Annotated in this window: 48 protein-coding genes (2 of these 48 only partly in view); 28 read left to right on the top strand and 20 right to left on the bottom strand. The window is 34.0% G+C overall.

Annotated features, from left to right (window positions below):
* The 6 genes from ACNRYB_RS22760 to ftsY form a co-directional block, all read left to right on the top strand.
* Positions 1-210 carry the 3' portion of an Hpt domain-containing protein gene (locus ACNRYB_RS22760; protein ID WP_008468078.1) on the top strand. It extends 135 nt beyond the left edge of the window, so the window shows 210 of its 345 coding nt (coding positions 136-345); the start codon falls outside the window, past its left edge; its stop codon occupies positions 208-210.
* Positions 211-392: 182 nt separating this feature from the next.
* On the top strand, positions 393-1,646 hold the full coding sequence (locus ACNRYB_RS22755) for a competence/damage-inducible protein A (protein WP_473728854.1): 1,254 nt from the start codon (positions 393-395) through the stop codon (positions 1,644-1,646).
* 71 nt (positions 1,647-1,717) lie between these two features.
* On the top strand, positions 1,718-1,954 hold the full coding sequence (gene rpmB, locus ACNRYB_RS22750; RefSeq protein WP_008468080.1) for a 50S ribosomal protein L28: 237 nt from the start codon (positions 1,718-1,720) through the stop codon (positions 1,952-1,954).
* 27 nt (positions 1,955-1,981) lie between these two features.
* Positions 1,982-2,164 (top strand): 50S ribosomal protein L33, encoded by a 183-nt coding sequence (gene rpmG / locus ACNRYB_RS22745; RefSeq protein ID WP_008253902.1) that lies wholly within the window; start codon positions 1,982-1,984, stop codon positions 2,162-2,164.
* A gap of 73 nt (positions 2,165-2,237) precedes the next feature.
* Positions 2,238-2,390 carry a DUF4295 domain-containing protein gene (locus tag ACNRYB_RS22740; protein ID WP_008468081.1) on the top strand — a complete coding sequence of 51 codons (153 nt, stop codon included), beginning with the start codon at positions 2,238-2,240 and terminating at the stop codon, positions 2,388-2,390.
* Positions 2,391-2,578: 188 nt separating this feature from the next.
* Positions 2,579-3,532, top strand: a complete 954-nt coding sequence (gene ftsY, locus ACNRYB_RS22735) for a signal recognition particle-docking protein FtsY (protein ID WP_473728853.1) — start codon at positions 2,579-2,581, stop codon at positions 3,530-3,532.
* A gap of 241 nt (positions 3,533-3,773) precedes the next feature.
* On the opposite strand, the gene ACNRYB_RS22730 is transcribed toward ftsY, so the two are convergent.
* A complete protein-coding gene (locus ACNRYB_RS22730) occupies positions 3,774-4,844 on the bottom strand; it encodes a serine hydrolase domain-containing protein (RefSeq protein WP_473728852.1) in 1,071 nt (356 codons plus the stop codon).
* A gap of 266 nt (positions 4,845-5,110) precedes the next feature.
* Here ACNRYB_RS22730 and ACNRYB_RS22725 point away from each other — a divergent pair, with 266 nt between their 5' ends.
* The 3 genes from ACNRYB_RS22725 to ACNRYB_RS22715 all read left to right on the top strand — a co-directional run bounded on the left by ACNRYB_RS22725 (position 5,111) and on the right by ACNRYB_RS22715 (position 6,678).
* Complete coding sequence (locus ACNRYB_RS22725) at positions 5,111-5,551, top strand: lipocalin-like domain-containing protein (protein ID WP_473728851.1); 441 nt, start codon at positions 5,111-5,113, stop codon at positions 5,549-5,551.
* Positions 5,532-5,828: a DciA family protein gene (locus tag ACNRYB_RS22720; protein ID WP_129745114.1), complete on the top strand. Its 297-nt coding sequence runs from the start codon at positions 5,532-5,534 to the stop codon at positions 5,826-5,828. The genes ACNRYB_RS22725 and ACNRYB_RS22720 overlap by 20 nt, the downstream gene beginning before the upstream one ends.
* Before the next feature lie 130 nt (positions 5,829-5,958).
* On the top strand, positions 5,959-6,678 hold the full coding sequence (locus tag ACNRYB_RS22715; RefSeq protein WP_129745116.1) for a hypothetical protein: 720 nt from the start codon (positions 5,959-5,961) through the stop codon (positions 6,676-6,678).
* Between the two features lie 67 nt (positions 6,679-6,745).
* On the opposite strand, the gene ACNRYB_RS22710 is transcribed toward ACNRYB_RS22715, so the two are convergent.
* From ACNRYB_RS22710 to bshC, 3 genes are all read right to left on the bottom strand, one after another.
* Positions 6,746-7,165 (bottom strand): nucleoside-diphosphate kinase, encoded by a 420-nt coding sequence (locus ACNRYB_RS22710; protein ID WP_071634812.1) that lies wholly within the window; start codon positions 7,163-7,165, stop codon positions 6,746-6,748.
* 173 nt (positions 7,166-7,338) lie between these two features.
* A complete protein-coding gene (locus ACNRYB_RS22705) occupies positions 7,339-8,610 on the bottom strand; it encodes an acyltransferase family protein (RefSeq protein ID WP_473728850.1) in 1,272 nt (423 codons plus the stop codon).
* Between the two features lie 124 nt (positions 8,611-8,734).
* Positions 8,735-10,324: a bacillithiol biosynthesis cysteine-adding enzyme BshC gene (gene bshC, locus ACNRYB_RS22700; protein ID WP_129745120.1), complete on the bottom strand. Its 1,590-nt coding sequence runs from the start codon at positions 10,322-10,324 to the stop codon at positions 8,735-8,737.
* A 267-nt stretch (positions 10,325-10,591) separates the two neighbouring features.
* Between bshC and ACNRYB_RS22695 the strand changes: the two genes are divergently transcribed.
* The gene (locus tag ACNRYB_RS22695) at positions 10,592-11,869 is read left to right on the top strand and encodes an MFS transporter (RefSeq protein ID WP_473728849.1); all 1,278 of its coding nucleotides are present in this window, start codon (positions 10,592-10,594) and stop codon (positions 11,867-11,869) included.
* A gap of 63 nt (positions 11,870-11,932) precedes the next feature.
* Here the strand turns inward: ACNRYB_RS22695 and ACNRYB_RS22690 are convergent, their stop codons facing one another.
* Complete coding sequence (locus tag ACNRYB_RS22690) at positions 11,933-15,253, bottom strand: Ig-like domain-containing protein (RefSeq protein WP_473728848.1); 3,321 nt, start codon at positions 15,251-15,253, stop codon at positions 11,933-11,935.
* A gap of 114 nt (positions 15,254-15,367) precedes the next feature.
* Between ACNRYB_RS22690 and ACNRYB_RS22685 the strand changes: the two genes are divergently transcribed.
* The gene (locus tag ACNRYB_RS22685) at positions 15,368-17,593 is read left to right on the top strand and encodes a B12-binding domain-containing radical SAM protein (protein WP_473728847.1); all 2,226 of its coding nucleotides are present in this window, start codon (positions 15,368-15,370) and stop codon (positions 17,591-17,593) included.
* Here the strand turns inward: ACNRYB_RS22685 and ACNRYB_RS22680 are convergent.
* A complete protein-coding gene (locus tag ACNRYB_RS22680; protein WP_473728846.1) occupies positions 17,590-18,354 on the bottom strand; it encodes an MBL fold metallo-hydrolase in 765 nt (254 codons plus the stop codon). The genes ACNRYB_RS22685 and ACNRYB_RS22680 overlap by 4 nt on opposite strands.
* Before the next feature lie 95 nt (positions 18,355-18,449).
* Here ACNRYB_RS22680 and ACNRYB_RS22675 point away from each other — a divergent pair, with 95 nt between their 5' ends.
* Positions 18,450-18,755 (top strand): GIY-YIG nuclease family protein, encoded by a 306-nt coding sequence (locus ACNRYB_RS22675; RefSeq protein WP_473728845.1) that lies wholly within the window; start codon positions 18,450-18,452, stop codon positions 18,753-18,755.
* Between the two features lie 163 nt (positions 18,756-18,918).
* On the opposite strand, the gene ACNRYB_RS22670 is transcribed toward ACNRYB_RS22675, so the two are convergent.
* Together ACNRYB_RS22670 and ACNRYB_RS22665 are read right to left on the bottom strand one after the other, a co-directional pair.
* Positions 18,919-19,605, bottom strand: a complete 687-nt coding sequence (locus tag ACNRYB_RS22670; RefSeq protein ID WP_473728844.1) for a response regulator transcription factor — start codon at positions 19,603-19,605, stop codon at positions 18,919-18,921.
* A complete protein-coding gene (locus tag ACNRYB_RS22665; RefSeq protein WP_473728843.1) occupies positions 19,602-20,867 on the bottom strand; it encodes a sensor histidine kinase in 1,266 nt (421 codons plus the stop codon). Before ACNRYB_RS22665 ends, ACNRYB_RS22670 begins: the two co-directional genes overlap by 4 nt.
* 164 nt (positions 20,868-21,031) lie before the next feature.
* On the opposite strand from ACNRYB_RS22665, the gene ACNRYB_RS22660 reads away from it, so the two are divergent.
* Both ACNRYB_RS22660 and ACNRYB_RS22655 read left to right on the top strand, forming a co-directional pair.
* Positions 21,032-21,448, top strand: coding sequence for a DUF1573 domain-containing protein (locus ACNRYB_RS22660; protein ID WP_473728842.1), 417 nt, complete (start codon positions 21,032-21,034; stop codon positions 21,446-21,448).
* Between the two features lie 170 nt (positions 21,449-21,618).
* A complete protein-coding gene (locus ACNRYB_RS22655; RefSeq protein ID WP_473728841.1) occupies positions 21,619-23,196 on the top strand; it encodes a L,D-transpeptidase family protein in 1,578 nt (525 codons plus the stop codon).
* A 52-nt stretch (positions 23,197-23,248) separates the two neighbouring features.
* Here the strand turns inward: ACNRYB_RS22655 and ACNRYB_RS22650 are convergent, their stop codons facing one another.
* Positions 23,249-24,394 (bottom strand): hypothetical protein, encoded by a 1,146-nt coding sequence (locus ACNRYB_RS22650; RefSeq protein WP_473728840.1) that lies wholly within the window; start codon positions 24,392-24,394, stop codon positions 23,249-23,251.
* Positions 24,395-24,475: 81 nt separating this feature from the next.
* Positions 24,476-24,979 (bottom strand): C40 family peptidase, encoded by a 504-nt coding sequence (locus tag ACNRYB_RS22645; protein ID WP_473728839.1) that lies wholly within the window; start codon positions 24,977-24,979, stop codon positions 24,476-24,478.
* 204 nt (positions 24,980-25,183) lie between these two features.
* Between ACNRYB_RS22645 and ACNRYB_RS22640 the strand changes: the two genes are divergently transcribed.
* The 5 genes from ACNRYB_RS22640 to mgrA all read left to right on the top strand — a co-directional run bounded on the left by ACNRYB_RS22640 (position 25,184) and on the right by mgrA (position 32,379).
* Entirely contained in the window at positions 25,184-26,278 is a 1,095-nt protein-coding gene (locus ACNRYB_RS22640; RefSeq protein WP_473728838.1) for an SGNH/GDSL hydrolase family protein, read from the top strand.
* Positions 26,268-27,647, top strand: a complete 1,380-nt coding sequence (locus tag ACNRYB_RS22635; protein WP_473728837.1) for a sialate O-acetylesterase — start codon at positions 26,268-26,270, stop codon at positions 27,645-27,647. The genes ACNRYB_RS22640 and ACNRYB_RS22635 overlap by 11 nt, the downstream gene beginning before the upstream one ends.
* A gap of 401 nt (positions 27,648-28,048) precedes the next feature.
* Positions 28,049-30,346, top strand: a complete 2,298-nt coding sequence (gene bglX / locus ACNRYB_RS22630; RefSeq protein WP_473728836.1) for a beta-glucosidase BglX — start codon at positions 28,049-28,051, stop codon at positions 30,344-30,346.
* 374 nt (positions 30,347-30,720) lie between these two features.
* Positions 30,721-31,287, top strand: a complete 567-nt coding sequence (locus ACNRYB_RS22625) for an HdeD family acid-resistance protein (RefSeq protein ID WP_473728835.1) — start codon at positions 30,721-30,723, stop codon at positions 31,285-31,287.
* A 135-nt stretch (positions 31,288-31,422) separates the two neighbouring features.
* The gene (gene mgrA / locus ACNRYB_RS22620; protein WP_473728834.1) at positions 31,423-32,379 is read left to right on the top strand and encodes an L-glyceraldehyde 3-phosphate reductase; all 957 of its coding nucleotides are present in this window, start codon (positions 31,423-31,425) and stop codon (positions 32,377-32,379) included.
* Positions 32,380-32,430: 51 nt separating this feature from the next.
* Here mgrA and ACNRYB_RS22615 read toward each other — a convergent pair whose 3' ends face one another.
* From ACNRYB_RS22615 to ACNRYB_RS22595, 5 genes are all read right to left on the bottom strand, one after another.
* The gene (locus ACNRYB_RS22615) at positions 32,431-33,717 is read right to left on the bottom strand and encodes a glycoside hydrolase 5 family protein (RefSeq protein WP_343708013.1); all 1,287 of its coding nucleotides are present in this window, start codon (positions 33,715-33,717) and stop codon (positions 32,431-32,433) included.
* A 132-nt stretch (positions 33,718-33,849) separates the two neighbouring features.
* Positions 33,850-35,040, bottom strand: coding sequence for an AGE family epimerase/isomerase (locus ACNRYB_RS22610; protein ID WP_473728833.1), 1,191 nt, complete (start codon positions 35,038-35,040; stop codon positions 33,850-33,852).
* 6 nt (positions 35,041-35,046) lie between these two features.
* Positions 35,047-36,237: a glycoside hydrolase family 130 protein gene (locus tag ACNRYB_RS22605; protein WP_473728832.1), complete on the bottom strand. Its 1,191-nt coding sequence runs from the start codon at positions 36,235-36,237 to the stop codon at positions 35,047-35,049.
* 27 nt (positions 36,238-36,264) lie between these two features.
* A complete protein-coding gene (locus ACNRYB_RS22600; protein WP_129745164.1) occupies positions 36,265-37,656 on the bottom strand; it encodes an MFS transporter in 1,392 nt (463 codons plus the stop codon).
* A gap of 38 nt (positions 37,657-37,694) precedes the next feature.
* Positions 37,695-38,831 carry a glycoside hydrolase family 26 protein gene (locus tag ACNRYB_RS22595; protein ID WP_473728831.1) on the bottom strand — a complete coding sequence of 379 codons (1,137 nt, stop codon included), beginning with the start codon at positions 38,829-38,831 and terminating at the stop codon, positions 37,695-37,697.
* A gap of 305 nt (positions 38,832-39,136) precedes the next feature.
* Here ACNRYB_RS22595 and ACNRYB_RS22590 point away from each other — a divergent pair, with 305 nt between their 5' ends.
* The 8 genes from ACNRYB_RS22590 to ACNRYB_RS22555 all read left to right on the top strand — a co-directional run bounded on the left by ACNRYB_RS22590 (position 39,137) and on the right by ACNRYB_RS22555 (position 51,495).
* Positions 39,137-40,015: an AraC family transcriptional regulator gene (locus ACNRYB_RS22590; RefSeq protein ID WP_473728830.1), complete on the top strand. Its 879-nt coding sequence runs from the start codon at positions 39,137-39,139 to the stop codon at positions 40,013-40,015.
* Positions 40,016-40,329: 314 nt separating this feature from the next.
* On the top strand, positions 40,330-43,497 hold the full coding sequence (locus ACNRYB_RS22585; protein ID WP_473728829.1) for a SusC/RagA family TonB-linked outer membrane protein: 3,168 nt from the start codon (positions 40,330-40,332) through the stop codon (positions 43,495-43,497).
* 11 nt (positions 43,498-43,508) lie between these two features.
* Positions 43,509-45,071: a RagB/SusD family nutrient uptake outer membrane protein gene (locus ACNRYB_RS22580; protein ID WP_473728828.1), complete on the top strand. Its 1,563-nt coding sequence runs from the start codon at positions 43,509-43,511 to the stop codon at positions 45,069-45,071.
* Positions 45,072-45,091: 20 nt separating this feature from the next.
* Positions 45,092-46,165: an IPT/TIG domain-containing protein gene (locus ACNRYB_RS22575; RefSeq protein ID WP_473728827.1), complete on the top strand. Its 1,074-nt coding sequence runs from the start codon at positions 45,092-45,094 to the stop codon at positions 46,163-46,165.
* Positions 46,166-46,249: 84 nt separating this feature from the next.
* Positions 46,250-47,509: a fasciclin domain-containing protein gene (locus ACNRYB_RS22570; protein WP_473728826.1), complete on the top strand. Its 1,260-nt coding sequence runs from the start codon at positions 46,250-46,252 to the stop codon at positions 47,507-47,509.
* 91 nt (positions 47,510-47,600) lie between these two features.
* The gene (locus ACNRYB_RS22565) at positions 47,601-48,833 is read left to right on the top strand and encodes a glycoside hydrolase family 27 protein (RefSeq protein WP_473728825.1); all 1,233 of its coding nucleotides are present in this window, start codon (positions 47,601-47,603) and stop codon (positions 48,831-48,833) included.
* An 11-nt stretch (positions 48,834-48,844) separates the two neighbouring features.
* Positions 48,845-49,810, top strand: a complete 966-nt coding sequence (locus ACNRYB_RS22560) for a glycoside hydrolase family 5 protein (protein WP_473728824.1) — start codon at positions 48,845-48,847, stop codon at positions 49,808-49,810.
* Positions 49,811-50,406: 596 nt separating this feature from the next.
* Entirely contained in the window at positions 50,407-51,495 is a 1,089-nt protein-coding gene (locus ACNRYB_RS22555; RefSeq protein WP_129745180.1) for an outer membrane beta-barrel protein, read from the top strand.
* 302 nt (positions 51,496-51,797) lie between these two features.
* Here ACNRYB_RS22555 and ACNRYB_RS22550 read toward each other — a convergent pair whose 3' ends face one another.
* From ACNRYB_RS22550 to ACNRYB_RS22530, 5 genes are all read right to left on the bottom strand, one after another.
* Positions 51,798-52,703: an N-acetylmuramoyl-L-alanine amidase gene (locus ACNRYB_RS22550; protein ID WP_473728823.1), complete on the bottom strand. Its 906-nt coding sequence runs from the start codon at positions 52,701-52,703 to the stop codon at positions 51,798-51,800.
* A gap of 28 nt (positions 52,704-52,731) precedes the next feature.
* Positions 52,732-53,307 carry a hypothetical protein gene (locus ACNRYB_RS22545; protein WP_473728822.1) on the bottom strand — a complete coding sequence of 192 codons (576 nt, stop codon included), beginning with the start codon at positions 53,305-53,307 and terminating at the stop codon, positions 52,732-52,734.
* A gap of 42 nt (positions 53,308-53,349) precedes the next feature.
* Positions 53,350-54,663 carry a 30S ribosomal protein S12 methylthiotransferase RimO gene (gene rimO, locus ACNRYB_RS22540; protein ID WP_129745184.1) on the bottom strand — a complete coding sequence of 438 codons (1,314 nt, stop codon included), beginning with the start codon at positions 54,661-54,663 and terminating at the stop codon, positions 53,350-53,352.
* Between the two features lie 208 nt (positions 54,664-54,871).
* Complete coding sequence (locus ACNRYB_RS22535; RefSeq protein ID WP_473728821.1) at positions 54,872-56,374, bottom strand: OmpP1/FadL family transporter; 1,503 nt, start codon at positions 56,372-56,374, stop codon at positions 54,872-54,874.
* A 41-nt stretch (positions 56,375-56,415) separates the two neighbouring features.
* Positions 56,416-57,423: a hypothetical protein gene (locus ACNRYB_RS22530; RefSeq protein WP_473728820.1), complete on the bottom strand. Its 1,008-nt coding sequence runs from the start codon at positions 57,421-57,423 to the stop codon at positions 56,416-56,418.
* Positions 57,424-57,525: 102 nt separating this feature from the next.
* Here ACNRYB_RS22530 and proS point away from each other — a divergent pair, with 102 nt between their 5' ends.
* A protein-coding gene (gene proS, locus ACNRYB_RS22525; RefSeq protein WP_129745190.1) for a proline--tRNA ligase crosses the window boundary here: on the top strand, positions 57,526-57,671 show its 5' end (the start). It continues 1,333 nt past the right edge of the window; the window shows 146 of its 1,479 coding nt (coding positions 1-146); the start codon lies at positions 57,526-57,528; its stop codon lies beyond the right edge, outside the window.

Here is a 57,671-nt window from a genome sequence, read left to right as displayed (position 1 = left end):
AAGGATCATAAATATGCCTATTCGTATGCGCACAAAATAAAGCCAACATTAGATTTAATGGGGTTAAATGTGGCTTTTGAAGAAATCTTGCAGGTAGAAGCATGGACAAAAGCCGAAGGCAAGAAAAAAGATATTATCGAAACTTTTAAAAGTATTAAAGTACAGGTAAAAGAAGCGATTAAAGAAATTAAGAAAGATTTTGATCTTTAATATAAAATTGGCTTATTCCTGATTTCTTTAAATTAAGGAATAAGTCAAAATCATTTTTTAAATTTTGTAAGCGGCTTATAGTCTGTAAAAGCTGTTAATACCTTCCTCCAAGACAAAATTTAAATTTTCTACTTATAAATTATAGTCTTGCTTAATGTAAGAATCAAAAATATTTCACTGATATGAAAGCAGCAATTATTACTATTGGAGATGAAATCTTAATTGGCCAAATCGTAGATACAAATTCGGCTTTTATTGCTAAATCACTCGATAGAATTGGAGTTGAGGTGGCAGAAATGCTATCGATAAGCGATGATAAAAAACATATTTTAGACACTTTTGCGCAATTGCAAAACAAGGTAGATGTTGTTATCGTGACAGGCGGATTGGGGCCAACAAAAGATGATGTTACAAAGAAAACATTCTGTGAGTATTTTAATGACGAGTTGGTTGTAGATCAAAAAGTTTTAGCTCATGTTACAGAACTGATAGAAGGTTTTTACAAAAGGCCAATTTCTCAAATGAACAAAGATCAGGCTCTGGTTCCGTCAACTTGTACAGTGTTGCATAATAAAGTGGGTACAGCACCAGGGATGTGGATGAAAAAAGAAAATACGGTTTTTATCTCGCTTCCAGGAGTTCCTTACGAAATGAAATATTTGGTTGAAGAGGAGATAATTCCAAAAATCGTTCGCGAATATAAACGTCCTTATATTATTCATAAAACCATTTTAACTTATGGTCAGGGAGAAAGTTTAGTTGCAGAACGTATTGAACAATGGGAAAACAATCTTCCTGAATTTATAAAATTGGCTTATCTGCCAAATCCAGGACGAGTTCGTCTCCGTCTAACAGCCCGCGGAACGAATAAGGAAGAATTAGAAGAGGCTATAGAAAGTAATGTGCAATCATTGGACGCCATAATTCACGATATAATTGTGGGTTACGACGAAAATGAAACAATTGAAACTGTAATTGGCAAATTGCTTTCTAAACAAAATAAAACAATCTCAACAGCAGAAAGTTGTACAGGAGGAAGGATTGCTTCTCTACTGTCATCTGTTCCAGGTTCATCAAGCTATTTTAAAGGAAGCGTGGTGTCTTATGCGACAGAGGCAAAAGTAAATGTTTTGGGAGTTGCTCAAGATTTGATAGATCAATTTTCTGTAGTTAGCGCTGAGGTTGCGTCAGTTATGGCTTTGAATGTTAAAGCATTGCTGAAAACCGACTATGCACTGGCAACGACGGGCAATGCAGGGCCTTCAAAAGGTGATTCTGATGCTGAAATTGGCACTGTTTTTATCGCTTTGGCGACGCCAGACGGAGTAATTGTAGAGGAATTTAGCTTCGGACAACCTCGTGAAAAAGTGATAGATAGGGCATCTGTTAAGAGTTTGGAAATACTGCAGAAAGAAATTTTAAAATTTGTGCAATAATTTTTTGCTACAATGGTTTATTTTTCTTTTCTTTGCACCCTGATTTTGAATAACGATAAAAGATAAGTATAATGTCAAGAGTTTGTGACCTTACAGGTAAAAGAGCGATGGTAGGAAATAACGTTTCTCACGCTATGAACAAAACTAAGAGAAAGTTTTCTGTAAACTTAGTTAAAAAGCGTTTTTATCTTCCAGAAGAAGATAGATGGATTACTCTTAGAGTAGCAGCATCTACGATAAAAACAATTAATAAAAATGGAATCACTGCAGTTTTGAAAAAAGCGCAGTCAGAAGGATTTATCAAATAATCTTTTCCTAAATAAATATATAGCAAGATGGCAAAGAAAGGTAATAGAATCCAAGTAATTTTAGAATGTACTGAGCACAAAACTTCTGGTGTTCCAGGAACTTCTAGATATATTACAACTAAGAACAAAAAAAATACTCCAGATAGATTAGAGATTAAAAAATTTAATCCAATCTTAAAAAGAGTAACTGTTCACAAAGAAATTAAGTAATAATTAGAGATTTTGATAAAATCTCAAATGGTTTTTCATTTGAAGATTTATTGAATTCCAAAACATTTGAATCATGGCAAAGAAAACCGTAGCATCGTTACAAACATCTTCTAAGAGATTATCAAAAGCCATCAAAATGGTAAAATCTCCTAAAACTGGTGCATATACATTCGTAGAATCTATTATGGCTCCTGAAGAAGTTGATGAATTCTTGAAAAAGAAATAATTACAATTACATTATATAGAAAAGCTACTTTCATTCGGAAGTAGCTTTTTTATTACCTATATTTGTCTAAAAATTTAAAGAATCGTAACAATTGGGCTTTTTTTGAGAAACAATTGCGCTTTCTTTAAAGATTTGGATTTCTTGTCTAGAAATCAAGAAATCTAGTAAATCTAAATAATCTACAAAAAATGAGTTTTTTTAAAAAATTATTCTCTACCGAAAAAAAAGAGACTTTAGACAAAGGTCTTGAAAAAACGAAAACTACTTTTTTCTCGAAGTTAAGCAAGGCGGTTGCAGGAAAATCTAAAGTTGATGATGATGTTTTGGATGATCTTGAAGAAGTTCTTGTAGGTTCAGATGTTGGAGTTAATACGACACTGAAAATCATTGAAAGAATTGAAAAACGTGTTGCTGAAGATAAATATCTAGGAACAGACGAATTAAATCAAATTCTTCGTGATGAAATTGGCGCTTTGTTATCTGAAATTAATACAGGTGAAGCAACAGAATTTGAAGTTCCGAAAGATAAAAAGCCATATGTTTTAATGGTTGTTGGAGTAAATGGAGTCGGAAAAACAACTACGATTGGTAAATTGGCTTATCAATTTAAAAAAGCGGGCCATAAAGTGGTTTTAGGTGCGGCAGATACTTTCCGTGCAGCTGCTATCGATCAGTTGCAGGTTTGGGCTGATCGTGTAAATGTGCCTATTGTAAGACAGCAAATGGGGAGCGATCCCGCTTCTGTAGCTTTTGATACTTTGCAGTCGGCAGTTGCTCAAAACGCAGATGTTGTAATTATTGATACCGCTGGCCGTCTTCATAATAAAATCAACTTGATGAATGAGCTTACAAAAGTAAAACGTGTAATGCAGAAAGTTGTAGCCGATGCTCCTCACGATGTGCTTTTGGTTTTAGATGGTTCTACTGGTCAAAATGCTTTTGAACAAGCAAAACAATTTACAGCAGCAACAGAAGTTACTTCGCTTGCTGTAACTAAATTGGATGGAACTGCAAAAGGAGGAGTTGTTATTGGTATTTCTGATCAATTTCAAATTCCGGTTAAATATATTGGTGTTGGCGAAGGAATTGAAGATTTGCAAGTCTTTAATAAATACGAATTCGTTGATAGTTTCTTTAAATAATTTATAATGAAAAATATATCAGCTTTAACGTTCTATTTTGCTAGTGTAATATCTTTTGTTCTGGCAAACGTTTTAAAGGATAAAAATCTTTCAGTATACTATATTCTACTGGTTTTAGGAATTGTTTTATTCTTTTTGGGAGTGCTTAAAAGAATAAAAACTAACCGATAAGTTTTTTATCTAAAAATATATAGCTTTTAAATAAAAGTGTTCTAATGACTTTTATTTAAAAGCTATTTTTTTATTGATATAGTGCATTAATTTTCTGCCACAACGTTTTGTCAAAATCAGAAAGCGCGAGATTTACATTATCGGCGACATCTCCCATTCTGATTACAACCATTTTCTTGCTTGGAATTACATAAATCTTTTGGTCGTTTTTACCTAAAGCCATAAACATATCGCTTGGTCCAGTTGGAATTACGCTTCCTTGAAAAGTTAGTTGGGATTGTGGCAGATGATAACTTGATTTTCCGTTTAGCCACCATAAATACCCATAACCTAAATTGATGTTTTGCGAAGTTGTGGTTGCTTCATTAAAGAAAGCTTCATTGAGAATTACATTGTTTTCCCATTTTCCTTTATTCAGCATTAATAATCCAAAACGTGCCATGCTTCTTGTTGTGCTTGTATAAACGCTATTTACGCCAAGTTGAACCCAAGTACCGTTCATGCCGATTTTGTCTCTTAATTTGGTATTGAAATAATCCTCCCAAGTTTGTCCACTTGCTTTTGCTACAACGTCCTGAAGTTTTACATATACATTATGATATGCCCATCTGGTTCCAGCATCGGCTTTATATATTAAATCTTCTGGATCAACTTCGTCTGAGGTATCATCAAGTCCAGAAGTCATGGTTAAAAGATGCTTGCAGGTTATCAAGTTTTCTTTTGGCAGAGTTTCACTTGTCCAGCCAGTTCCAATATAATCAGATACTTTATTGTTAATGTTTAAAAGCCCTTCTTGTTGAGCAATTCCTGTCATTGTTGAAGTTAATGTTTTTCCTGCACTTGCCCAATACCAATTTGATGTGGCTGTATGGTTATTGAAATAGTTTTCTAAAACAATTCGGCCATTTACAAGTATGATGAAAGATTTAGAATGTTTGAGTTCTAGGTAATCTAAAAGTGGTCGTACAGCATTTTGATTCCATTTTAGATCAGCAATAGATTTTGTTTCCCAAGTTGTTCCTGTTAAGGGAGGAAAATACATTTTTTCTTCAGGAGTTGGAACGGGATCTGGTTCGACTGAATCTTTACTGCATGCAGTTAACGACAAGAATGTCAGGATTGTGTAAAATACTCTGTTCATATTTTTTTGCTTTTGGTTTGGGGTTTGACCAAAAATATGCAAAATAGTTTAATGTGTTTTTTGATTTTTTATTTCTTTTGATGATTATAAGGTTATCTTTGTAGTCCGAGAAAAATTTCTTTTGAAAACGGGAGCCCTAGCCCTGATGGAAGCGGCATCCTTTTGTGCCGGGGTTCGGCACAAAAGATACAGCGGACAGCAGGAATAAGCTCCTAAATCTTCGACTTCATTTAAAGAAAAAAGAATAAATTTTAATATTTTTATTTATGAAAAATGCTTTCATAGTTTTGTTTTGTTCGCTTTTGTTTGTGAGCTGTAAACAGGAAATACAACCTGCTGATATTGCTAAACTAAATGGCTATTGGGAAATTGAAAAAGTGGTTTTTGAGAAAGGCGAAGAGAAGGAGTATAAAATGAATGAAACTTTTGATTTTTTTCAAATCAAGAATAATAAAGGTCTTCGAACGAAAGTGATGCCGCAATTTGATGGCACTTTTTTGACAACAGATACTTTTGAAAATGTTGCAGTTCGTTTTGCAGGAGATCAGGTTTTCTTGGATTATAACACGAAATATACGAAATGGAGTGAGGAAATTATTTCGCTTTCGGATGACAAATTAGTGGTGAAAAACCCTCAAAAAATAGAATATCATTATAAAAAAGCTGGACCAGTAAATCTTTTGAACGATGGCGAAAAGACTAAATAACGAAACAACTATTGGCGCTGTTTTACAGCAAATTATTCAGGTTAATAAATTACAGCCTGGAATGGATCAAATTGATGTTCGTGAGGCTTGGCGACAGCTTATGGGAAATGGTGTGAATACCTATACCCGAAATGTTGTTCTTAAAGGCAGTACGCTTTATGTTGAGTTAGGTTCTTCTGTTTTACGTGAAGAGTTAACTCACGGAAAATATAAAATTGTGAAAATGATCAATGAAGAATTGGGACGTGAGGTGGTGAAAGACGTTATATTGCGGTAATATTTTTTAGTAAGATAAATTTTAAAAATAATTAACACTTCTATTGCGGAGTGTTTTTTTTTACGATACATTTGGGCAGTTATTTCTTTAAAATAACATCTTTTTATAAACCCAAAATAATAAAAAATCAATGAAAAAAATTTTACTAATTTTAACCGTACTATGTACGTTAACTGGTTATTCGCAAAAGAAAAAAGTTGCTGTTGTTGCTTTTTACACTGACAAAACAATTGATCTTTCAGAGCTTGGTTTAAGTGCCGTTGCTGCAGTAACAGATTTAGGAAATAATCCAAATTTTAACCTGCAGCCAATTTTGGAAAAATATCACAATGCTTTTTTTAATGATTATTCTAAAAAGTTTCCATTTGATTTACTTCCTGAAACAGATATAACTCAAAAACAAGAGTATATTGATTATATTCCTCATTTTGATAGAGAGGGAGAAAAGGGAAAATATATTATCAATTACCCTGGATATAAATATATATATGAAGGAATAAATGGTTCTGCAAATGAAGTAGCAACCGCTACGATGTTTAAAGATAATGCTGATGGTGTCTTGTTTACAGAAATTCATTTTGCTGTAGTAAAAGGGTTTGCAGTTGGAGGAACTGGAACTATTAAGATGAGAGCTTATGCAAGAATCGCTTTGTATGATAAAAATGGGAAAAAAGTTTTTGCTTTTAACGAAGGGGCAAATTCAAAGAAAACGGGAACAATAGTAGGAGGAATTCCTGTTTTATCTTTTGATAAAGTATTGCCAATGTGTGAAAGTGCATTAGACGAACTTTTAAAAGATTTGGATGGCAGAGTTGAGAAAATGGTAAAGAAGACTTCTGAAAGTCTTTAATTATTTTAAATCATAAAAAAAACCGCTTCAGTTATGGAGCGGTTTTTTTTTTATGATTTAAGAAGTCTTAGAACTGCTCTCTTCCTGCAAAGTGGAAAGCACTTTCGATAGCAGCGTTTTCGTCGCTGTCAGATCCGTGAACTGCATTTTCTCCGATTGAAGTAGCGTATGCTTTACGAATAGTTCCTTCAGCAGCTTCAGCAGGGTTTGTAGCTCCAATTAAAGTTCTGAAATCTTCTACAGCATTTTCTTTTTCTAAAATAGCAGCAACAATTGGTCCGCGAGACATAAATTCAACTAATTCTCCGTAGAAAGGTCTTTCTGCGTGTACTGCGTAAAATGCTTTAGCATCAGCTACAGTTAATTGAGTTAATTTTAATGAAACGATTTTGAAACCACCATTAGTAATCATTGCTAAGATATTCCCGATGTGTCCGTTTGCAACAGCATCTGGTTTAATCATTGTAAAAGTTCTATTTGTTGCCATTTTGTATTTTATTAAATTTTGTGCAAAAGTATACTTTTTTTATGAATTGATTTTAATAAATTCATAATTTAAACATGCTAGAATGATGTTTTGATTAAGAAAGAAGGAAGCGGTGAGTCTTGGTCAAAAAAAAGACGCACAATTGCACGTCTTTAAAATGTTTTTTATTGCTTTTATACTTTAAAAATCAGCTTGTTTCTGTAGAAAATCCATAATATAAATGTCCAAATTCCAACATAAGTTAGCGCACCTGCTAGAGAAGCTGTCATCGGATTGCTGAAAAATGGCGCAATTCCGAAACGGTATAGATAATCTAGAAGGTTAATTTGTTCACCAAGAAGAGATGGATGCTGAAAACGAATCAGTACCAAAGCTTGCGGAATAATCTGCGAAGCAAAGAAAACTATCATCGGGTTTACTCCCCAAATGACAAATAATTTGAATCCTTTTTTATATTCGGCAATGTCAATTATGTAATACAATACAGTTAAACATACTGTTGCCAATCCTGTTGTGTATAAAACATAACTGCTTGTCCAGATGGATTTGTTTATTGGAAAAACTAAATCCCAGATTAATCCGAAAAAGATGAGCGATGTACCAATCATTCCCATTCTTTGCGCTTTCTGGATTTTCGCTAAACTAAGAAGCAGAATCTGCCCAATAAATAACCCGATAATTCCGTTTACAATTGAAGGTGCTGTGCTTAAGATTCCTTCAGGATCCCAAGTATTGGTTTCATGATACATATGGCCTTTTAGTAATATACTGTCAACCCAAGCGGCTAAATTAGTTCCTCTTTCAAGATTTGCTTCTCCAAATCCGGGAACTGGAATTAAGGTCATAACTGCCCAATATCCCAAAAGTAAAACAGCTCCTGTAATTAATTGTGTTACTCGAGATGTTTTTAGATAAAGTAATGAAACCACAAAATAAACTACGGCAATACGTTGTAGAACTCCAGGAAGTCTTACATCTGCATAATTTTCAAAACCTCCGTAAGCTAGAATGATATATATGGCTAATATGCTAAAGGCAAAAATGTTTTTTAGTTTGTTGCTGAAATTTCCCATCAAAGCGTAGCCAACTGCAAACGTGATAATCAATCTGCCTATCAGAAGTGGGATTCCATCAAGACCAAACAATTGGATTTTGCCAAAGAAATTAAAGAAAATCCCCAAGCAGAGCATTCTTAAAGAACGAATCAGAATTTTGTTGAATGTTGTTTCGTCATATTTTTTTTCTGGCATTGCAAGCGGTACGGCAACTCCCATTATAAAAATGAAAAACGGAAATACAAGATCTGTCGGCGTACAGCCATTCCATTGTGCGTGCAAAAGCGGCGGATAAACATTTCCCCAATCGCCGGGATTGTTTACAATAGTCATCAATAGAATAGTCAGTCCGCGAAAGACATCAAGCGAAATTAGGCGTTCTCTTACCATTAGGTTAGTTCGTTAAATAGGTTATAAAATATAATTCTATTTGGTTTGAGAGAGCAATAAGATCGGAAATGAGCTGGTTATTTGTTCCTAAATTATCGCTTTTGAATTTCTAAAGATAATTATTTTAGATTATTATGATGTCAAAATTATGTTCTAAAGGTTTTAATTTTTGAATTAAAAGCGGAATTAATTGCTCGCCTTTTTCTAGATAAAATTCAGAAAAATTGGTCTGACGTTCTTGTAAACTTTGATTTGGAAACAATTCGCACTGTAAATCCGTTACGCGCTGTAACTGATCATGCAATTTTCTTTTTTGTGCTTTTAGCAAACGTTTTTCCAGATTTTCGAGACCTTTCTTCTGTTTCACTTCTTGTGCTTTTACGGCTCCAGAGAAAGATTTGTCTGTCTTTTCGGCCAATTCAAAAAGATAAGCAAACTGTTTTTCAAGAGCTTCTTTTTGTTCTGTTAAATTAATTGGAAAAGGAGAAAGTTTATGAGTAATTTCATTAACTAAATTCTCTGATTTACTGAATAAATCTTTCCAGCTTAAACCTAAATTATCTGCTTTTTTTGCTTGTTTTTCGGTTGCCAATAGAACAGAATTTCGAACCAGTAATATAGGAAAAGTGATATTTACGGCTTCAAAGAATGCTTTTAATTCTAACCAATAAGCAATTTCTCCGCCTCCGCCAATGTAGCAGAGATTTGGTAAAATAATCTCCTGATATAGTGGACGCATAATTACGTTTGGACTGAATTTTTCAGGATTGCTTTCTAACAATTTGAAAATTTCATCTTTAGAAAATGAGATTTTGGTGTTGTTCACAAAATATTTATCATTCTCAAAAATGATTCTTTCGCGCAGTTTATCTTCAATGTAAAATAAATTGATCTCACGCGGATTTACTTGAACGGTATAATCGGCAAGTTCTTCAATTGATTTTTGAACTGCTTTAAACGAAGTCTGGTTTTCTAATTCTTCTTTTGCATACGGAATAAAAGCACGTTTTAAATCGGCATCGTCTGCTTCTATAATGACCAAACCGTAATTTGCAAAAAGAGCATTGGCTAAATAACGTGTTGCATCTGCCAGATTTTTGTGCTTTAAATATGCATCTTCAAAAAGTTTTTTCAACGTATTGGCATTCGTACTTGAACCTAGTTCTTTAGAATAAACTTCAAATAAATCTTCTAAGCCTTCAGTTGAAAGTCTTCCAACTGGACCAGTACTTTCAGCATTCCAGCGGATTTTTTTTCCTTTAAAATTAAAATAATTAATTTCTTCAAAATCATGATCTTCCGTTGCCATCCAATAAATTGGAACGAAATTGTATGAAGGGTATTTCGACTTTAATTCTTTTGTTAAATTAATGGTAGAAATAATTTTATACAAAAAGTATAACGGCCCGCTAAAAAGATTTAGCTGATGGCCAGTTGTAATGGTAAAAGTATTTTCGAGTGCTAAAAGCGAAATATTTTGTCTGGTTAAATCAGAAATTTCGATGTTTTGATATTGCTTTTGCAAAGTGTCAACCAAAACTTTTCGATTATTATGGTCAAAATTGGCTAATTTTTCAGCAATTTGTTTTTCGAAATTTTCTAAGGTTGGAAAATTATTGTACAGCGGTTTTAATTCTGGCTTTTGATCTAAATAATCCTGCATTAGTTTAGAGAAATATCCAGAAGATTGAAAGCTGATACAGTCGGTAGGCATAATTTTAAATTTATTTTTGACAGCTGTAAATTTAATGAAAATAAGTAGTTAAAAACGCTATTAACAATTGCTTATGATTTGATTTTTTTCTGATGCTTTTAAAAGCGTTGTAATCAGGATTTTAAAATTTGATTTTATAAGGTTGCTTAAAATTGAAAATTTAGATAATTTGTTAAAATTATAAAGTAGTGGCAAAAGTAATTTGTATAAACATGAGTTTTTAATAATGAAACTCTATTTTTGCAAATAAAAAAGATATCATTTTTCATGGAAAGTAGCCCAAGTAAGAAGAACTCATTAAAACATGTTCTTTTTGGAAGCCTTATTGGCACCACAATCGAATTTTTTGATTTTTATATTTATGCTAATGCAGCCGTATTAGTTTTTCCTCAATTATTTTTCCCTAGTTCAGATTCGACAATGGCGACTCTGGAATCTTTAGCAACTTTCTCCATCGCCTTTTTATCGCGTCCGTTAGGCTCTGCATTTTTTGGACATTATGGAGATAAAATTGGACGAAAATTTACTCTTGTTGCAGCTTTACTGACAATGGGAATTTCTACTGTGACAATTGGTTTTCTGCCAAGTTATGAAAGTATTGGTGTTGCGGCTCCGTTACTATTGATGCTTTGCCGATTCGGACAAGGAGTTGGTCTAGGAGGAGAATGGGGAGGAGCCGTTTTGTTGGCAATCGAGAACGCGCCGCCAAACAAACGTGCTTGGTACGGAATGTTTCCGCAATTAGGGGCTCCAATCGGATTATTGCTTTCTGGAGGGACATTTTTATTGCTTACCGATTCGATGAGTAATGAAGATTTTATGAATTATGGGTGGAGAATTCCTTTTATTGCTAGCGCACTTCTGGTAATTGTTGGTTTTTATATTAGAACAAAAATTACAGAAACGCCTTCGTTTGAAAATGCTAAAAAACAGGAAGAAGAAGTAAAAGTTCCATTTTTAGAGTTGGTGAAATCATATAAAAACCAGTTAATATTTGGAACTTTTGCAGCCATTACAACATTTTTGGTTTTCTATTTGATGACGGTTTTCACTCTAAGTTGGGCAACCTCAGACTTAGGAATTGTAAAAAGAGACGGATTATTGATTCAATTATTCTCGGTATTGTTTTTTGCGCTTTTTATTCCAGTTTCTGCTGTTGTGGCAGATAAAATTGGTCGTCGTAAAATGCTTATCGCTGCAACTGCGGCTATTGCCGTTTTTGGATTTTTCTTTTCGTTTTTCCTGAAAGAAGGTAATATTCCATTGATTGCTACTTTTGCTTGTATCGGAATGTCTTTAATGGGATTTACTTACGGACCTCTTGGAACTTTTTTATCTGAATTGTTTCCAACCAATGTTCGTTATTCTGGAGCGTCTTTAACTTTTAATATGGCAGGAATTCTCGGCGCTGCTTTTGCGCCAATGATTGCAATTTGGCTAGCTAAGACATATGACGTGAGTTATGTAGGTTATTATTTAATTGCTGCCGCTTTAATATCTTTAGTTTCGTTTTTAGTAATTAGCAGGGATGAGCATAAGTTCTAAGAATTTTTTAAGCAAAAATATTATTAAAAAGTCCGCGAGGTAAATTTACTTTGCGGACTTTCTTTACCGTTTAAGAGAAAAATGTCCTCTATATTCCGTTCCATTTATCCTGATAGCTGTAAACCAATAATCTGATGCTGGTTCTTGATTACCAAGATAAGTTCCGTTCCAAGAGGTATTTTGTGCCAATTCTTTAATTAATTTGCCGTAACGGTTGAATATTCTAATAGACGAATTAGGAGCTAGATAATCAGGATCAATTGTCCAAGTGTCATTAAAGCCATCGCCATTTGGTGTGAAGAATTTTGGATACGGGAGTTCATTGACTAAGTGAATACAATCTCCAGCTGTTGCCTCGAGAATGTTTATTGTTACAGGAATTCTGTCGCTTTCGCAATCACTTATTGTTTGAGAAGCGTAATAGGTAATTGCATTTTCAAGTGAAGTTGATTCTGATAAACTATTTGTAGAAGTAGAACCTTCATACCATTTGATATTTTGACCATTAATTTGAATATCGCTAATTTTTGCATTTTTCTGAATGCAGAATTGTTGTGGAGAATCTGCACTTGGAATTGGGGTGTCTTGTATTTTTACGATAATTGGTAATCTTTCGCTTTCGCAATTGTTTAAAGTTTGCGAAACATAATACGTTCCATTATGTAATAAATCGGTTTCTTGTAAAACATTTCCATTTACTGTATCATCATACCATTTAAGAGCACTTCCTGTTATTCTTAAATTTTCAATTGTTGCAAGTTCATCAATGCAAAATTGTTGATTATTATTTCCTATTGGTAAAGGCGTGTTATATACATGAACAAGAATTGGTGTTCTGTCACTATCACAGCCAATTGTTTGCGAAGCATAATACGTTCGATTATCTTCTAAAAGAGTTGTATTTGGTAAAACAGAAGCAGAAAAGCTGGTATCAAACCATTTTATGTTTTGCCCCGTAATTTGAATGTCATTAAGCGTTTTGTTTTCTTGTTTGCAAAAAGATTGTTCTGGATTTCCCGATGGAACAGAAGGAGTATTTACGATTGAAACCGTAACTCCAAATCTTGGGCTTTCACAATTGTTTTCTGTTTGTGAGGCATAATATGTTTTTCCGTTTTGCAGATTTGTTGTTTCAGACAATAAATTACCATTTGTCAATGCATCATACCATTTTATGGAAGTTCCTGTAATTTCGATATTAGCAATCGTTGGATTTTGCCCTGTGCAAAATTGCTGATTTGTATTTCCTGTTGGAGCTAATGTATTCTGAATATTAATTAAAACAGCTACTCTTTCGCTTTCACATCCGTTTACAGTTTGAGACGCATAATAAGTTACTCCATTTTGAAGTGGAGTTGTGTTAGATAAAATTGTTCCAGCAGTTTGTATGTCGTACCATTTTATATTTTGTCCAGTAATTTGAATGTTATTTAATACTGCATTTTGATTAACACAGAAAGTTTGAGGTGAATTAACAACTAATTTTTCGCCATCAAGAGTTGGGATCAGAGCGACTCTTTGACTTTCGCAAGAGTTACCATTTTCTTGTTGTGTGACATAATATGTGATATTACTTTCTAATAATGTTGATGGGGGTAAGATATTGCCATTATTTTGATTATCGTACCATTTTATATTCGAACCAAGAACAGAAATATCTGAAAGTTTAGGATTGTCTTTTTTGCAAAATGTTGAGTTTGTAATTATTGGAAGAGAAGAAGCATTTAAATGAGCTTTGACAGCCAATCTTTCATTTTCTGGGCAGCTTTCAAAATAGGACGCGTAATAAACTTTTTCGTTTTCGAGTGGTAAATTTCTATCTAAAGGTGTGTTTGAAGTTTTAGAATCATACCAATCTATAATTTCGATACATGGTTTTAAATCGTTTACTGTTGGATTTGAAGACCGACAGAAATATTGATCGTTATCTGCTTCTGGAATATTTGAAGTGCATGGATTAAGTTTTAAATAATAGGAACTTCCATTAAATGTATGCATAAAAAATGAACTTATGGGACTAGGATCAAAATCGGGTTTATCCTTGAAATAACCTGAAAGAATCAAATTGTCTTCAAAATCAGATTGCACATAAAACCCGTTTTTAATGTTTTTAAAATTTATAAATTTACCATTCTGATTGAATTTTAGCAATAGATACTCATTGCTGTAATTTGTATTTTTATTTGGAAAAATTTTATTGCATTCGTTATTTACATAAGTAAATCCGTTAATGAAGGTTAACAAGTAAATGTTGCTGTTATTATCTAGACTCAAAGAGTAAGTTTCTTGTCTTTCGTCACCATAAATCTTATTATGCCAAATATATTCTCCATTTTCGTTCAGTTTGAAAAACAGGCAGTCTACTCGATCAGATGTAAATGAAAGAGACTTGTTTTTGAAATCTAGTATCATTGGACTATCATAACTCGAATAATCACTAGTACAATAAATATTGTTAAAGTTGTCTATTTTTACAGCTTTATCTGCGTTGCTTCCTAATCCAGATGTTGTTTTTCCTAATTGTCTAAACCATAATTCATTTCCTTGGGAAGATATTTTAAAAATAAAATTCATGTTTTGTCCACCAGAATAATTACTGTTTGCAAATAAAAAATTGTATTCATATTTTCCAGTTAAGATGATATTATTTAAATTATCGCATGTCAAAGAAATAGGGTAATCGTAGCCAGATCCACCCCATTTTTTTGCCCAAAGAAAACCACCATCATTATTGTTCTTTAAAACAAATATATCGTTTGTTGAAGTGCCTAATTTATATACTGCAGTTCCAGCATCAAAATCTGTATCGATTCCTCCATAAACTCCAGTTGTAATTATATTACCTTCATTATCAACGGTAGATTCATCAGCATATGCTCCAAGATAAAAATTACCAAATATGAAATCTCCATTAGGGTTAAGTTTGATGACGTATGAGCCTGTGGTACTTGTTGTTGAATTTGTAATTAAATATTGTTTAGCTGGATCAGGATTTAAGTCAATCACTCGACCAGTAGCAAGACCAGTTATGATCACATTTTCATTTTTATCTAAAATTATTGATCTACCTCCATCTACCCATTCAGAGGCAATATGTTTTGCCCATAAAAATTCTCCTTTTTTATTTAACTTTAAAATAAAACAATTTGATGCATTTGCCGTTGAAGTTAAAAAGAACTCATTTGGTCCTGGATCAAAATCTATTCTGCCACCAAATTGTCCTGTGGAATATATGTTTCCTTGACTATCAGTAACTATAGATCTTGTATTTGATGAACTATGGTCTTCATCTATTTTTAAAGCCCATTGAAAATCTTGAGCTCTGGAAATATTGTTGATAAATAGAAAAAGAAATAGACAAAGGATTGGTAATGGATGTTTCATCAGTGTAATTTGGTCAGTGACAAATGTAATTAAATGTTTACAATTTCAAATCAAAAAATGAAACGCTGAAAAGTCCCAAAATAACCCGTATTTTTGCAAAAAAATAATTCCCTTTTGAAAACGAAACTTTTTGTAATTACGCCACCATTTACTCAACTGAATACACCGTATCCGGCAACGGCGTATATAAAAGGTTTTCTGAATACAAAAAATATCGAATCAGTGCAGGCTGATTTGGGTATTGATGTGATTTTGGAATTGTTTTCAAGAAAAGGACTTATTGATTTGTTTGATGTTTCAGGTTTCAAGTTTCAAGTTTCAGGTTCTGAAATCTCAGACAATTCGAAACGTATTTTTGCTTTACAAGACGAATACATCAAAACAATCGATTCTGTAATTCAGTTTCTTCAAGGAAAAAATCCAACTTTGGCATTGCAGATTTGTCAGGAAGATTTTCTTCCAGAAGCTTCTCGTTTTGCGCAATTGGAAGAATTGGATTGGGCTTTTGGAACAATGGGGACTCAAGACAAAGCAAAACATTTGGCGACTTTATATCTCGAAGATATTTCAGATTTTATTGTTGAATGTGTCGATGAAAATTTTGGTTTCAGCCGATATGCAGAGCGCTTAGGCAGAAGTGCCAATTCGTTTCACGAATTGTATGCAGAACTTCAAAAAGAGCCAACTTATATTGATTCAATTTTAATTTCGCTTTTGAAAGCAAAAATTGAAGCCATAAAACCAACTTTATTTTTAATTTCTGTTCCTTTTCCTGGAAATTTATATAGCGCGTTTCGTTGCGCGCAATGGGTAAAACAAAATCATCCTGAAATTAAGATTTCGATGGGAGGAGGCTTCCCAAATACAGAATTGCGTTCACTTTCTGATAAACGCGTTTTTGAGTTTTTCGATTTTATCACTTTAGATGATGGAGAAGTTCCAATTGAGGAATTAATTTTCAATTTAGAAAATCCAAATTCTGTCACTTCGAGCGAAGTCGAGAAGCGTTATAAAAGAACATTTTTATTAGAAAATGGAGAAGTGGTTTATAAAAATAATTCTTTAAAACACGATTATAAACAATCTCAAGTTGGAACTCCAGATTACTCCGATTTGCCTTTGGATAAGTACATTTCCGTTATCGAAATTGTGAATCCGATGCACAGAATGTGGAGCGATGGGCGTTGGAATAAACTCACAATGGCACACGGCTGTTATTGGGGAAAATGTACTTTCTGCGATATTTCTTTAGATTATATAAAAGTTTACGAACCTGTTGCGGCAAGTCTGCTTTGTGATAGAATCGAAGAACTAATTGAAAAAACAGGTCAAAATGGATTCCATTTTGTAGACGAAGCCGCACCGCCAGCTTTAATGCGCGCTTTAGCGCTTGAAATTCTGAAAAGGAAACTCGCTGTAACTTGGTGGACGAATATTCGTTTTGAAAAAAGCTTTTCTAAAGATTTATGTTTGCTGTTAAAAGCTTCTGGATGTATTGCCGTTTCAGGCGGTTTAGAAGTAGCTTCAGATCGATTACTGAAATTAATTGACAAAGGTGTTACTGTAGAACAAGTTGCAAAAGTGACTCGTAATTTTACCGAAGCAGGAATTATGGTTCATGCCTATTTAATGTACGGATATCCAACACAAACGATTCAGGAAACAGTTGATAGTCTTGAAATGGTTCGTCAGTTATTTGAAGCTGGAGTTTTGCAATCAGGATTTTGGCATCAATTTGCTTTAACGGCTCATAGTCCAGTTGGATTATATCCGGAACAGTTTGGCGTCACCAAAAAAACGGAAGCAATTGGAACTTTTGCCAATAACGATATTGAATATACCGATGCAACAGGAATCAATCACGATAAATTCAGTTTCGGATTAAAGAAATCACTTTTTAATTTCATGCACGGAATTTGTTTCGATTATGAACTTCAAGAATGGTTCGATTTTAAAATTCCGAAAACAAAAATTCACCCTGATTTTATTTTTAATGCCTTAGAAGAACAAAACGATTTCAATACAAAACCAAATGCAAAAGTGGTTTGGCTCGGCGGAAAACCTTCGGCAGAAGTCTTTACAAAATCAAAAAAAGGAAGAAGCTGGGAAATGATGTCACTAACTTTTCATGATAAAAAAGAAAGTTTCGAAATTCAAACCAGTAAAGAAGAAGGCGAGTGGCTAGTTTCCATTTTATCGAAAATAGCTGTTTCTGGTTCTAAAAATTATACTTTTCAGGAGGTTAAAAATGATTTTGAAACCGAATTGGAAGATTTCGAATTATTCTGGTATTCAAAACCTATAAACACTTTGCGCGAATTTGGGTTGTTAGTACTTTAATATTCAATACATTCTCCGTCATTCGGAATAGAAGTCTTTGACAGAAGACCATGATCTGAAAGAGCCGTTCTTAACTGTAATCGGGTTGTTGGACAGTGATTTAATGCTTCTAAATGATTGGCGAGAACTTTTCCTGGAGCAAGTGTGACGAATTTCAGTATATCATCCATTCGCATTAATAGAGGTTGGCCAAAATCTAATCTTGCGGTACCGCAGGCAACAATCGAAATGTCGGGTTTAAATTGCGTTAAAACTTTTTCTACATGTTCTGTAAAAATAGTATCAGAACTAACATAAATGGATTTTTGATCCGCCAATTCGATAAGAAATCCCATTACATTTCCCATTAATTTAGCAACAAATCCGTAACCATGAATGGCTGGAATTCCAGTAATTTTTCCGTCTAGAAATTTTTGCGGTTCCCAATATTCTAAAGTTTGAATTACGCTTAATCCTCTTTGTATAAGTGCTTTTTCGTCCTTAGCACTGCAGATTACTGGAATGCTTTTTCTTCTCAAAAAAACTTCGCCAGCTTTGTCTATATGATCCGGGTGCAAATGTGTAATCAAACAATGTGTTACACGACTCAAGATATCACGACTGTTTTTTGGCAATGCCACCAGCGGATTTCGTTTGGGTTTATATCTGAAAATAGTAAAAGGCGGAATTGTTTTTCTTTTACCTAACATTGGGTCAACTAAAATGACATGCTTTTCTGTTTCAATTACCAAAGAGGCATTTCGCAAATGATGTAATTTCATATCCAAGAAAATTAGATATTAAAAATACAAAGTTTTCTGAAAAATAATTTACAGATTTTTCTTTATTTTTAGCAGAATTGTTATTATTTGAATTTATGCATTTACAAGAGGGTTTTCATACGTATTTTATTTATATTTTGACTAATAAAGCAAAATCTGTATTTTATGTTGGGGTTACTAATAATTTGAAAAATAGATTAATAAAACATAAAGATAATATTGCTTCTGGGAACAACACTTTTGCTTCAAAATACAATGTTGAGTTTTTATTGTACTTCGAAAAATTTACTTGGATTCAAGAAGCAATTGCAAGAGAAAAAGAGATAAAAGGCTGGAGAAGAGAGAAGAAAATAGCGCTTATTAAAACGATAAATCCTAATTTAGAATTTCTAGATTATTAGTTGTGAAAAAAGTACGTCAAGTCTAGTTTGTCATTCCGACGAAGGAGGAATCTCCGTAAGAAGCTCGCCAAAGATTGGAATCACTTTACGGAATATTGTCGCGGAGATTCCTCCTTCGTCGGAATGACAAAACGTTGTGGTTACTTTGCTTCAAGAAAAAAGTTTAACCAATAGAAAATCTAAACCCGATTCCATGCAGGTTTTCAATCGAAATTCCTTGTTCGTTTGCTAAGATTTTACGCAAACGGGAAATAAAAACATCCAAACTTCTTCCCATAAAGTAGTCATCAGTTCCCCATAAAGAAGTTAGAATTTGTTCTCTTTTCAAAACAGAATTTTTATGATCTAAGAAAAGTTTCAATAATTCGGCTTCACGCTGTGTTAAACCAACTTTTTCTTCATCATTAAAAAGAATGAAGTTTTTGGTGTCAAACTGGTATTTGCCAACTTCATAAATAGTTTTGGTAGTCGGAATATTTTTCTGAGAGCGTTTTAAGAAAATTTCCACCTTTAAAAGCAATTCTTCAATGCTAAAAGGTTTTACCAAATAATCATCGGCACCTAAACGTAAACCTTTAATTCGATCTTCCTTTAAAGTTTTTGCCGAAAGAAAAATAATAGGAACATCAAGGTCAATTTTTCGAACAGCTTCAGCAAGCTCAAAACCATCCATTTTTGGCATCATAATATCAAAAATGCAAATGTCAAATTCTTCTTCCTCAAAGATTTTCAGCGCCGATTTTCCATCAGAACAATGAATTACCTCATAATTGTTTTGCTCCAAATTGTCTTTGGTTAAAAACGCTAAAGTTTCATCATCTTCGGCATATAGTATTTTGAAATTTCTCATTTTTTATAAGGAATTGATAAAGTTATGCTAATACCTTTTTCTTGATTATTTTCGGCTTTTATTTTCCAGTTCTGTAAACTGCAGATTTCTTTTACATAATACAAACCAAGTCCAAATCCGTTCACTTCATTGCTTTTTTCGTTCTGAACGCGGTAAAACTTATCAAAGATAAAAGATATTTTTTTAGGATTAATCCCAATTCCATTATCAATAAATTCCAATTTTAAACAGTTATTATTTTCGATAATTTTTATCGTAACTTCTGGCTTTTCATTGCAGTATTTAATCGCATTATCCAACAGATTATAAACTAAATTGGCAAAATGAAAAGTATCCGTTTCGAGTAAATATTCTCTAGAAACAGTGTCAATTGTAATAGAAGCTTCAGGATATTTTAATTTTATGTTTTCAATTGCTTCTTCAATTATCGGAACAATTAAGATGTTTTCTTTTTTTAGTTCTAAAGGAGCATAATCGGCTTTTGCAACATTTAAAATCTTTTCGATATGTCCGTTTAACTTATTTCCTTGATTGATAATAATGTCGGTATATGTATAGAGTTTTTTGTCTTCTTTGATTGGTTTTTGCTCAATCAAATATTTTGAAGCAATTAATATAGAAGCCAGTGGCGTTTTAAATTCGTGCGTCATATTATTGATAAAATCACGCTGCAATTCTGAATATTTTTTATGCTGTAAAAGCGTAAAAATCGAATAAACGTAAATCAATAAAATCAGAATCAATGCGGTTGAAAGTATAAACCAAAAACGCATTGAACTAAACAAATAAGTAGTTTCATTTGGAAAACGAACCGCGAAATAATAAACTAGATTTTTATGTTTAGGGAAATAAACGGTTTTTTTGCATTCAGCTTTTTTCTTATAAAGTGAAATATAATCACCATAAATCATTTCGTCGCTTTGACAATTGTACATCGCGTATTCAAAATCGGTTGTGATATTCATTTTTTTGAATTCCGTTTTCAGATAAAATTCTAAAATATCAGGTTCAAATTCGTTATCGACATTTACAATATAGTAGTCGTTTGCAATTTTCTGAACGGGATTTTGAACTGGAAGTTCGTGATTGGTTCCTTCATATAATTTTTTAGCCACTTCCAATAAAGCAATATGTGCTTTCTGGCTAAGTTTTTTTTGTTCAATTGTAAAAGCCTCTTTTGTCCATAGTAATTGCGCCACCAAAATGCTAATGATGGCTACCAATCCTAAGAGAATGATGCTGTTGAGTTTATTAATTTTCAAGAATTACCAATTTTGAGAGTGTAATATTAATCAATTTTAGCCTAAAAACAGGCGGTTAACAAGTCATTAACAAACGTTTGAAACCAGTTAACAGCAACATGAATTTGTCTGAATTACCTTTGTAATATCAAAATGAACTATAAACCATTTTAAATATATCAGTTATGAAAATGATCAAAATTTCGATGTTAGCTTTGGCTTTAGGCCTAATGTCTTTTTCAGCAATTGCTCCAGTACAATCTTTAGTTTCAGAAACAAAAGTTTCAGAAATAGCAGGATCTACAATTGCTTGGAAAGCAGAAACTATTGATGTTGGACAAATTCCGCAAGGAACTCCAAAAGCAATTGTTTATGAATTTAAAAATACAGGAAAAACGGCTGTAGTTATTACAAACGTTCAAGGATCTTGCGGATGTACGGCAACAGATTATACAAAAGAGCCAATTCAGGCTGGTAAATCTGGGAAAGTTACTGCAACTTACAATGCTGCAAACAAAGGTGCTTTTACAAAAACGGTAACTGTTACCACTAGTGCAGAAACTACACCAAAAGTACTTACATTAAAAGGTACCGTTATTTAATTAGAATTTTAATAGGTTGGTTATATGGCAAAAGCTCCAGACATGTAAATTGTTTGGAGCTTTTATTTTTTAGTAAGCATTTAAACTTCAAAAAAATAAGGCTTAAGATTTATTGCTGACTTCTTTGTTTTAATAGAATTTTTTCTACTTTTATTCCAAAATTTTGAGTTATGAAAATCTGGTATACGCCTATTATTGCTATTGTTTTTTTTGCTGTTTTTTCGTGTAATTCGAAAGCTGATAAAAAAGAGGAAAACTCGACAAAAACAGTTGAAAAAGTCCCTGAATTAAAACTTACGATCGACAGTATTCGCATTGCGAAGTTTTATGAAAACTATCCGAAACTGGATAAATTTAAAAATGATGTAACTGCTTTATATCAAAAAAATAAGTCGATTCAATTGTGGCAGGACAATAAAGGAATTGTCGAATTTGCCAATACACTTTTCAATCAATACAAAAATTTGGATCAAGAAGGATTAAAAGCGAATTATCCTTATAATGAGCAATTAAGTTCTGTTTTTGATAATAACGCAAACACCAAAATCACAAAAGAAGATACCGATTTACTACTTTCTAATTTATATTACTATTATGGTGAAAAAGTGGGCGGTTTTGACGAAAAAACAGTGGTTTCTTTAGAATGGCTTTTACCTCGTAAAAAGCTGAATTATCAAGTGCTTTCAGATTCTATTTTTAAAAAATCAACCATTTTGGATGATAAGAAAAAAAAGATGTTCAGCCAGTATTACAAACTGCGCGATGCTCTAAAACAGTATAGAGAAATTGAGAAAAATGGTGGCTGGAAAACTATTGAAACAGATGAAGATTATAAAAGCCTAAAAGTAGGCGACTCGTCTGCTGTTGTAGCACAAATCAGAGAAAGGCTTTTTGTTACCAAAGACATTCAAGAGGACAATAAAAGTGCTATTTGCGATACGACTTTGATCAAAGCTATGAAGAATTACGAATTGCGTCATGGTTATACTCCAAAAAACACAATTCTTCTGGAACATATAAACGATTTGAATATTCCTGTTTCAGATCGTATCAAAACGATTATTGTTAATATGGAGCGTTGTCGCTGGATAGATCCAGAATTAGAGAAAGGGCAGAAGTATATAGAAGTTAATATTCCTGAATTTAGATTGTATATAGTCGAAGATGGTAAAATTGCTTTTGTATCGCCGGTTGTTGTGGGTAGAGCTATGACAAAAACGGTTATTTTCAGTGGAATGATGAGCAATATTGTTTTCAGTCCGTATTGGAATGTTCCGCCAAGCATTATCAAATCGGAAATTAAACCTGGAATGGCAAAGGATAAAAACTATCTGCAAAAGAAAAATTTGGAATGGAACAATGGCGCTGTTCGTCAGCTTCCAGGAAAAAATAATTCTTTAGGATTGGTGAAATTTTTATTTCCGAATTCAAGCAATATTTACCTACATGATACTCCTTCAAAAAGTTTGTTTGAAAGAGAAAGTAGAGCTTTTAGCCACGGATGCGTGCGTGTAGCAAAGCCAAGAGAATTGGCAATCGAATTATTAAAAGTCGATCCGCAATGGAATCCTGAAAGAATTGATAAAGCCATGCATGCTGGAAAAGAAAGTTGGTATACGCTTAAGAAAAAAGTTCCAGTTTATATTGGATATTTTACCGCTTGGGTAGATCGACAAGGCAATTTAAATTTCTATAAAGATATTTATGGAAGAGATGAAAGTATGATTAAACTTTTAACGGAAGAATAAAAATTTAAGTTTGGCACCACTCATCGAACTTCTAAATTTTTACTAAATACAATCACATTTTCTTCATAAATTTCGTTACATTTTCGATATCATGGTGTAATGCCATAAAATCGTTTTTATTCATATATGCTTGAAAATTAGAGATGTGACTATTGTTGATTAAATTTGACATTTGTTCAGAAATAAAACTTGGAATTGAATTTAACTCTCTACATTGCCTAAATAATGTTACATAAACGACGATCTTGCTAAAGTCTGACTCTCTCATTTTCCTAAAATACTTGGATTCAACTCGGTCACATGCAAACTGGATCGAGCATGCCTTTTCATTTATAAAGTAATCAAAGTCACCGCTTATCGCTTCTTTTAACTTTTGATAGTTCCAATTAATGGAACTGTCTATGTTTTGTCCACTTTTCAGGATTGTATTTTGCATGTCTACCCGCTCATTTATCAAACTTATCAATTCAATTCCATCAACTATTTTATATGATTGTAATTGCGATTTATTCCAATAATAAACAACGGCTTCAAGGGGAGAAAATCTATAAAAGCTTATATCTTCTTTTTTTAAAAGTAATTCTCCTAACCGGGTATTATTCCAAATGCACTCGTATGTTTCAACTAAAAACTTTGTGATGTAAGAAGCTGAGTCAAGAAACACATCAGTTAATTCATCAAATTCACTTGCTTCATATTTTTTTAGAATTGACTCAATTTTTTCAGGTAATAAGCAGTCAAGTGAAAGACCGTTTTGTTGAGCAAAGTTTATAGCTCTTTCTTGATAGCTTTCTATTAACTCGTTTTTTAGTTGATCAGATGGAGTTAAAATAGGTTTAGACATTACTGAAAACATTGGAATAGCAAACTTCACGATAATAGAAACATATTTTTTAATGATTTCCTCTAATTCGATAGGAGTATTATATTCCCAAAAATCTCTGTTATATTTTTTATTTCTAATTGAATTTTTATCCTCAATGACATCACTAATAAAATATTGGGTTGGATCAATTGAATTATAGAAATATACTCTTAAGCCTTGCTTAAAATTCGATTTTTGAAAACAAATATATTGTTGTACATCATTTTCAGATCTCTTAAACTTCCAAGGCTGTGTTTTAGAATCAATAAATGAAAAGCCGTACTCTTCAAGTTCTTTTGAAACAAATCCTTTTAAATATTTGTTTGTTTTCATAACTAATATCTTTATAATTTTATTTGAATTAAAATTATTTAAGTTTAAAATCTTAAGCTTAAGTTTTCCATCAAATCAAAACTATTGCGATAAAACATCCACACATTTATAGAAGCGTTTGGTATAATGTTCTGTACCAAGCTCTGTTATCGTTACTTGTTGTGCTTTTCCTGACGATGCATGAATAAACTTCGACTGCATTCCGTTGGCTTCGCAAATTATCCCGACGTGGCCAACGACATTCCTGTTTTTATATCCGTAGAAAACTAAAACGTCACCCACTTTAAATTCTTCTGGTTTTAAAGCTCTTCCTAAATCTTTATATCCGCTTGAACTTCTTGGAAGAGTCACACCGAAGTTGTTAAAAACATAGCTCACAAAACCTGAACAGTCGAAACCTTTTTTTGGGTTACTGCTGGCATATACATAAGGCGTTCCTAAATATTGTTTGGCATAAGAAACTATAGAATCACGATTTATTTCGGTTTGAGATGGAGTGTTTTGAACTTGCTTTTTTTCCTTTTTTAAATTGAAAGAAGAAAGAGTGATAAAAAACAATAAAGAAATTAAGGCTAAGGTTTTCATTTTGACAGATTGTAAAAGTATAAAACGGCAAAGATAGATCTAAATTGTTGGCTTTTGTAATAAATGTAAGAATTGACATATAAAACAATTCAGGTGATGGGTTTATGTGGTGTTTTTTTATTACTTTTTGACATTTTAGTATCTTTTTAGATAATCTCTTTCCAATATATTTGTGAATCGTATTTATATTTTAACAAATAAATTATGTTTCCCAAAAAAATAGCTGTTTTAATTTCGTTTTTGCTGATTTCGGCGGTTTCGAATTCACAAACTCAAAATTTGAATAAAACTTTTTTATATCAAGGGCGAATTGATAAACTTCAAAACGATCAAGTCATTTTAATCGGTACGGCTTCTTCGGTTTCTTTCAATTTTACAGGAAATGAATGTTCAATTTCACTACAAAGCGTTGAAGATCATCATAATTATGTTCAGTTAGTTTTGGACGGAAAATATATTGGAAAGATTAGAATCGAAAAAGGTGCAGTGCAATCCTTTCCAATTAAAGTGACTTCAAATCAAAAAGAGCATCGATTAGAAATTTATAAAAATACAGAAGCTCAAAGTGGCAATGTTTTGTTTGTAGGAACGACAGCAAAACTGACTTCAATTTCATTTAAAAAGAAAAAGAAAATCGAATTTATCGGTGATTCTATTACGTGTGGCGCAGCGAGCGATCCGTCAGATGTTCCTTGTGATAAAGGAGAATATATGGATCATCATAATGGTTATTATGCTTATGGACCAACTCTTTCCAGAACAATCGATGCTGACTATTTAATGAGTTGTGTTTCTGGAATTGGAATGTACAGAAACTGGAATGACGAACACAAAGACGAAGCGATAATGCCAGATGTTTACCCAAATTTATATCTGACAAAAGATGCGTCAAAGCCAAAGTACGACTTTGCTTTTCAGCCTGATATTATCAGCATTGCTTTAGGAACAAATGATTTTTCTGGCGGAGACGGTAAGAAAGAACGTCTGCCTTTTAATGCAGAAAAGTATATTTCAAATTATATCAGTTTTATAAAAATGTTGTACGAACATAATCCAAAAGCACAGATTGTAATTACAAATAGTCCAATGGTTGACGGAGATCGAGCAGTAGTTTTTGAAGATTGTTTGAATAAAGTTAAAAACGCTTTCGCGAATGATAAAGCACACAAACCAATTCAGATTTTCAAATTTAAAGCTATGAAGCCAAACGGATGTTCTGGTCATCCTGATGTGGCAGATCATAAGGTTTTGGCAGAGGAATATGGCCCATTTTTAAAGAAGTTGCTAAATGAAAAATAATATTTTTAAGTTTGTTTTCTTTCTGTTGATTTCCAGTACTATGATGGCAAACGTTTCGCTTCCGAATATTTTTAGTGATAATATGGTTTTACAGCGCAACTCTGAAGTGAAAATTTGGGGTTGGGCGAATCCAAAAGAAGAAATTAAACTGATTTCAAGCTGGAACAATCAGGAATATAAAACCGTTGCCAATAATCAAGCAAAATGGGAAGTGACAATTAAAACTCCCGAAGCTGGCGGACCTTTTACTATTTCTATAAAAGGCTACAATGAAGTGGTTTTAAAGAATATTTTGATTGGAGAAGTTTGGCTTTGTTCGGGACAATCAAATATGGAAATGTCGGTAAGTTGGGGAATTGACGATGGCGAAGAAGAAATGAAAAATGCTGCAAATCCAAATATTCGATTTTTTACGGTTCCGAAATTGACAGCTGAAAATCCGCAGAATAATTTGTTGGGTAATTGGACAGAATCGACTCCTGAAACCATGAAATATTTTAGTGCTGTTGGTTACTTTTTTGCCAAACACCTGCGCGAAGATTTGAAAAATGTCCCAATCGGATTGATTTCTTCCAATTGGGGCGGAACTCCTGCTGAAATCTGGATGCCCGCAGAAGTCGTAAATAACGATCCTGTTTTATTGGAAAATGCTAAAAAACTAAACGAACAAGAATACGGGCCAAGACAGCCTGGACGCGCTTACAATGCGATGATTTATCCAATTATCGGATTTAAAATTGCAGGAACACTTTGGTATCAAGGAGAATCTAACGTTGGATCTTTAGTTTATGATAAAACGTTAGGCGCTTTAATTACGTCTTGGAGAAAAGAATGGAAAGAAGATTTTCCTTTTTATTATGTTCAGATTGCACCTTTTAAAACGGGAAAGAATAACTTCTCAAATGTGACAGTTAGAGATTCTCAGAGAAAATTATTGAAAGAGGTTTCAAAAACAGGAATGGTCGTAATAAGTGATATTTCAGATACGATTGACATTCATCCAAAAAATAAAAAATCGGTCGGAATTCGTTTGGCGAATTTAGCTTTGGCTGAAACTTATAAAACCAACAATAATTTAGTTAATGGACCACTCTTTAAATCCATTAAAATAGATAAGAATAAAGTAACCGTTTCTTTTGACTACGGAGACGGATTATATTTTAAAGAAAAAAAATCGAATCAGTTTGAAGTTGCGGGAACAGATGGAGTTTTCTATCCAGCCGAAGCTTCAATTGAAAAAAACGAAGTGATTTTGACAAGTAAAAAAGTGGCTTCTCCAGCAAAAGTGAGATTTGCATGGGGAAATACGATTCATTCAGATTTGTTTAATAAAGCGAATTTACCGGCGTCTTGTTTTGTTTCTGAGTGAGTATTTAAAGAAGAAAGAATAAAGAAGCAAGACTTTAGATTTTAGATTTTTTGTCAGGCTGAGCGAAGTCGAAGTTCCGCAAGAAGCTTCACAAAGTAAAGACACAAAGTTTGTCATCCTGAGGAACGAAGGATCATACTCGGGAGTCGACAAAGATTAGCGAAGTTCTTTACGGAGTTTCTAGTGTGATCCTTCGTTCCTCAGGATGACAAGATAATCAAAAACGCTCTTTTGAAAACGATTTGCGTGAGGGATAGAAGTGGAAAGCCGGAGCCTGACGAAGGAAGTGCGAGGACTTGAAACGGATAGCCCGACCCGGAGGGACACGCCAAAAAAAGAAACTTAGAATCTTAGCATCTCAGAATCTCAGAATCTTAAAGAAAAACTAACTAAACCACATTATGAAAAACAAAAAAATAATATTTATTGGGGTCTTTTCCCTGTTTACCGTTGGAAATATGAATGCACAGAAAAAGCCGTATCTGGATAAAAATAAAACTGTTGAGCAGCGAATAGATCTGCTTTTGCCGTTAATGACGCTTGAGGAAAAAGTAGGGCAAATGAACCAATATAATGGTTTTTGGGATGTTACGGGACCTGCTCCGAAAGGTGGAACGGCAGAATTAAAATACGAACATTTAAGAAAAGGATTGGTCGGATCGATGCTGACCGTTCGTGGTGTGAAAGAAGTTCGTGCGGTTCAGAAAATTGCGGTTGAAGAAACCCGTTTGGGAATTCCGCTGATTATTGGTTTTGACGTAATACATGGTTATAAAACGTTAAGTCCTATTCCGTTAGCAGAAGCGGCGAGTTGGGATTTGGAAGCGATTAAAAAATCGGCGGCTATTGCGGCTGATGAAGCTTCGGCATCTGGAATTAACTGGACTTTTGGTCCTAATGTTGATGTGGCAAATGATGCCCGTTGGGGACGTGTGATGGAAGGTGCGGGAGAGGATCCGTATTTAGGAAGTAAAGTAGGTTATGCACGTGTGAAGGGTTTTCAAGGAGAAACTGTTGCAGATTTGGCGAAAGTAAATACGATTGCGGCTTGTGCAAAACACTTTGCGGCGTATGGCTATGTTGAAGCTGGATTGGAATATAATATTGTAGATATCAGTAATTCTAAATTGTATAATTCGGTTTTGCCTCCTTTTGAAGCAACGGTTCAGGCTGGAGTTCGCACGTTTATGAATTCGTTTAATACTTTGAATGGTGTTCCTGCAACTGGAAATGCCTTTTTGCAGAGAGATATTTTAAAAGGAAAATGGAAGTTTGACGGATTTGTGATTTCTGATTATGCTTCGATTCGTGAAATGATTGCGCACGGTTATGCAAAAGACGAAGCGGATGCAACGGCAAAAGCGGTAATTGCAGGTTCAGATATGGATATGGAATCGTATTTATATGTGGCAAAATTGGTTGATTTGGTAAAATCTGGAAAAGTGAAAGAATCTTTGGTTGATGATGCTGTTCGCCGAATTCTTCGTGTGAAATTTGAATTGGGATTATTTGATGATCCGTACAAATATTGTGATGAAAAGCGTGAGAAAGAAGTTGTTGGAAGTAAAGCCAATAATGAAGGCGTTTTGGATATGGCGAAGAAATCTATTGTTTTATTGAAGAACGAAAAGAATTTGCTTCCGCTAAAGAAATCAGGACAAAAAATTGCTTTGATTGGCGCTTTGGCAAACGATAAAAATAGTCCGTTGGGAAGCTGGAGAATTGCAGCTTCTGATGATACTGCGGTTTCTGTTTTAGAAGGAATGCAGCAATATAAAGACAATCAGTTGACTTTTGAAAAAGGTGTTGATTTATTAAAACAAAAAGCTACTTTCTTAACGGAAACAGTTTTCAACACAACAGATAAAAGCGGATTTGAAGCGGCGAAAAAAGCAGCAAAAAATGCCGATGTTGTAGTAATGGTTTTAGGCGAATATGGTTTCCAAAGCGGTGAGGGAAGAAGCCGTACCGATTTGAATCTGCCGGGATTGCAGCAAGAATTATTAGAAGAAATTTATAAAGTAAACCCGAATGTGGTTTTGGTTTTAAATAATGGTCGTCCGTTGAGTATTCCTTGGGCAGCTGAGAATGTTCCAGCAATTGTAGAAGCTTGGCATTTGGGAACTCAGGCAGGAAATGCGGTTGCTCAGGTTTTGTACGGAGATTACAATCCGAGTGGGAAACTGCCAATGTCGTTTCCAAGAAATGTGGGTCAGGTACCAATTTATTATAACAAATACAGTACAGGAAGACCAACAGACAGCGATAAAAATGTTTTCTGGTCGCATTATATGGATGTGGAAAAAACACCTCAATTTCCGTTTGGGTTTGGATTAAGCTACACAACTTTCGATTATAAAAATCTTAAGCTGAACAAAACGTCTTTTGATAAAGGTGAAAAAGTTCAAGTGAGTGTTGAGGTTACGAATTCTGGAAATTATGACGGAAAAGAAGTGGTGCAATTATATATTCATGATGAATACGCAAGTATTGTTCGCCCGATAAAAGAGTTGAAAGGTTTTGAATTGGTGAATCTGAAAAAAGGTGAAACTAAAACGATAAACTTTACTTTAACGGATAAAGAACTTGGGTTTTATGATAATGAAGGAAATTATTTAGTAGAACCTGGAACTTTTAAAATCATGGTTGGAGGAAGCTCTGATAAAGGTTTGCAGAGTGGCTTTGAAATTAAAGACTAAAAGGTTTTTTGCCACGAAGGCGCTAAGACACTAAGTTTTTTTAATCTCGCAAAGGTGCAGAGTCGCAAGATTTTTGAATAGCCCCTAGCTTTAGCTAGGGGAATAAGATTTGAATAAGAAAAGGGCTTTAGCCAAACCTATAAAGTTTGGCTAAAGCCCTTTTGATTGTGTTTATGTTTTCATCCAGCTAAAGCTGGACGCTGTTAATTTGTCATGTTGCTCAAGTATTTATATGTCAGTATTTTATTATAGAAAGACTATTTTGGTTTATGCTTTTGTTTTATCTTTGATAGACAGTCAATTAAATATTTTTAATTGGTGATTTAAGGTAAGCTGAAAACTTTATAGAGTAGGCAAGATTTTAAAATAGTATTATGGAACATTCTTTATTTAAAAAAGTGAAAGCAGCAATTGATTATTGGTACATTCCGTTATTAGTGGGAATACTTTTTGTAATCATCGGATTTTGGTCTTTTGCCACACCTGTAAAAGCATATTTAACATTGGCATTTTTATTTAGTGTTTCGTTTTTGGTTAGCGGAATTTTTGAAATTATTTTTGCGCTTTCAAATAGAAAAAAAATAGACAATTGGGGCTGGACAATGGTATCAGGAATTATAGGTTTAGGTGTCGGAATAGTATTAATTGCTAATCCGTTAGTTTCAGTAACACTTTTGCCGCTTTATGTCGGATTGGCTATTTTGTTTCGTTCTGTAATGGCTATTTTTATGGCTTTTAATTTAAAAAGCTATTCTGTTCCCGACTGGAAAAATCTTTTAGGATTAGGAATTTTGGGACTTTTGTTTTCTTTTCTGTTATTATGGAATCCTGTTTTTGCAGGACTTTCAATAGTATATTGGACTGCTTTTGCTTTTATCGCAAGCGGGATTTTTTATATTTATTTTTCTTTTAAACTTAAAAAACTGCATGATTTAGTTTAAAAAAGGATAAGATTTAATTTTCTCTCGCAGATTTAGCAGATCAGGTGGATTTTTTAATCTCCTAAATCCGCTAAATCTGCGGGAGTTTTTTTTATCTTTAAAATCTATTAAAACTCCAACTTTTAAATTAAAACAATGAAATATAATAGATGTGGAAAAAGCGGTTTATTATTGCCTGAGATTTCTTTAGGTTTATGGCATAATTTCGGATCGGTTGATAATTTTGAAAATGCCGAAAGTATTGCTATTGAGGCTTTTGATAAAGGAATTACACACTTTGATTTGGCGAATAATTACGGTCCTGTTCCAGGTTCTGCTGAAGAGAATTTCGGAAAAATATTGTGGCATAACTTTCAGGGAAATTTGCGTGATGAAATCGTGATTTCTACAAAAGCGGGTTACACAATGTGGAAAGGGCCTTACGGCGACTGGGGTTCGAGAAAGTATTTGCTTTCAAGTTTAGACCAAAGTTTGAAACGAATGAGCATTGATTATGTTGATATTTTTTACTCACATCGTCCAGATCCTGAAACGCCAATTGAAGAAACCATGATGGCTTTAGACCACGCAGTTAGAAGCGGAAAAGCGTTGTATGTTGGAATCAGCAATTATTCTGCGGAACAAACAAGAGTTGCGGTTGATGTTTTAAAACAATTGGGAACGCCTTGTTTGATTCACCAAGCTAAATATTCCATGTTGGAACGTTGGGTTGAAAATGGATTACTAGACGTTTTAGAAGAAAAAGGAGTAGGCTGTATTGCGTTTTCGCCTTTGGCACAAGGACTTTTAACGGATAAATATTTAAAAGGAATTCCAGAAAATTCAAGAGCACATAATCCAAACGGACATTTGAGAGAAGATGAGGTTACTGAGGAAAGAATTCAGAAATTAATTCAGTTGAACGAAATTGCTCAGAACAGAAATCAGTCTTTGGCGCAAATGGCTTTGGCTTGGTTGCAAAAAGATAAACGAATTACATCAGTTTTAATTGGTGCTAGTTCTGTAAAACAATTGTGTAATAATATTGATTGTCTTCAGAATACTGAATTTTCGCAGGATGAATTGAATGCGATTGAGAAGATTTTAGCGTAATAGTCAAACCTAACAGGTTTTTAAAACCTGTTAGGTTTCCTAAATCATCATTTATTTTTTTAACTTCAAATTATAATCTTTTACAATTTCTAATGTTGATTTATCTCCATTAAAAACAGAATTTAAACCTTGAGGTTCTTGTGGCGGATCTGTGGTGAAAGGTTCTCCGGGATTCCATTTTCCGTCTGGATGAATTGCTTTTCCTTCGCCGCCGTAACCCCAGAAATTGGCAGCTCTTAACGGACCGTTATTTTTAACGCTTTCGGCAACTCTTCCAAAAATATAACTGTAAAACTTATCTCTGTAAACAGAAGGAGCTCCAGCATTCAGATTTTCGTTTTCTCTCGGAAGACCAAATTCTTCAATAATTAGTGGACGGTTTAAATTGTTGGCCACTTTGATATGATCGTCAATATATTTCCCAGCGTTTTCAATGGTTTTCGGAAATGTCGCTTCGGCATTATCAGCTTTGAACCAGTTCCAGTTTTTTGGCCAAATATGCATGGTCAAATAATCGATATTCGGGTTTTGATGCGTTCTTTCGAAGATTTCCATGCTATCATTCGAGCTGTTTTTTCCTTCAGAACCTGTAGAAACCAAATGGTTTTTGTCTAAACTGTCAATCAAATCCACAATATTATTGAGCCATTTCGTGAATTTCGCTTCGTTTTCTACCGTAAAAAGTCTAGGTTCGTTTCCAACTTGCCAAGACATAATGGTGTTGTCTTCGTTATATTTCTTTTTAGAATACGCATTTGTTCTTCCAATAATAAACTTTACATGATTGTTTAAAGCTTCGATACAAGGTTCGCAGCTATGAAATTGCTCAGTATAAGACATAAACTGTGGCCAAGTATTCGGCGGAATATTCGGTACAGGAACTGGACCTTTGCCATTCCATTCTAAATATTGCGACATACCGCCAGACCATTCCCAGTTATTGGTCAAATATAAAACGGCATACATATTTCGTTTGCTCATTTCGCTAATCAGGAAATCCAAGCCGTCCAATAAATCTTCGTCGTATTTTCCTTGTTCGTATTGCAAGGCAGGACGAACTGTAAAATCGTATTTTCCGCCATCAGCGCCAACTAAAACACGTAAATTATCGATTCCGTTTTTCTTCATTAAATCCAACTCACGCAAAAGTCTTTTACGATCGCCTATTTTTTTAGAAGCCAGCATACTTCCATACCAATAATTGGTTCCGATATAAGCGTAAGGTTTATCACCTTTATAGAACTGATTTCCTTTCACAGTAATTTTTTCCTGTGCTTGGCAAGCAATTGCAGTAAAAATTAAGACTAATGAAAGTGTTTTAAAAAATCTATTTTTCATAATTTATATTTTAAGGAGCTAATCTCGCTATCCGCTCTATCTTTTATGGTGAGCCCCACCATAAAAGGATGCCGCTTCTATCGGGGCTAGGGCTATACGTCATTTAAGACGTTTTGATTTTTATCTGAAACCTTAATTGTCAATTCGATGAATAAGCTCTAGACAAGCGCGACTATTATGATAGGGACATTTCCAGAATCCAGCTTTATCTTTTTTCATTGTGTAATAATCGTCATAAACGCCCCAAAACCATTCTCCGTTTTTGTGGTCGATCATGTGTTTTTTTATGAATTTCCAGTTTTTATAAACGATATCCAGATATTCTTCTTTTCCCGTTAATTGATAAGCGTTGTAAAAACCAATTAAGGCTTCGGCTTGTGGCCACCAATGTTTTTCGGCTATAAGCTCATCTTTTTCTTGATCAAATTCGTACCATAAACCACCGTCTGAATCTAAACCTTCTTTGGTTACTTCGGCAATCTTAATAGCATGCTTTTTATAGTTGGCAATCAAAGTTTTATTTCCTGAGATTTCGGCACATTGCTGCAAAAGCCAAGCGGCTTCAATATCATGTCCGTATGAAATAACGTCTGGCTTTTCTTTCCAATTCTCATCAAAAAACAAACGTAAATGACCTGTTTTAGTATTGATAAAATACTTTTCGATGGTTTTTAGTAATTCGACAATAACAGCAAGCAGTTTTTCGTCTTTCCAAACCTTGTATAAATTCGCATAACCTTCAATAATGTGAAGATGTGTATTCATAGTTTTCTTTTCGTTGGCATCTTTTGCGCTCAAACGCAAATCTTCAATGGGTTGCCAATCTCTTGTGAAAGCTTCAAAATAGCCTTTGTTTATAGGGTCATAACTATGTTCCTCAATTTTTAGATATAAATTTTTAGCTATTTCTAAGGCTTTTTCTTCTTTCGAAATGCTGTAATATTCAGATAAACCATAAATCGCAAAAGCTAAAGCATAAATCTGGTTTTTGGTGTCTTTTGGAGTTTTATCCTCATTTATACTCCAAAAAAGACCTCCAAATTCGGTGTCATAAAAATAAGCCGCAAGAAACTCAAATGCTCTTTCTGCCAGTTTTTTGTGGTTTTCGTTATTTGTGGTTTTGTAACTGGCAGAAAACGTCCAAAGAATTCGGGCATTTAAAACCGAACCTTTTTCTGCATTGGCAATGAGTTGATCGTTAAAATCAATTTGCCCAACAAAACCGCCGTTTTTCTCATCTACAGTTCGTTTTGACCAATAGTTGAGAATGGAATCTAGTTCTGCTGTTAGTTCAGATTTAAAAAGCTTAAGTTGTAATGACACGATATTTTAGATTGCGTTATTTTTCTCGATTTGATTAATGATAGTTTGTACTGAACCAGCAGAAACAAAAGTATCAGCAGGTGTATTTATAACATAATCTACTAATTTGTCTACAGTTGAAACCGCCACGTGCATTCTGGTGTCCGAAGAAGCGTAATAAACGTAAACAGTTCCATCTTCATCTTCGATCCATCCGTTAGAAAATAAAACATTCGAAACGTCACCAACTCTTTCAATTCCTTCCGGCCCCATAAAATGCCCAGCTGGCACGTGTGTTACTTTCGAAATATCATTCAAATCAGTCATAAACATATACAAAGTATAACGTAACCCAGCAGCGGTGTTTCGAACTCCGTGCGCTAAGTGCAGCCATCCTTTTGAAGTTTTAATTGGAGCTGGCCCTAAACCATTTTTCAATTCGTAAATGGTATGATATTGTTTTCCGAAAATGATTTTCTCGTCTTTTACAACCGGATTCGTCATATCGTCAACATATCCTAAACCGATTCCGCCTCCAGAACCAACATCAATAAAACCATCTTGCGGACGCGTGTATAAAGCATATTTTCCGTTTACAAATTCTGGGTGCAAAACAACATTTCGCTGCTGTCCTGTATTCGAAATTAAATCAGGAAGCCTTTCCCAGTTTACTAAATCCTTAGAACGCACAATTCCCGCATTGGCAACGGCAGAACTCGTATCTCCTTTTGGAGCTTTTGGATCTTTTCTTTCGGTACAGAAAATTCCATAAACGTAACCGTCTTCGTGATTAATCAGACGCATGTCGTAAACATTTGTGTCGGGTTCTTCTGTTTGCGGAATTACGCAAGGTTTGTCCCAAAACTTGAAATTATCAATTCCGTTTGGACTTTCAGCAATAGCAAAAAACGATTTTCTATCAATTCCTTCTACACGAACAGCCAAAAGATATTTTCCATTCCATTTCATTGCGCCAGCGTTAAAAGCTGCATTTATACCAATTCTTTCCTGCAAAAACGGATTTGTTTTTTCGTTAAAATCAAAACGCCAGTTTAACGGAATATGCGCTGCAGTAACCACTGGATTTTTATAACGTTCGTAGATACCATTTCCAACCGTTTCTTGAGGTTCGTTTTTAAGTTGAAGCAGTATTTTATGTTCGTTTTCTAATGCCAATTTTCTTTTTTGAAAATCGACTGAAGATGTTATTGTTGTCATATAAATTAATTTCTTGGTCTTTGTTTTTTAATGATTTTGATCTCTTTTTTCGTTTAGATCCTGTTCTATAATCTGTAATTTTTCTTCTGATAAAGGGTAAAATGCTATAAAAGCTACTGAGATTGCGGCCGCAATTGCTGGCAGTATGCTTAACATTAATTGAATTCCGTTTTGAGCTGTGGCGGTCTGCTCGACATTTGCTTGAAATCCAAAATAGCCTAAAAGCCATCCTGCTCCAGCACCGCCAATAGTCCAGCCAAATTTTTGTGACATTGAAGAAGCAGAGAAAACCAATCCTGTTGCTCTTCGTCCTTGTTTCCATTCAGAATAATCGGCGCTGTCAGCGTACATTGACCAGATTAATGGAAAAATGCAACCCGCACAAATACTGATTAAAACTTGAAAGCTCATGATTAAGAAAACATCTTCTTTTCCGAATAAATAGAAAATTAGGCTTAAGATTGCCGCCAAAGCCATGGCTCCAAAAAAGGTTTTCTTTTTACCAATTTTATTTGCAATTGGCGTAGCGATGATAACTCCAATGATGTTTGCGGCTTGTCCTAAAACCAAATAAATTGACGTTGGAGTCATGTGAAAATCGGTTCCGAAAAGCGAAAAATCAAAATTTACAGAACTGCTTACGTAATATTTAAAATAATAAACTGCAGCTCCGTCACGTATAGAATTGAAAACTAAAGCTCCAATTCCAGCTCCAAGCAGAATCCACCACGGTTTATTTTTCCAAAGATCTTTTAAGTCTTCTTTTAAATTATTTTGTTCGTCTGCAATAGGTTTGATTCTTTCTTTTGTGAATGCAAAACAAGCCCAGAAAAAGATAGTTGTAATGAATCCGAAAACAGCGATTGTTGCCAGCCAGCCCGATTTAGAATTTAGATTTCCTCCAAAATAATTTACCAAAGGTTCAATTAGCCAAAGTGCCAATAAACTTCCTCCGAAAGCAAAAACCATTCGATAAGACGAAAGTGTGTTTCTTTCTTTTCTATCGGAAGACATTACGCCCAAAAGCGAAGCATAAGGAACATTGATTAAAGAATAAATCATCATCATTAGGGAATACGTCACATAAGCGTAGATAATTTTTCCCTTTTCGTCAAAATCAGGTGTGTAGAAAGTTAAAACTCCAATCACGGCAAAAGGTATGGCTACCCAAAGGAGATAAGGTCTAAATTTTCCCCATTTGCTTTTGGTTCTGTCGGCTAGAATTCCAACAATCGGATCAAAACAAGAATCCCAAATTCGGGTAATTAAAAACATGGTTCCAACTACAGCTGGTGCCAATCCGAAAACGTCGGTATAGAAAAACAGTAAATACATGCTGAAAATTTTCCAGAACATAGATGAAGCAGCATCTCCAAGACCGTAACCGATTTTTTCTTTTAAACTAATTTTGTCGTGCATTAGGTTTTTTTTAAAGGTTGTAATTTATTTTGGGACAGTTATTTTAATTTTTTTGGAATGTCTTTTTCAAAGATAGTTTGATCGAGGTTATAAAAATCGACAAAATCTTTTTCGCTTACTTGTCCAGTAAATGGAGCATAATAATGCATTTTTTGCTCTTTTTCCTGCCATCCGTGATTTCTCCATAATAAGACATAAGAAATTTTATAATTTCCAATGGCTTTTAATAAAGTTCCTGTCCACCATTTGGGATCTGGAATCGCTTCGTAACCTGCTTCAGCCAATGCCATTGGTTTCTGCTTTTTTATGCTGATTTCATTCAATATTTTAAACTGATTTTGAACTTCACTTATAAATTTTTCACCATTCGGATCATTATTATTTTGATAAGTATCAAAACTCAAAATATCGGCATAATTATCTCCAGGATAATTGGCTAAGAAATCGGCTTCATTGCCAAAACTTCCTGTATTGTATACATATATAAGATTGTGTACACCTTTTTTCTGAAGATAGTCAAAAGTAAATTTCCAAGCGGTTTTAAATTCTTCTGGAGTGCAATTTCCTTTTCCCCACCAAAACCATCCGCCAGTAAGTTCATGAAAAGGTCTGAAAAGAATCGGAATGTTTTTTCCGTTTTTATCTTTTAAAGACAAAAAGAAAACAGCAGCTTTATCTAGCCAAGAAGTGAATTTTTTATGATTTTCTGCGCCTGGCAAAATCGTTTTTAAAGAATTAGGAACATTATTCCAAGCGTCTTTTCCGGTTGCAGGATTGTCAAAATGCCAGCTGATCGTTGAAATTCCGCCTCTTGCATTTGCCTCTATAATATATTGTTTCATTTTAGCAAAAGGAACGCCGTCTATATTATTGGGTTTATCATTTTCTAAACCTGCGATATCCCAACCGTAAACTGCTGGATAATCGCCAACGACATCTTTTACATCGCTTCGTCCGTCTTCATATTTCCATTTTACGCCATAAGCTAAATCGTCTTGATGGCCAAATAGAAAACCTTTTTGCGATAATGTATTTAGATTTTTGTAAAGCGTTTTGGTTTCTGAAGTAGCTTTTTTATCTGAAAGTGATAAAATTGTATTACTAGTTTGTTTCTGAGATTGGCACGAAGTACCTATTAATAGACTCGCTATAATGATGATAAAATGGTTTTTCATTGTCTGGTTATTGATAGTTAATGGCGCTAAATACTAAAGTAACAATGATTTACGGTTTTGAAGCCTGTTGTATATATTGTTCGGAAATTCTTTAGTGATTTAGCTCTAAAATTATTAAAACTATAAAAAGTTATTTAATAAAAAATGATTAATGTTTATTATTAAACCTCTTTTTAAAGAAATGATAATTTATTTTTCAAAGATAATTGGATGAATATCGTGTAATTAATATTATTTTATCAATTATATATCATATTATTGCAGTCAAAATTTAGGACAATACTTTCCTGAAAAATACTTTTAATATGAGTAATACGAAAAATTTTTATAGAGAAATTGCTCCGCTTGCGGCAAGTGACAGCTTTTTGGTCTTTGACCGCGTAAAGGACAATTTTGATTTTCCGGTTCATTATCATCCTGAATTTGAAATTAATTTTATTCTAAACGGAAAGGGAGTAAAGCGAGTTGTAGGAGATAATATCGAAGAGATTGACAATATTGAATTGGTTTTGATTGGTCCGAATTTATATCATGGATGGGAGTTGAATAAATGCGCAAATAAAAAAATACATGAAATAACGATACAGTTTCATAATGATTTGTTTCATGAATCTTTGCTTGCAAGACGCATTATGAATCCGATTCGAGATATGTTTAATAGATCGATTCATGGAATTCTATTTTCTAAAAAAACCGCAGAAGAATTGACTCCAAGGCTTGTGAGGCTTTCAAAACTGGACGGGATGGATTATTTTCTAGAGATTACTTCTTTATTATATGATCTGGCTAATTCCAGAAATCAGCGTCTGCTTTCTACTTATACAGTAGATTATGATACGTTTGATGATTATGACAAAATGAAATTGGTTTATGAATACGTGCAGAAACATTTTGCGGAAAAAATTACTTTAGAAGATGTGGCTAATGTGGCCAGTATGTCTATTATTTCTTTTAACCGATTTATAAAAAAACGTACGGGAAAAACTTTCGTTAATTATATAAATGATATTCGAATTGGCTATGCGGCGCGTTGGCTCGTAGAGAAAGATATGAGTGTTTCTGAGGTTGCTTTTAAATCGGGCTTTAATAATATTGCAAACTTCAATCGCAGTTTTAAAGCAACAAAAAACTGTACGCCAAGTCAGTATCGTGAAGAATTTTCGGGTCTGAAGCGTATTTTATAGTGATACTTTTTTATCACAAATAAATATTATTTTTAACGAAAACGTTTGATTTTTAAGATTTCATTGGTTTTTATTCATTGGTTAGGTTCATTTATAGAGTAGTCTTTGCGAATAATTTAATTTTTATATGGTTTTATTTTTATATATGTTTTTTTAATCGCTTACAGTAAAAATATTATCATTAAATGATATAATATTATCGATTTGATAATTCTCTCTGTTATAGATTTGTTAAATAATTTAAAAGTAAAAATTACCCAGGCATTTGCTTTTACGATTATGCAATAAACAAATTTAACTAACCAAACATTATTATGAAAAAACTAATGACTAGCTTCATTCATTGGATGGCTGACCACAGAGCCGTTCCTTTGATATTATTTTTGTTACTGTCCTGTAATTTTATTACGGCTCAGGTAAAGGTTTCGGGTACTGTATCTGATGAGAAGGGATTGTCTATTCCTGGTGCCAATATAGTGGTTACGAGTACAAAGAAGACGACTTCAACAGATTTTGATGGAAAATATTCTATCGAAGCGCCCGCAAATTCAACTCTTTCTGTTTCATTTATCGGTTATGTTGCGCAGACTGTCAACGTTAAAAATGGAGGAACAATCAATGTTGTTTTGAAATTAAGCGCTGAAGATTTGCGTGAAGTACTGGTAAATGTTGGGTATAGAAGTGTGAAGAAAAAAGATTTAACTGGAGCGATTTCTACTGTTAGCTCCAAAGATATTGCAGACTCTCCACAAGTATCTGTAGATCAATTGCTTCAAGGGCGTGCTGCAGGGGTAACAGTTACGAACAACTCAGGACAGCCGGGAAGTAGTGTGTCGGTTAAGATACGTGGAACTACTTCTATCTCTGGTACCAACGAACCATTGTATATTATAGATGGTATTCCGATTTCTGGAGATGCAGCCAATACAGCTACTGGAGGTTCAATTGTTACAGGTTATTTGGGTGCAAATACAGGAAACGTCACTTCTAGTCCGATAGCTTTTTTAAATCCTAACGATATCGAAACAATGGATATCTTGAAAGATGCTTCTGCAACTGCTATTTATGGTTCTAGAGCGTCGAATGGGGTTGTAATTATTACTACTAAAAGAGGAAAAAAAGGAACAGGAAAAATTACGTATGATACTTATTTCTCTATTCAAAACGTAACTCGTTTATTAGATACGATGACTTTGAGCCAATATGCAGCACAACAAAACGCTCTGGCTGAGGTTTATGGTGTAGCGCCAAGAGACGAGTTTGCCGTTCCGTCTGTTTTAGGAAAAGGAACAAATTGGCAAGATGAGATTTATAAAACTGCGATAATGAATAATCACCAGATTTCATTTTCCGGCGCAAAAGAAGGCACTAATTATTATATTTCTGGAGGTTATACCAATCAAGAAGGTATTGTTATTGGCTCTGGTTTTAAAAGATATAGCTTTAAAACGAATGTTGACAGCAAATTAAAAGATTGGTTGACTGTTGGAGTGTCTGTTGGAGCGGGTGTAACCAATGAAGATATTACAATTAATGGTGCAAGTAATGGTATTATCAGTACTTCTATTTTGTCTACGCCAGATGTTGCGGTAAAAGATACGAATGGCAATTATGCTGGTCCGCCAGCAGATGGGTCAATTGGAGTTTGGATTAATCCAGTAGCTTCGGCTTTGATGAATACCAATAAATTGATCAAGAAGAATTTCATAGGGAATTTTTATGCCAACTTTAGAATTGCAAAAGGACTTGAGTACCGTTTTGATTTTGGTGGATCTACCAATATAGATAATTATGAAGGTTTTCAGCCTACTTATAAATGGGGTTCAGCGGTTAGAGAAACCAATATGCTGACAGAGAGAGCAAACAATTGGTATGGACTTAATGTTAAAAACGTTTTAACTTATAAAGCAGATGCAGGAAATCACCATTTTAATGTTTTAGTTGGTCAAGAGGCAAACGATAGTCATTGGTTCGGTAACTCGCAATCTGTTTCTGGATTATTGAGTAATGATATTCATTCTATTAGTTTAGGAGATCCTGATTCAGTTACTGCTTCAGAATATAAAGGAAGTTCTGCTTTGTATTCTTTCTTCGGATCTTTTAATTACGATTATGATAACCGATACGGGTTGCAGGCAACGATGAGAGCTGATGGAAGTTCTAATTTTGGGCCAGGTCAAAAATGGGGCTATTTTCCTTCGGTTTCTGGTTATTGGAAACTTTCGAACGAAAAGTTTATGGAAGGAACTAGAGAGTATATTGATAATATCAAGTTCAGAGGTGGATATGGTGAGACTGGAAACCAAAATATTGGAGGTGGAGGTTATATGAGTACGGTTCGTGCTATAAAATCGGCAATGGGTAACTTTTTTACGGTTAACAATATTGCGAATCCTGACTTAACTTGGGAAACTTCAAAGCAAACTAACTTTGGTTTAGATTTTACACTTTTCAAATCAAAACTTCAAGCTACGTTTGATGTATACAAAAAAGAGTCTGAAGGGTTCTTGTTTGTCTTGCCATTGCCGTACTACGTTACAGGTACAGAAGCTTATCAAGGTGGTTTAGGGGCGCCAAGTGTAAATCTGGGTAGCTTAAGAAACCAAGGTTTTGAGATGACTTTAGATTATAATGAGAAGTTTGGAAAAGACTTTTCTTGGAATTCAAAAGTGATTTTCTCTACAAACAAAAATAAATTATTGAGCTTACAGGATAATTTTGATTTAACAAAAGATGTATTGCTTAATGATTATACTACCAAAGCAGTAACAAAAACTATAGTTGGTCAGCCAGTTGGTCAGTTTTACGGATATCAAGCAGTTGGCGTTATCAGAACTAACGAACAATTGGCAAATGCACCGATTCCTTTTACAGGAAATAAAGCGGTAAAAAGTCAGTTGGGAGATGTGGAATATGTAGATCAAAACAAAGATGGTTTAATTGATGATAAGGATTTGACTTACATTGGTAATCCAGCGCCTAAATTTACTTACGGTTTTAACAATACTTTTAAATATAAAAACATTGATTTAGGAGTCTTTTTGCAAGGATCTTATGGAAACAAAGTAATGAACTTAACAAGACGTGCGGGTACTAAAAACCAACGTCTTTATGAAAATCAATTGGCAGAAGCAGCAGATTTTTGGACACCAGAAAACACCGATGCAAAATATCCAAGACCTGACGGTGGAGACGGACATCCAAACATTGCAATCTCTGATCGTTATGTAGAAGATGGATCCTATTTAAGAATTCAGCAAGTTACTTTAGGTTACAACATGCCCTCAGATGTAATCTCAAAAGCGAGCATTAGTAAATTAAGATTTTATTTTGGTATTCAAAATCTTTACACATTTACCAAATATACAGGCTATGATCCTGAAATTGGATCGTACAATCAAGATCCATTGTTATCAGGAATCGATTCAGGGCGTTACCCAACCAATCGTAGTTTCACTTTTGGAATGAATTTAGAATTTTAATTACTACTCTTATGAAAAAATATATCAAAATAAAGACCTTCGTATTATTTGTAACACTAGGTTTGGCAACTACTTCTTGCAGTGAAGATTTTTTGGATCGCCCATCTGAAGATAGTTACAGCAGTGATCAGTTCTATAATACAGATGAGCAAGTTGCAAGAACTACTTATGGAATGTATGGCGCAATGTGGGCTCCTTATTATACTAAAAATTTTTATGCATTGTCTGAGCTGTCATCCGGAAACTGTTTGGCCTACGCTGATGGACCAGAACTGATTCAGTTTAAATTGACTTCTGATAGTCCAATATTGTTAGATCCTTGGAGAGCTTGTTTTGCAATTATAGCGCAATCCAATAACTTGATTAATAATATCGAAAAAAATGCTACTGCAGATGTGAGCAGAGCAGTAATTAAAAATACTATTGCTGAAGCGCATTTCTTTAGAGCGATAGCCTATTTTTATTTAGTTCGTTTGTATGGACCAGTGCCTATTATTGAAGATAATTTGGCTTTGGCAAAAAATCCGATGGTAAATACAAATAGAGTTGAAGATGTTTATATGTTTATTGAAAACGATTTGAAATTTGCAGCAACAAATCTAAAATCTAAAGTTAGATCTAGATCTGCTAGTGGAGATAATATTTTTGTGACTCAAGGTTCTGCCGAAGCATTTTTAGCTAAAGTATATTTATATGAAAAGAAATATGCAGATTCTAAATTAATGGCTGAAAAAGTGATTAACTCAGGTGAATTTGCATTGTTGCCAAATTTTGCAGATTTGTTTTTAACAAGCAAAAACAATAACGAAGAATCTATTTATTCTTGGCAATGGTCTGGAGCGATAAATACTTATGGAGGAGGAAATTTCTCTAATATTCAATATGGTTTAGATATTTTGAATGATAATGCGTCATACGGTGCAACCTATGTGCCGAGTAATGATGTTCAAGATGCTTTTGAAATTGGAGATTTAAGAAGAAAAGAATCTTTTATGATTTATGGAGATTCTTATCCTAATATTAAAGGAGATGGTGCTGTAGGTTTTGTTATGGATAAAACGAAATATCCAGATGCATTGGCTAATACAGGAGCAGCTGTTAAGAAATATGTTGTAGGCCAAGTTACCAGTGAGACAGGTCAAGCTGATGGATGGGGAGGAATGAGCAACTGTAATTATATTATGCGTTATGCTGATCTTTTATTAATTCATGCCGAAGCAATTATGGCGGGTGCAGACGAAACTACTAATGCTGCAGCAAAAGAGTCGTATAATAAAGTGAGATTTAGAGCAGGTCTTGGAATTTTAGGAGCTAATGTACCTTTAACAAAAGCCGCTTTATTTCATGAGCGTAGAGTTGAATTTGCTTTTGAAGGAGAATTTTGGTTCGATTTAGGAAGATTGCCACGTCAAGAAGCAATCGATATAATTTCTAAGCAAGATAGAGGTTTTGATTCGCAAGGAGTAATGCATTATACGCCTACACCAACCGATTTTATTTATCCAAAACCAGATGTTGAAGTTAGAAAAAATCCAAAATTGAAAGAAGCGCCAGTTCCTTACGCTTTCAAATAATTTTTTAAAAGTAAATCACTATGAAAAATATAAAAAATAGAATGTTATTGAAGTTGTATTTTTTGGCTTCGATTTCAATTTTGCTGTCCGCTTCTTGTTCAAATGATGATTCATCAGGTGGTTCATCTGGAAAACTTGAAGTAACAGGAATTAGCAGATCTGTTGTTGACGATCCTTTGGTTGAAGGAGATAGAAAAGTAGATGTGCCTACAGATGTTATTAATGCGGGTAATTACTATATCATTAGAGGATCTGGTTTTGCAACGTTAAAATCAATTTCGTTTAACGGATTAGAATCTTACTTTAATCCAACATTCGTAACAGATAACGCCATTGTGGTTTTAGTAGATTCAAAAACGCCATACTACAATGAAATGGACGAAATGAAGATCGTAACCAATTTAGGAACCTTGAACTATAAAGTGGCCATTAGACCTCCAAGTCCTAATATTAAAGGGTTTCCAGTCAATCCAAATCCAGGTGATATCATTACAATTACGGGTGAATATTTCTTGCGTCCTCTCGTTAATTTTGGAGATATCCAAGTCGAGCCAATATCTTCTACATTGACAGAAATTAAGGTTAAAGTTCCTGAAGGAAGTTACTTGAAAAGTCTATCTGTAACAAATGTTTCTGGAACAACAGTAGCTCCGCAAGTAATAGGATCTGAAATTTATGACGATGCTTTCACTAATATTTGGGGCTGGCAATCTCTTTGGGATGGAACTAATGAGTTTGATGCAGCTTATGCTAAAGATGTTTACCAAGGAACTAAATGTATTCAATGGAAAGCTGGTGAATGGGATGGATATGTTATTGGTATCAATAACTGGTCTTATCATGATACAGATAAATTTAAAGCGGTAAGATTTTGGCTTAAAGGTGAAAAGGCAGGAAAAGTGAAGTTTTTTGCTAATGGTGATGCTGAAAAAAACATTATGATAGTCGATGTTAGAACTTCTTGGACTTATGTTGAGGTGCCGTATAGTTCGCTAGGTAATCCAACTGAATTATCTCAAATTGGATATCAAGAATTTGGCGGTTTTGGCGGAAACGTAATCTATCTAGATGATATCGGATTGGTGCTAAAATAATTGTTAGGACTCAAAAATAGATTTAGACGATAAAGTTTAATCTATTGATTAGAATCCATAATTAAAATAACTAAAAGAGAATTTATGAAAAATATATATAATAAAGTAAAACATATTGCTCTAAGTGTCTTTTTGGTTGTTGCAGCTTCTTCCTGCGATAACGAAATTGAAGATATTGGCGGAGCACAGCAAAATTACAATACAGCATACGGCTTAATTCAGGCCAATAGTAATTTAACTACGTTTACAAAAGCAATAAAATTAGCTGGTTTAGAATCGACATTAAATACAACTGATAATTACACGTATTTTGTTCCGAACGATGCTGCTTTAGATGCTTATTTAGTAGCCAATGGTTATGTAAATGATCTAGGATATCCAGATATAACGCTAGTTTCTGTAGAAGATTTGAAACAGCTTGTTTTGAGTCATGTTATTAAAGGTGTCAAAAAAAGAGTGGGCAAACTTGAAGGTGTTGACGCTGATTATTTAGAAACGGGAGATTATGCGACAATGGCAAATGCGGTAAATGCAGATTTATATTTACTAAGCATTAACGTAACCAATGGCGTTTTAAAAGTTAACGGATCTGATAAAGAAGCGCCAGGATTAGACTATTATGGAACAAATGGCTTTTTGAATGTTTTAAGTAATGTGATTGAATTAACTCCTCCGGCTCCAGTAATTTCAGGATTATCGCAAGTTTTAGCTTCTGCGGGAGATGTTATTACCATTACAGGACAAAATTTTGTAAAAGTTAAAAGCGTAAAATTCGGATCTACTGAGGCTACATTTACTGCGGTTTCTAAAACAGAAATAAAAGCAACAGTTCCAGCCGATTTTGATTCATACGCTCTTATTGTTGTAGAAACTGAGTTTGGAGTATCTGCTCCAAGCGGTATAGGACTTAAATATTTATTATACGAAGACTCATTGAAAGGATGGGGCTGGGGCTGGGGAGGAGACATCACCTGGGAAAGCACTGAAAAAGTTAGCAGAGGTACAAATGCAATTAAGAAAGTTGCAGAAGCTTGGAGCGGACTTTTCATGCACTCAGATCTTCTTCTAAAGGCTGCAGATTATCAATTCGTTAAAATGTCTATATTCCCAACCGAAAGCACTAAAATTATGGTTACCATAAATAGTGACACAGGTGATTCTGCTAAAGGTACTACAGTTGCTTTAGTGCCAGGGCAATGGAATAATATTTCAATTCCTATTTCAGCTTTGCATCCTGAACTTTTAACTGATGGAAATTTTGATAGTGTATTTATTCAAGAATTTTCTGGAGGTACAATTACGCCGGGTAGTATTCTTTATATAGATGATATCGGGTTTTTATAAAAAATAATATGTTGTGAGTTAGTTTGAGATATTCCCTAATTGAGAAATTAGGGAATATCTTTTTATAATGTCTTTTTTAAATGAACAAAGAATGAGAAAAATAATTTTAGGATTACTTGTAGGTATTTCGAGTTTTGCTTTCAGTCAAGGAAATACACATAAACAACAAGGAGGAAAATTTGAAGATCTCGCGATGACGCCTCCAATGGGTTGGAATTCGTGGAATACTTTTGCAACCAATATCGATGAAAAACTAGTAAAAGAAACTGCCGATATTATGGTTTCTTCTGGTTTGGCTGCTGCAGGATATAATTATATTGTTTTAGATGACGGTTGGATGACGCACGAGCGTGATGCAAACGGTGATTTAGTGCCAGATCCAGCAAAATTCCCAAGCGGAATGAAAGCGCTTATCGATTATGTGCATAGTAAAGGTTTAAAATTTGGATTGTACAATTGTGCGGGAACTAAAACCTGTGCAGGTTATCCAGGAACAAGAGGTTATGAATACCAGGATGCAAGATTTTATGCAAAACTTGGAATTGATTTTTTAAAATACGATTGGTGCAATACAGAAGGAATTACGGCAAAAGAGGCCTATACAACAATGAGTAATGCCTTAAAAACAGCTGGTAGGCCAATTGTGTTTAGTCTTTGCGAATGGGGAGATAATCAGCCGTGGGAATGGGGAAAACCAGTTGGAAATCTTTGGAGAATATCAGGAGATATTTATCCGTGTTTTGATTGCGAATTCAAACATCCAGAAAATTGGTCTTCTTGGGGATTTATGAAAATTGCCGATATGAGAAAAGATATTCGTAGATATTCTGGTCCAGATCATTGGAATGATTTTGATATGATGGAAGTTGGAAACGAAATGAATGATACCGAAGATAAAACGCATTTTGCCATGTGGTGTATGCTTTCGTCGCCTTTATTTACAGGTAACGATTATAGAAAAATGTCAAAAGAGACTTTGGCAATTTTGACGAATAAAGAACTTCTTGCTGTAAATCAGGATAAACTTGGAATACAAGGATTTAAATATGTTATTTTAGATGGAGTAGAAGTATGGGTAAAACCTCTTTCTGATGGAGCTTGGGCAGTGAGTTTTGTAAATAGAACAGAAACATCAAAAAAACTTAATTTCGATTGGAAGAAAAATGTCATCAAAGATGCTGATTTTGGTTATGAAGCTGATTTTAGCAAAACAGTTTTCAAAATAAAAGATCTTTGGAAAAACAAAGAAATCGGAAATACAAAGAAAGTTTTTGTTGCAGAAATAGCTCCGCATGATGTTATTACCTTAAAACTAATCCCTTAAATCAATACATTATGAAATCAAAGTTTTGGTGTGCCGCCTTTTTGCTTTTGCTGTTTGTAAATATTTCAAAGGCACAATTTGTAAAAAAGCATGGACAGTTAAGTGTTCTTGGAACTCAGCTTGTAGATAAAGATAATAATCCAATTGTGCTCCGCGGATTAAGTTTTGGATGGCATAGCATGTGGCCAAGGTTTTATAATGAAAAAGCAGTTAGCTGGCTTAAAAAGGATTTTAATTGTAATGTTGTTCGTGCCGCAATGGGAATCGAACTTGGCGATTACTCCTATATAAAGGATCCGCAATTTTCTAAAGAGAAAATAGAAGCGGTTATAGATGGCGCTATAAAATCTGATATATATGTCATTGTAGATTGGCATAGCCATAATATAAATCTGAAAGAAGCCAAACAGTTTTTTGCAGAGATATCAAAAAAGTATGCTAAGTATCCTAATATTATATATGAAGTATTTAATGAACCAGATTATGAAACTTGGTGGGAAGTGAAAAATTATGCAGAAGAAGTAATTCAAGTAATTCGTGAAAACGATCCTAATAATATTATTCTAGTTGGCTGTCCGCATTGGGATCAGGATATCGATCTTCCAGCCGAAGATCCAATAAGAGGTTATACTAATATAATGTATACTATGCATTTTTATGCGGCAACGCATGGCAAAGAATTGAGAGATAGAACAGATTTGGCTATTAAGAGAGGTTTACCAGTGTTTATTTCTGAATCTGCTGGGATGGAAGCGTCTGGAGATGGGCCTCTCAATTATAAAGCTTGGCAAGAATATATAGATTGGATGGAGTCTAAAAAACTAAGCTGGATTACTTGGTCAGTATCAGATAAGGATGAAACTTGTTCTATTCTAAAAAAATCCGCTAAATCTGATGGAAAATGGAGAGATGAAGATTTGAAAGATTCAGGAATTAAAGTCCGTGAATATTTAAGAAAATATAATAAAGAAGAATAGATCATTTAAGCCATTTATATAAAAGCCTGTTCATTTAAACGAACGGGCTTTTTTTTGGTTTTTCTATAGAGTAAAATCGCCCCCTAATCTTATGTAGAGAAGCATTTTGGAAGGATTAAATTTGTAGGAATTTATTCTTGATAAAAAATATCTTTGTTTTGATTTTTCTATAGGTTCTGTATTTCTTTGTTTTTTATAATTTTAAATTCACCCCATGTTTTTTATGGGGTGTTTTCGTTTTTAAATGTTTTAAATGATATTTTTAGTCTAATTTTTGTAGTAATTTTTACTTTTACCCATATGAAAATAGTGAAATTGGTCTAAAATGTGTTATTGAATTTTCAAAAACAATTATCTATAAATATCAAATCACGATTATTGGCGACTTAATTTTTGTAATCCATAATTCTTCGTCTAAAACGTCAAAAAAGCACTTTTGAATTATTCTACTCATGCAAAAGTTAATAAATTCGCTAATGAAAATGATGATGATTTGAAGGCGCATGAAAGGTTTTAGAAATGACTTATACTATTAAATAGATATATAAAAGATTAACTAACCAGAATCAATTAATAACTAAAAACCAATTTAAAACATGAAAAAAGCATTTCACATTTTAGCCGCGATGTTAACAAGTTCTTTTGCCTTTGCCCAAGAAGATGAAACAGCCACTCCGGCAACCACATGGGGAGGTTCTGCAGATGCGTACTATAAATATGATTTTTCAAAACAGATGAATGGATTAACGAGCTTTACCAACTCACAGAATTCATTTGAATTAGGAATGGCATCTATCGAAGCAGGTCATACTTTTGGAAAAGCTTCAGTTTTTGTAGACTTAGGTTTCGGAAAAAGAGCAGCAGAATTTTCATATAATGAAACACCAGACAAAGATGCAAGTGCAAAATTTTTAATTAAACAATTATATTTTACATATAATTTGACCGATGAATTTAAAGTAGTAGCGGGTAGTTTCGGAACCCATATCGGCTATGAAGTATTAGATGCGGTAGATAATAAAAACTACAGTATGTCTTATGCGTTTTCTTATGGACCGTTTTTTAATACAGGGGTAAAAGCACAATATACTTCTGGCAAATTTACAGCCATGTTAGGATTAACCAACCCAACAGACTTTAAATCAGCTATGGATGCAGGCTCTTACCAAAAAACGTTCATTGGGCAAGTAGGATATATAGGAGATACAGGAAGTGCGTATTTGAATTTTACAACAGGAAGCACTAACCCAATACCAGGAAGTACAATTCCGGTTTCTGACGAAAATAAAACGCAGTTTGATTTAACAGCTTCTAAAGCAATTTCAGATAGTTTTTCACTTGGATTAAATGCAACTTATGCTAAAACCAAAAATGATTTTGACAGTAATTTAGACGGAGATTGGTTTTCTTTGGTAGGATATGCTACTTATTCGTTCAATCCAGCATTGCTTTTAGCTTACAGAATGGAATATTTTGATGCTAAAGATGCAGCTCCAAGTTTAGGAACTTTGGCAGGATCAAATGTATTTGCTAACACTGTTTCTTTAAATTACAAAGTTGGGAAACTAACTATAATTCCTGAGTTAAGATACGATGCGGCATCTGAAGATATATTCTTAGATAAAGATGCATTGCCAACTGGCGGAAGCTTCTTTGCCTTGATTGCAACAACATACTCTTTCTAGAGATAAAGATTGATATTTTTTTTTTTTTTTGGAGCTGTCGAAACATATTAATGTTTTGGCAGCTTTTTTATTTGTTTCAGGTTTCAAGTTTCAGGTTTCAAGTTTCAAGTTTGATGTTGAACAGTTGATAATCATTCCGTAGGAATGTTTTGTCGGTAGAAATTGAATTGATAGTCATGAGGTTACGCGTTCCGTAGGAACGTTTGATTGGTAGTCGAAAAATAAATCTTCCATAATAAACAAAAAAAAAGCGCTTCTGTATTTTTTTACAGAAACGCTTTTTCTATTTAATTGTTGAGGTTTTATTGAACCTGTTTTTTATAAATCGAATAAATAGTATCAATTGTTTTTCTATCTAAAACCGAAGTTGCATCAGTTTGAATGTAATGCAGTTTAAATGCCTGAATCGCTGCGGTTAAGTTTTTGGTGTTATAACCGATAATTCTCAATGCAGGTTCAATTTTAAAATCAAACGGAGCTGGTTCTAAAACTTCGTCTGGCCAGATTCCAAATCCTTTTTCGGCTAAAGTTTTCCACGGAAATAACGCGCTTGGATCTTGTTTTCTTCCAGGAGCAATATCTGCGTGACCTAAAAAGTTTTGTGTCGGAATATTGTAATCCTTTTTCAATTTGGTCAACAAAGCCACTAAACTGCTGATTTGAGCTTCCGTAAAAGGCTTGAATCCATTGTTGTCTAATTCAATACCAATAGAACAAGAGTTTAAATCGGTTGTTTTTCCCCAAGTAGAATTTCCAGCATGCCATGCTCTTAAATAATCGTTAAGCATTTGCACTACTTTTCCGTTTTCAGAAATAATATAGTGCGCACTTACCTGAGTCTTGGTTTTTGTAAAAGTATTAATCGTTTGCTGAAGCGAATCTTGAGCAGTATGATGAATAATAACAAAACTTGGCTTTCTTAGATTGAAGTTTACTGTACCAATCCATTCAGTGTTAATGCCGTTCTGTAAATAAGTTGAATTTGTCTTTGATAAAGTATCTTTTATAATTCTCAGCTGCTGTGCATACGAAGTATCAATAACAACAGGTGAAACTGCTGGAATTGGTTTGGCTTCTTTGCTTGTAATCTGGTTTTCTAAATTTTTTAGCTGCTGATCATAAGCTTTTTCAGTATTCTTGTACGGATTTGTAGAACAAGCACTGACAATAACAGCTAGAATCAGATAACAAAAATGTTTTCTTGTCATAATTCGTTGTTTTATAGGTTAATAACGATTATTCTGATATTTTCGTATCTGGAGTGTCTTTTACTTCTTTTGCTTCTTTTGAATCTCCTCTAGAATCTTTGTCTTTTTTCTTTTTAGATTTAGTCTTTTTGACTTCTTTTAAAGTATCCATAAAAGTTTTGTACTTTTCAATTTGGTCTGGATTTAAAAAGGCCGTAATTTTTTTATCGGTACTTTCTCGTAAAGCTTTTATCTGCTCAATTTTTTGATCTTGGTTGCTACTTTCATTTTTTAATAAAATGCCTTGCTCTCGTATACTCTCTGCCAAAACATTAGTAATAGCAATTGCTTGTAATTCATCTAGATTTACTTGCGGTTTCATTTGTTCTACAATCATTCCTGCAGTTTCTTCAGGCGGAGTTTCTTTAGGTTTGCTTTGGGAACCCTGCTGTTGTCCAGCCATCATACTTCTATCCATACCCATTCCGCCACCTCTTCCATAGCCATTGCCGTAACCACCATATCCACCGCCATATCCATTATTGTATCCGCTGCCATATTGGGCGGAAACAGTAAAACTGAATAAGCTAAAAACTAAAATAAATAAAGTTTGAAAAGGTTTCATAAAAGTATTTTTATCTGTGATTAACAATTGTTCAGTGTAAATTTAAGCAGGTTCTCCGTATAAATCAAATTCTGTTGCTTCAATTATCTTGATATTAACAAATTCGCCAGTTTTTACGTAATGCTTAGAAGCATCAATAAGAACTTCATTGTCAACATCTGGGCTGTCAAATTCTGTACGTCCAACAAAATGAGCACCTTCTTTTCTGTCAATGATACATCTAAATACTTTGCCTACTTTCTCCTGATTCAAATCCCAAGAAATTTGAGATTGAAGTTCCATAATTTCGTTTGCTCTAGCTTGTTTTACATCGTCTGGAACATCATCTTCTAATAAATACGCATGAGTATTTTCCTCATGAGAATAAGCAAAACATCCCATTCTGTCAAATTTCATTTCTTGAACAAAATCTTTCAAAATTTCAAAATCTTCTTGAGTTTCACCAGGATAACCAACAATAAGAGTAGTTCTAATTGCCATTCCAGGAACTGCAGTGCGGAAATCTTTTAGCAACTGAGTTGTTTTAGCCTGAGTTGTACCACGACGCATAGATTTCAAGATAGAATCTGAAATATGCTGTAATGGAATATCAATGTAGTTGCAGATTTTAGGTTCGCGCTTCATTACTTCCAAAACATCCATAGGGAAACCAGTAGGGAAGGCGTAGTGCAAACGAATCCATTCAATTCCTTCCACTTTTACCAAAGCTTCAAGTAATTCAGCAAGATTTCTTTTTTTATAAAGATCAAGACCGTAATACGTTAAGTCTTGAGCAATTAAGATTAATTCTTTAACCCCGTTTTTAGCTAAACCTTCTGCTTCTTTAACCAATTTCTCTATTGGCTGAGAAACGTGAGAACCTCTCATTAACGGAATCGCACAAAAACTGCAAGGTCTGTCGCATCCTTCTGCAATTTTCAAATAAGCATAATTTTTTGGAGTTGTAGTCAAACGCTCTCCAAGCAATTCGTGTTTATAGTCGGCTCCTAGAGCTTTTAATAGCTGAGGTAATTCTGTTGTTCCAAAATATTGGTCAACGTTCGGAATTTCTTTTTCTAAATCTGGTCTGTAACGTTCAGACAAACATCCTGTTACAAAAACTTTATCAACAAGTCCCTTGTCTTTTTTATCTGCATATTCCAAAATCATATTTACCGATTCTGCTTTTGCATTATCAATAAATCCGCAAGTGTTAATTACAATAATGTTTCCTTCTTTTTCTGCAGGAGCTTCATGTTCAACCTCTTTTCCATTTGCGCGAAGCTGTCCCATTAGGACTTCACTATCATATACATTTTTTGAACACCCAAGAGTGATTACGTTAATTTTGTTCTTTTTTAAAGACTTGGTTCTCATACTTTTATAAATTGGAGTGCAAAATTACACTTTTTTTATTCAAACCACACTAGTTTGCAGTTTGTTTTAGCTGTTTTTTATGAAGATGACCAGGTTTATTGCTTGTATTTTTTGAGTTGAATTTGAAATAAAGGTTTTTTAAAAGGATAAAAAAAAATCCGCCAAGTAAAACCTGACGGAAATTTCAATCATCTATTTTGATTTTTAATTACAATTCAAATAATAAGGTCATAGTGACATTGTTTAATTTTGAAGTGATGTTGGCTCCATCAGTGAATCCTCTTGTAAAGAAACCTTGATTTGAATCTCTTTCTAAATAAGAGTACGCCAGATCTAGTTTTGTAGATCCAAAATTATAACCTAAACCGGCCGAATAACTGTTTAATTCTCCAACTGTGATTCCATTTTTATATGGGCTTCCTTCATAACGGTATCCGCCTCTTAAGCTTAATTGTTTGATTTTGTATTCAGCTCCTATACGAAGTTCGCCTGTACTGGTTAAAGTATTGCTGATATCATTATTTATTCCTCTGAAGCCTGGATCGCTAGTAGGCTTAAATTTGCTGTTGCCATAATTTCTTATGCCGTAATCAATACTTAATAAACCAGATTTTCCAAAAACATAAGCAGCGCTAAAAGTCCATTTGTCTGGAGTTTGTAAAGTGTAAGATTCGTATACATTTACAATGTTTGGATTTACAGAGTTGTTAAAAGTCTGGCTCGAGCTAGTTTCTGTGGTAGAATATAAACTTTGTGAAAGTTCATCATAAAGTTCGTACCATGTATTTGACTCGTAAGCTATACCAAGTCTAAAATTGTCTGTTACTTTTCCTATTGCTCCAAGTTGGAAAGAAAATCCATTTCCATATGTGTAAAGTTCGTTGTTGAATCGTACATTGGAAATTGTTTCATATGTTTCTAGAGGATTATTGTTGTATTCGTAGAAACTTGTAGATTTCCGATAGTCGGTTACATGAACATTTAAGTTAGCTCCAAAATATATTCTGTCTTTATAAGAAGTTGCAATATTGAAGCTCACTTTGCTATTATATCCTCTAGTGTAAATATCATTTTCTTGGTGATAATTTCCTCCCGCAGGCACATTTGTGTAATATTGCGTGTTGTTGTCATTGCCTGAAACAGGGTTGATTACATATCCTTCAAGGCCGAAAAAAGCTTGTTGTTCGGAGTATGTAAGGTTTCTGAATGGAATTTTAGTAATATTGCCCAATTCAAGTCCGTTTGCATAGTCTAGAAAATACCCATCGATTGAATTTGTGGGATTTGTTCCAGCAGAGAAAACTTCATTGTTAAAATTGTTTGTGTTTTCGTATGTCGCGCCAATTGCAATTTTGCTCCATCCAACTCTTGGATCGTGGTTTTTAAAAACAAAAACACCGCCAGCTTGATTCAGTATAAAAGAGTTTTCCTTGTCTGAAGTCTGAGTGCCAAAGTAGTTAGAGCTGTTTTTAATATTTTGGTTGCTAAATGATATTCCAACTTGATTGCTATTGAAAATTGCCGATCCAGCAGGGTTGACGCTCAAAGCAGATATGTCCCCTCCAACAGCTCCAAAAGCACCACTCATAGCTCTGTAGCGCGCGGTTCCAGTAAGATTTTCTTGAGAATAACGTAGAGCATCTGAAACTTCTTGTGAATATGACGCGCTGACAGTTAGTCCTGTTATAAAAAGGAATAGTATTTTTTTCATTTTGATAAGTTTTAGTTCGAATGTAAGTGTGCTGAGGAAAATTATCTTCTTCCTCCGCCACCGCCGCCAGATCTCATTCCGCCACCGCCGCCACCGCCGCTGTATGATCTAGATCCGCCACCGCCTCCCATGCTAGGAGAGTAGCTTCTTGATGAGCCACTGTTGCTAGGTGTATAGCTTCTAGAAGGGCCGTTGTTGTAGTTAGGCGTGTAGTTTCTGTTTGTTGTGGTATTTCCGCTATTGTCGTAAGATCTTCTATTGCTATAATTATAATTAGAGCCGTTGTTGTAAGTTCCTCTATTAGTAAATGTAGGACTTGTAGTTCCTCTATTTAAAGTGGAAGTTCTTCTAAAATCAGTGTAGCTGTTAGATCTGTTTGTAGTATAATTTCTGTTTGTTGTGTAATCTCCTCTATTGGTAGTGTATCCTCTATTAGTGGTATAGTTTCTATTGGTTGTATAGCCTCGGTTAGTACTATAGTTTCTGTTATAGGCATAGTTTCTGTCACCATAATAACCAGCAGAACCTCTTCTTCCGTAGTTGTAAGAGTAGTTGTACCCGTAATATGGATATCCCCATCCTGGATAACCCCAGCCAGGGTAGCCCCATCCTGGATATCCCCATCCGTAATATGGGTAACCCCATCCCCAATAGCCACCATATCCCCATCCGTAATAAGGATAACCCCATCCGAATCCAAATGACCATGTAGGGGTAGTGTAGAAGTTTACAGAAACGTCAGAACTGCTGCTGCCCCATGCAGGATAAGATACAGATGCAGTTTGAGTGCTGTCAGAATAATTAGTATAATTGTCAACGTCGGTAAAGATTTCAGTTGGTTGATTGTCATCTTGCAATGATCTGAAATATTCCTTGTATTGGTTGTTTGTTCCATTTGCTACATATTTAACAGATGAACCACCATAAACCCCATCATTATCATAATAAGAGGAATTTTGGTAAGAACCACATGATGCTAGCAGTAAACTCAGTAATCCAATTAAGTAAAAATGATTAGAGTTTTGGCGGAGTGAAAGGTAAGTTTTCATATCTGTGGTGTTTTTTATTGTTGCACATTACAAAATTAGTTAGTTTTGTCAAACTATTTAGTTAAAATTGTTTAAAACAAAATTTGTGCCAAAAAATATAATATGAGTAAGAACCTTACTACAAGATCAGAAGATTATTCGAAATGGTATAACGAACTGGTTGTAAAGGCAGATCTAGCTGAAAATTCAGGAGTTAGAGGATGTATGGTAATAAAACCATACGGGTATGCTATTTGGGAAAAAATGCA

The sequence above is a fragment of the Flavobacterium sp. CR10 genome, from assembly GCF_055814415.1.
Note: the sequence above shows the minus strand (reverse complement) of the source record. Positions and strands in the feature narration are given on the sequence as shown.

Bases quoted from the DNA above. Each gene is read 5' to 3' on its own strand.
- ACNRYB_RS22670 (WP_473728844.1), bottom strand. From the start codon at position 19,605: ATGAGAAATTTCAAAATACTATATGCCGAAGATGATGAAACTTTAGCG.
- ACNRYB_RS22645 (WP_473728839.1), bottom strand. From the start codon at position 24,979: ATGAAAACCTTAGCCTTAATTTCTTTATTGTTTTTTATCACTCTTTCT.
- ACNRYB_RS22710 (WP_071634812.1), bottom strand. From the start codon at position 7,165: ATGGCAACAAATAGAACTTTTACAATGATTAAACCAGATGCTGTTGCA.
- ACNRYB_RS22545 (WP_473728822.1), bottom strand. From the start codon at position 53,307: ATGAAACCTTTTCAAACTTTATTTATTTTAGTTTTTAGCTTATTCAGT.
- ACNRYB_RS22635 (WP_473728837.1), top strand. From the start codon at position 26,268: ATGAAAAATAATATTTTTAAGTTTGTTTTCTTTCTGTTGATTTCCAGT.
- ACNRYB_RS22655 (WP_473728841.1), top strand. From the start codon at position 21,619: ATGAAAATCTGGTATACGCCTATTATTGCTATTGTTTTTTTTGCTGTT.
- ACNRYB_RS22565 (WP_473728825.1), top strand. From the start codon at position 47,601: ATGAGAAAAATAATTTTAGGATTACTTGTAGGTATTTCGAGTTTTGCT.
- ACNRYB_RS22550 (WP_473728823.1), bottom strand. From the start codon at position 52,703: ATGACAAGAAAACATTTTTGTTATCTGATTCTAGCTGTTATTGTCAGT.
- ftsY (WP_473728853.1), top strand. From the start codon at position 2,579: ATGAGTTTTTTTAAAAAATTATTCTCTACCGAAAAAAAAGAGACTTTA.
- bshC (WP_129745120.1), bottom strand. From the start codon at position 10,324: ATGCCTACCGACTGTATCAGCTTTCAATCTTCTGGATATTTCTCTAAA.
- ACNRYB_RS22740 (WP_008468081.1), top strand. From the start codon at position 2,238: ATGGCAAAGAAAACCGTAGCATCGTTACAAACATCTTCTAAGAGATTA.
- ACNRYB_RS22585 (WP_473728829.1), top strand. From the start codon at position 40,330: ATGAAAAAACTAATGACTAGCTTCATTCATTGGATGGCTGACCACAGA.
- ACNRYB_RS22615 (WP_343708013.1), bottom strand. From the start codon at position 33,717: ATGAAAAATAGATTTTTTAAAACACTTTCATTAGTCTTAATTTTTACT.
- ACNRYB_RS22580 (WP_473728828.1), top strand. From the start codon at position 43,509: ATGAAAAAATATATCAAAATAAAGACCTTCGTATTATTTGTAACACTA.
- ACNRYB_RS22560 (WP_473728824.1), top strand. From the start codon at position 48,845: ATGAAATCAAAGTTTTGGTGTGCCGCCTTTTTGCTTTTGCTGTTTGTA.
- ACNRYB_RS22675 (WP_473728845.1), top strand. From the start codon at position 18,450: ATGCATTTACAAGAGGGTTTTCATACGTATTTTATTTATATTTTGACT.
- rpmG (WP_008253902.1), top strand. From the start codon at position 1,982: ATGGCAAAGAAAGGTAATAGAATCCAAGTAATTTTAGAATGTACTGAG.
- ACNRYB_RS22690 (WP_473728848.1), bottom strand. From the start codon at position 15,253: ATGAAACATCCATTACCAATCCTTTGTCTATTTCTTTTTCTATTTATC.
- ACNRYB_RS22755 (WP_473728854.1), top strand. From the start codon at position 393: ATGAAAGCAGCAATTATTACTATTGGAGATGAAATCTTAATTGGCCAA.
- ACNRYB_RS22705 (WP_473728850.1), bottom strand. From the start codon at position 8,610: ATGGTAAGAGAACGCCTAATTTCGCTTGATGTCTTTCGCGGACTGACT.
- mgrA (WP_473728834.1), top strand. From the start codon at position 31,423: ATGAAATATAATAGATGTGGAAAAAGCGGTTTATTATTGCCTGAGATT.
- ACNRYB_RS22680 (WP_473728846.1), bottom strand. From the start codon at position 18,354: ATGAAATTACATCATTTGCGAAATGCCTCTTTGGTAATTGAAACAGAA.
- ACNRYB_RS22660 (WP_473728842.1), top strand. From the start codon at position 21,032: ATGAAAATGATCAAAATTTCGATGTTAGCTTTGGCTTTAGGCCTAATG.
- ACNRYB_RS22535 (WP_473728821.1), bottom strand. From the start codon at position 56,374: ATGAAAAAAATACTATTCCTTTTTATAACAGGACTAACTGTCAGCGCG.
- ACNRYB_RS22625 (WP_473728835.1), top strand. From the start codon at position 30,721: ATGGAACATTCTTTATTTAAAAAAGTGAAAGCAGCAATTGATTATTGG.
- ACNRYB_RS22730 (WP_473728852.1), bottom strand. From the start codon at position 4,844: ATGAACAGAGTATTTTACACAATCCTGACATTCTTGTCGTTAACTGCA.
- ACNRYB_RS22600 (WP_129745164.1), bottom strand. From the start codon at position 37,656: ATGCACGACAAAATTAGTTTAAAAGAAAAAATCGGTTACGGTCTTGGA.
- ACNRYB_RS22605 (WP_473728832.1), bottom strand. From the start codon at position 36,237: ATGACAACAATAACATCTTCAGTCGATTTTCAAAAAAGAAAATTGGCA.
- ACNRYB_RS22715 (WP_129745116.1), top strand. From the start codon at position 5,959: ATGAAAAAAATTTTACTAATTTTAACCGTACTATGTACGTTAACTGGT.
- rpmB (WP_008468080.1), top strand. From the start codon at position 1,718: ATGTCAAGAGTTTGTGACCTTACAGGTAAAAGAGCGATGGTAGGAAAT.
- ACNRYB_RS22595 (WP_473728831.1), bottom strand. From the start codon at position 38,831: ATGAAAAACCATTTTATCATCATTATAGCGAGTCTATTAATAGGTACT.
- ACNRYB_RS22640 (WP_473728838.1), top strand. From the start codon at position 25,184: ATGTTTCCCAAAAAAATAGCTGTTTTAATTTCGTTTTTGCTGATTTCG.
- ACNRYB_RS22555 (WP_129745180.1), top strand. From the start codon at position 50,407: ATGAAAAAAGCATTTCACATTTTAGCCGCGATGTTAACAAGTTCTTTT.
- bglX (WP_473728836.1), top strand. From the start codon at position 28,049: ATGAAAAACAAAAAAATAATATTTATTGGGGTCTTTTCCCTGTTTACC.
- rimO (WP_129745184.1), bottom strand. From the start codon at position 54,663: ATGAGAACCAAGTCTTTAAAAAAGAACAAAATTAACGTAATCACTCTT.
- ACNRYB_RS22530 (WP_473728820.1), bottom strand. From the start codon at position 57,423: ATGAAAACTTACCTTTCACTCCGCCAAAACTCTAATCATTTTTACTTA.
- ACNRYB_RS22590 (WP_473728830.1), top strand. From the start codon at position 39,137: ATGAGTAATACGAAAAATTTTTATAGAGAAATTGCTCCGCTTGCGGCA.
- ACNRYB_RS22725 (WP_473728851.1), top strand. From the start codon at position 5,111: ATGAAAAATGCTTTCATAGTTTTGTTTTGTTCGCTTTTGTTTGTGAGC.
- ACNRYB_RS22570 (WP_473728826.1), top strand. From the start codon at position 46,250: ATGAAAAATATATATAATAAAGTAAAACATATTGCTCTAAGTGTCTTT.
- ACNRYB_RS22695 (WP_473728849.1), top strand. From the start codon at position 10,592: ATGGAAAGTAGCCCAAGTAAGAAGAACTCATTAAAACATGTTCTTTTT.
- ACNRYB_RS22720 (WP_129745114.1), top strand. From the start codon at position 5,532: ATGGCGAAAAGACTAAATAACGAAACAACTATTGGCGCTGTTTTACAG.
- ACNRYB_RS22650 (WP_473728840.1), bottom strand. From the start codon at position 24,394: ATGAAAACAAACAAATATTTAAAAGGATTTGTTTCAAAAGAACTTGAA.
- ACNRYB_RS22575 (WP_473728827.1), top strand. From the start codon at position 45,092: ATGAAAAATATAAAAAATAGAATGTTATTGAAGTTGTATTTTTTGGCT.